Origin of the sequence: Streptomyces sp. NPDC006430, from assembly GCF_040612395.1 — a bacterium.
Lineage (GTDB): Bacteria > Actinomycetota > Actinomycetes > Streptomycetales > Streptomycetaceae > Streptomyces.
On the sequence record NZ_JBEXQA010000035.1, the window covers coordinates 1 to 54,772 of the forward strand.

Consider the following 54,772-nt stretch of genomic DNA (forward strand, 5'->3'; position numbering starts at 1 on the left):
ACACCCTCATGGCCGACCAACTGGAAGCCGCCGTAGACACCAAGGGCAAGGGCGACCTCGCCACCCTCCTCACCGGCAACGACACCTGGACGGTCGTCGCCTGACGGAGGGCACGCACCGCTGACCGTGCTGCCACCCGGCAGCACGGTCAGCGGTGTGCCCGGGGCCGTCGGCACCTGCATGGGCACCGGCCTCGGCATTGCTACGCCGCCGCGCCGCGGGGGTGGTAGAGGCCGCGGAGCGCAGCGCGGGGCGTCGCCGCTCCCGTCCCGCGGCGCCGGCCCCGTGGCTCAGTCCCGCTCGATCATGGCCGCGACGCCGTCCAGGATCCGTTCCAGCCCGAAGTCGAGCCGATCGTCCCCGTGCGGGGCGAAAGCCCCGCCCGCGATGGCCGCGCTCAGCGAGGGGAACCGGTCGCCGTGGCGTTCCCACACGTCCGCCGTGAGCCGGTTCCACTCCTGACGGCCCTCCTCGTCCTCGTCGACGAGCTGCTGCGCCAGGTTGCGGACGTGACCGATGACCAGCAGGAAGATCTCGTGCTGCTGGGCGAAGGGGAGCCCCGTTCCCGACAGTGCGGCCAAGGCGGAGTCGAGCCAGGCCAGCTGACGGGGCCCCATCAGCTGACGGCGCATTCCCGTGGCGGACACGATCCAGGGCCGGCGCTGGTACTGCTCCCAGCACTGGCGGGCCCATGCGGTCAGCTGCGGTCGCCAGCCCCCCGGCACGTCGGTGACGGCGGGAGCCGGTCCGAAGGAGGCGTCGACCATCAGGTCGAGCATTTCGGCCTTGCCGGGGACGTAGCGGTACAGCGCCATGGTCGTCACGCCCAGGCGTGCGGCGACGCCCTGCATGGACAGTGCGTCCAGCCCTTCCGTATCGGCGATGTCGAGTGCGCTCTCCACGATGCGTTCGACGCTCAACGAGGGCTTCGGGCCGCGTCGCGGCTGTCCTTGCTCGCCCCACAGGAGGGCCAGGCTGACCGCCGGATCACGCTTCTCGTCCCTGCTCCTGGCCATGCGGCCCCGCTCCTCGGATCGGTGCGAGCCGCCGACCTGTTGACGGGGCTCCGTGAAACTGTATATTACGTAAACGTAATCGTTTATCGCATACACAGTTACGGGGATTCGCCATGCTTGCCACCGTCCTCACCGTCCTCACCGTCGTCGCAGTCCTCCTGGCAGTCCTCCTCGCCGTGCTCGTCACCGGCCTGCTGGGCTACCGCGGACTCCAGCGCACCCGCAACGCCCGCCTCATGCGCATCGACAACCCCGCTGGCATCGACGAGCAGGGCTTCGTCCGGATCGGTGGCATCGAGCAGTGGATCTCCATCCGCGGTGAGGACCTGGCCAACCCCGTGATGTTCGAAATCCACGGTGGCCCCGGCTCCTCCCACTCGATCTTCGGCCCGCGCACCCGGTCCTGGGAGGAACACTTCACGATCGTGCGCTGGGACATGCGCGGGGCGGGCAAGACCTTCGGCCGCTCCGGCCCCGAAGGCCAGGGCGAGATGAGCTTCACCCGGTTGTACGAGGACGCCCTGGAGGTCACCCGGTACGCCCGCGAGCGGCTCGGCACCGACCGGGTGCTCCTCGTCGCGAGCTCGCTCGGCAGCGTCTTCGGACTGCGGCTGGCCCGCAGCCACCCCGAGCTGTACTCGGCCTACGTCGGCACCGACCAGAACATCCTGGACGCCGGTCGTGACACCTCCGTCCACGCGGCGCTCCTGGCCCGACTGCGTGCCGCCGGCAAGCACGAGGACGCCGCGGTCGCGGAGGAGATGGGCCACGACCCCGGCCGCTGGACCGCCGAGCAGCGGGCCGCGTACGACAAACTGACCGTGGCCTCCGACCCCCTGACGCTCGACACCCTCAAGAAGGTCGTGCTGCGGTCGCTGTGGTTCTCGCCGCTGCACTCGCTGCGCGAACTTGGGCACTACTTCACGGGCATGAAGTTCTCCGGCCGGTTCACCCCCGCCCTCGCCGCCTTCGACGACCGGGCCGACGGCACCCGCTTCGCGCTCCCGTTCTTCATCTTCCAGGGCGACGCGGACGTCATCACACCGGCCGAACGCGCCCGCCGCTTCTTCGACGACGTCGAGGCCCCGGTCAAGGAGTTCGCCCTGATCGAGAACGCGAGCCACTTCGCGTCGTTCCGCCACCCCGACCGGTTCCTGCACCTGATGCTGACCCGGGTCCGCCCCGTGGTCACGGCCGACGGAGCAGCCGCCGCGTAACGCGACCTCCCCCCTGCGGTGGCCCGAACCTCCCCAGGGTTCGGGCCACCGCCGTCCCACCACACGGCACGCCCGGTGGGATCATGGCGTGACGGACGGACGGACGAACGGGTGCGCGGGTTCGGGGGAGGGCGTGGATGCTGGGCGTGCGGGTGGTCCTGGGCATCGCCATGCTGCTGGGCGGCCTGGCCCTGCTGACGGACTTTCGAGGAGCGACCGACCGGATCGCGCGGAGCGCCCTCGGTCTCCTACGGTCCTGCGACGTGCTCGGCCCCACCGCGCGGCGGGACGCCGCCCCCTCAACGGCGACCCGGACGGCCCGCATCCTGGTGCGCCTGCACGGCGGACTGGCGGTGGCCGCCGGGCTCGCCCTCCTCTCGCTGAGCGCACTGATCCTGGCCGGCGCCTGAGGCGCCCCGCCCGGTCCGGGCCCGCGCGGCAACAGCAGGTGGCAGGCGGTGCCGGGCCCTTCGGCCCCCGCCCTCCCGGCTGGGTAGGGTGGGCGCGACAGCACCACCGTGAACCAGAACAAGGAGCAGACGTGCGCGAGCCGGCGTCCATCGCCCTGCAGCAGGAGATCGCCCGGGAACTCCAGGTCGCCGAGACCTTCGAGGCCGAGCGGGAGATCGAACGCCGGGTGGCCTTCCTCGCCGAGCGGCTGACCTCCGCCGGTCTGCGCTCCCTCGTACTCGGCATCAGCGGCGGCGTCGACTCCACCACCACCGGACGGCTCTGCCAGCTCGCCGTCGAGCGGGCCCGGGCCGCCGGGCACGAGGCCCGGTTCTACGCGATGCGGCTGCCCTACGGCGTCCAGGCTGACGAGCACGACGCCCAGCTCGCGCTCTCCTTCATCCGGGCCGACCACGTGCTGACCGTGGACGTCAAGCCCGCGAGCGACGCCGCGCTCCAGGCCTCGCTGGCCGCCGGTGTGGCCTTCCGCGACGCCCACCACCAGGACTTCGTGCACGGCAACATCAAGGCCCGACAGCGCATGATCGCCCAGTACGCGGTGGCCGGCGCGCACGACGGCCTGGTCGTCGGCACCGACCACGCCGCCGAGGCGGTCTCCGGCTTCTTCACCAAGTTCGGCGACGGCGCCGCCGACCTGGTCCCGCTGACCGGCCTGACCAAGCGCCGGGTGCGCGCCGTCGCGGACGCGCTGGGCGCGCCCGCCGAGCTGGTGTGGAAGACCCCGACGGCCGACCTGGAGACCCTCGACCCGGGCAAGGCCGACGAGGACGCGCTCGGGGTCACGTACGACGACATCGACGACTTCCTGGAGGGCAAGCCGGTGGACGAACGGGCCTTCGAAACGATCGTCCGCCGCTACCGCCTCACCGACCACAAGCGCCAGCTGCCCGTCGCCCCGTAGCGGGGAGCGCCCACGCGAGCACCGGACCGTGGGCCCGGTGCCGCGCGGGTACCCGTGGGGGTGGGGCCGGGCGGGCACGCCTCGGGGTGGGGTCGGGCGGGCACGCACGCCTCGGGGTGGGGTCGGGCCCGAGTCGGTTCACGCGGCCCACCTCATCGCGATCGCGTCGAGCTGTGCCACGCGTTCACCGGCCAGGGACGCCTTCCTGACGCGACAGTTGGCGATGAAGGCACCGAGCTTGATCGCGCGGACCTCGCGTACCTGCCGCCCTTCCGCGGCGGGCAGCCCCTTCTCGTCGACGCCGACGGGTTCGACGTGCTTCCGGGGCACCGTGAGGTGGCCCTCACGCTGGTAGAACCGGGTGGCGGCGGCCAGGTTGACCGTCCATTTGTCGGCCTGGCTGGTCCGCCCGACCGCTGTCGCCCGCTCGCGCGCGCTGGCCGGTGCGAGGCCGAGGACGTTCTCCAGCATCCACTGCTGCCCCACCGCCAGGCCGTCCCAGCTCCAGCGTTGGGCACGTACCCATCGTCCGAGGTCCTCTCCCTGGACGACCACCTCGCCCGGTGCCGCGGGGAGCCGTCCACCGTTTTCCACGTGACGTCGTACCAGGGTGAAGCAGCGTTGCCAGGTGACGGGCCAGACCGGGCACCAGGCGGGGTCGATCTCATCGAGCTGCTCGCGCCGCTCCCGGGCCATGGACCACACCGACGGCAACGGCGCCTCCCCCTCGGCCTCGCGCCGCTCGCTCTCCGCGGTCCGGCGCGCCGCGGCCCGTGCGTTCTTGAGCCAGGTCCCGACGGGCTGTCCGTGCCAGGTGGCGTCGACGGGGGCGAGCAGGTGTCCGTGCTCGGCGGCCCATCCCGTGGCGGCGGCGAGGGCTTCCTCCCAGGCGGTGTCACGTTCGGACCAGACCATGCCGAGGTCGTCGAGCTGCCTCACCCGCTCGTCGGGGAGCTGACCGGCAGCGTGGTTGCGGCGGGCGTCGGCGATCCACTGCCCGAGGGGGAACCCGGCCAGCACGGCCGGCCAGCGCACGGGATGCCGACCGACGTCTTCCGCAGCCGCCAGCAAGACCTCGTCGACCGCCTCCTGGTCCTCCTCGGCCACCGCCCCTTCCAATGCGTCGAGACCCGCCCGGATCCCTTCCCGCCCTTCCCGCCCTTCCCGACCTTCACGGCGGATACGGGCGCGCCGCGGCGACTCCTGCTCCGCCTTCTCGGACTCGGGCGCCCTGTAGGTGAAGGGGACGCGGAGGTCGCCGTGTTCCTGGCGGTAGAGCATGGCGGCCTCAAGACCACGGAGCCAATGCGTCCGTTCCGGTTCGAGGACCCGCAGCGTGATGAAGGCGGCGAGTTTGGCGGGGTCGCGGTGCGTGGAGAACTTCAGCAGGGCGTGCGCGGGTCCGCTGATGCCTTCGGAATCCGGATGCCACTGCGCGGGCTTCCCGGCCCGGGACAGCGGCGTGTAACGGCTGGGTGCCTGTGGTTCGGCGAGCCTTTCCACGATGCGGGTGTCGTGCGCCCGGAGGGCTTCCAGGAGTTTGGCCAGGCCCGCGTAGGACCGGGAGGTGAGCATGTCATCCGGTGTCTCCCCGGGCCCGAGCAGCACCGGGACCACCAGGGAGGCCAGCTTCCCGTCACCCGGCTGCATGCGCAGCGCCCGCCCCACCGCCTGGACCAGGTCGGGCATGGAACCGCGCAGGTCGGCGAAGAACACGCTGTCGCACCGGGCCGTGTCGACGCCTTCGCCGAGGACGCGTACGGAACCGAGGAACACCTTCTCCACCGCAGTGCCGTCGGCTGCGGTCCCGGCAGCGAAGTCGTCCAGTACGCGTCTCCGGTACAGGGCCGGGTGCTCGCCGCACAGCCAATCGGCCCACACGGCCCGCGGATACCGCTGCGGATCCGTCGCGTGGAGCTGCTCGGCGACGTCCGGGAGGCTGGTCGCGAACGCCTCGGCCTCCTTGACCTGGTGGTGGAAGACCAGCGTGCGCGTGAAGCCCTCCGTAGCGGCGGCCTTCACCAAGGCGGTCTGCAGGGCCGCCATGCGGGTGCCGCGCACCCGGTCGGAGCGCTGCTGCGCGCCGAGGAGCTTCGCTGCCTGGAAACGAGCGTCGCTGATGTCCAGGCATACGACCTGGTACGGGGCGATGATCTTCCGGTCGATGGCCTCGGAGAGGGTGAGGGTGTAGCAGCGGGCTCCGAAGACACCGTGCTCGTCGTCCTCCATCGAGGCCACGAGCTCGCCGGGGCCGCCCTGCTGCTGCTCGTCCTCCCCGGCCTGCCACAGGCGGGGCGTGGCGGTCATGTACAGCCGTCGGGCCGCGGGGATCCGGGCATTGTCGTGCACGACGGCCCAGGGCTTGCCGATCCGCCCGGACGTACGGTGCGCCTCGTCGACGACGACGAGGTCCCAGGCGGGCATCCCCGCCGTATGGGCGCGCTCCAGTGTGCCCAGCCCGAGCGAGGCATAGGTGGAGAACACGGTGACCTGGTCGTGGTGTGCGGTCCACCGCGCGAGCTCGTTCGCGTCGGTGGTGTTCGGGAACCCGAACTCGTCACCGCGCAGCGAGGAAACCCCGAGCATCGGCCCCGTACGGCCCGCCGCCCGCCACGCCGTGACGGTCTGGGCCAGCAGATCCAGCGACGGCACGAGCACCAGCACCCGGCGCGCGTGCAACTCCATCGCGCTCCTGGCCGCCACGAGGGACTTGCCCGAACCCGTGGCCATGACCACCTGGGTGCGCATCCCGGACTTCGGGAGGGGCCCAGAGGCCGGGAACTCCAGGGCCTTCAGCACCGCGTCCACCGCCTCGCGCTGGTGCGGTCGCGGTTCCATCCGGGCCATGCTGCATTCCGCCTTCCCCGCTATCTCGACCATCCTAGAATGAAGCACACCCCGCACCCGTGCGGCCCACCGCCGCGCCCCGGCGGACGCCCCCGTGCGCTGTGGTGACCGTCTCCGTGTACGCCTCGGACTTCTCGTTCGGCGAGCGCCCGCGCTCGACGGGGGCCTGCTCGGCTGCGCGGTCACACCACGTCGTCGTGTGCGCTCCGCTCGCGCAGGAGATGCTCCCTGCCCCAGGCGCCCAGCGGGCCCAGTGCCTCGTTCAGGGAGACGCCGAGCGGGGTGAGGGCATAAGTGACGCGGCGTACCGCCCCCTCGAACGCCTCTTCCCGGGAGACGATGCGATCGGCCTCCAGCTCCCGCAGATGCGAGGCGAGAACCTTCTCCGTGACACCGGGGATGCCACGCCGCAGCTCACCGAACCGGCGGGGACCTGCCGCGAGCGCCCACAGGACGAGCACCTTCCACTTGCCGCCGACCACGTCGATCGCTGCGTCGATGCCGCACACGTAAGCGTCCCGCCTGGTCATCCCCTCACCTTAAGGTAACCACCCACAAAAGAGTGCGTACTTGATCATGGTCCGGGCGTGAACGAGCCTGATCGGCATGGACACCCCCAACACTTCCAAGACCCCCGTCACGCTCCTCGGCCTCGGCGACATGGGCACCGCACTCGCCCGCGCCTGGCTGACCGCGGGACACCCGCTGACCGTCTGGAACCGCACCCCGGGCAAGGCCGACCCCCTGACCGCAGGAGGCGCCCGGGCGGTGGCCACCCCGGCCGAGGCGGTGGCTTCGGCAACCGGTCCCGTCGTCCTGTGCCTGCTGGACGACGCCTCCGTGGGCGAGGCGTTGGACGGCACCGACCTGAACGGCAAGGACGTGGTCAACCTGACCACGAACACCCCCGCCCAGGCCCGGCAGCGCGCCCGCTGGGCCGAGGAGCGCGGGGCTCGGTTCCTGGACGGCGGGATCATGGCCGTCCCTCCGATGATCGGCCGACCGGAAACCGGCGGCTACGTCTTCTACAGCGGTGACCACGCGCTGTTCGAGCGCCACCGCGAGGCACTGGAGGCCCCCGCCGGCGCGAAGTTCGTCGGCGAGGACCCCGGCCACGCGGCGCTCCACGACATCGCCCTGCTCAGCGCGATGACCGGCATGTTCGCAGGCATCACCCACGCCTTCGCCCTGGTGGAACCCGAGAAGGACCTCGACCGGGCCCGATTCGCCACGCTGCTCGCGCAATGGCTCGGCGCCATGTCCCCAGCCGCCCACGGCATCGCGGCCCAACTGGAAAGCGGTGACTACACCGAGGGCGTCACCTCCAACCTCGCCATGATGACGGCGGCCAACGACACGCTCCTGGCCACGGCCCAGGACCAGTCCGTCGATGCTCGGCTCCTCACCCCCTACATGGAGCTGATGCGCCGCAGGGTGGCCCAGGGCCACGGAGACGAGGGCCTGGCGGGCACCGTCGGCCTGCTCAGAAGCGAGTGATGCCGAGGGGGGAGTGACGGCCGGTGCGTTGCGGGGTATGAGCCTGAGGGGGGCGGGGCCGCGCGCCGAGCGGAGCGAACGGGCGTCCATCGGTAGGTTCAGGCGGCATGGCGGAACCCATTTACTACGTTGACCGCTCGGACATCCGCGAGGGCAAGCTCGCGGAAGTCAAGAACGGGATGCGCGACCTGGCCGCGTTCGTCCAGGCGCGCGAGCCGCAGCTGGTCGCCTACCACTTCTACATCGACGAGTCCGAGTCCACGATGACCACGGTGGCGATCCATCCTGATTCGGCGTCGCTGGAGCTCCACATGGAGCTCGGCGGACCGAAGTTCCGCTCGTTCGGTGCGCTCATCCGCATGAGATCCATCGACGTGTACGGCCGGCCGAGCGCGCTGGTCATGGACCAGCTCGGGCAGAAGGCCGAGATGCTCGGTGGAGGTGTCGTCACCCTCCACACCCTGCAGGCAGGTTTCAGCCGACTGCATCCGCCCCGGAACAGCGACTAAGGGCCTGTGACAAGAGTGGATCTTGGTCGTGAATGATCACGCCTCTGCGGGGCATGGAGAACTGACGAACGGCCAATGGGCCCGGCTGGAGCCGTTGCTGCCGCAGGGCATCAAGCCGGGGCGCGCCGGTGTGGACGCGGCGGCAGTTGATAGACGGTATACGGTGGCGGACCCGGACGGGTGCCCCGTGGCGTGATGTGCCGGAACGGTATGTGCCGTGGGACCGGGTCTACGACCTCTTTCGCCGCTGGCAGCGCAACGGGACCTGGGCTCGGATCGTCTCTCAGCTCCAGGCCGAAGCAGACGCGAAGGGCCTGATCACCTGGGAGGTGCCTCAGAGCCGGCGCCTGCATCACGCGGCGCCGCCGCCGGGTCCCGGGCGACTCCGCAGTGCCTGATCACGGGGTGCCGGTAGGCGGTGTCGGGAGCGGGCCGCCGTCGAGGGTGGCGAGCGTCTCGTGTAGCCAGGCGAGTTCGGCCCGGGTCGTCGCACGGGCGATCAGCAGGATTCCGCTCCGGAACGGGTCGGTGACCTCCTCGGTGCGCAGCGGCCGGGCGCCGTCGTAGAAGAAGCTGGCGGGCTCGCTGAGGAAGCCGAGCCGGCGGCGGAGCACGGTGGCCTGCTCGGCGGGGTCGTCGAGGTGGCGCAGGAACGCCAAGACGGTGAACCAGCGGTTCTCATCGCTGATGTCCAACTGCTCCGGCGTGCGCAGCCGTTCGAGCAGTGCGCTACGCCCGGCCGGGGTGAGGTGCAGGGTGTGCCGGGGGGCGGCGGCCGATCCGGGCTCGGTCTCGCGGACGAGCAGGCCGTCGGCCTCGAGGCGCTTGATCGCCGGGTAGAGGGTGCCGTCGCTGATCGGGCGGACGTGACCGGTGAGTGCGGCCAGGTGCCGGCGCAGCTCGTAGCCGTGCAGCGGCTGGTCGTGAAGGAACCCGAGGATCGCGAGCTTGAGCATGGGCCCATGCTGTCAGACCACGGACTCGATGCATCGATACTGATATACCTCGATGCCGAGGTATGGTGAGCGCGTACCACCACCTCACCATCACCGAGCCAAGGAGTCGGCCGTGCACCATGCCCCCGTCACCCCGAACGGCGACCGGATCCGCTGGGTGGAGATCCCCGGCGCCGAGCCGGCTCGGCTCTACCTGCACGGACTCGGCGCCAGCTCGCCGGTCTACTCGGCATCCGCCGCTGCGCACCCGCTGCTGACCGGTCGGCGGTCGCTGCTGCTCGACCTGCTCGGCTTCGGCATCAGCGACCGCCCGGCGGACTTCAGCTACACGATGGAGGCTCACGCGGACGCCGTGGCGGCCGCATTGGACGCCGCGGCGGTGACGGGCGCCGAGGTCATCGCGCACAGCATGGGCGGTGCGGTGGCGATCCTGCTCGCCGCCCGGCACCCGCGGCTCGTCTCGAAGCTGGTCCTGGTGGATGCCTCCCTCGACCCGGCGCCACCGGTTCCCCGTCCTGGCAGCAGCGCCATCGAGGCCTTCACGGAGGAGGAGTTCCTGGCGGACGGCTGGCAGCGGACCGAGCAGCGGGTCGGACCGGCCTGGTGGGCGACGATGCGACTGGCCGGGCGTGAGGCTCTGTACCGCAGCGCGGTGCACCGGGCCCGGGGAACCGTCCCCGCCCTGCGCGAGCAGCTGTTGGAGCTGTCCGTCCCGCGGACCTACCTCCACCCGGCGGCGGATGGCGCGCCGGCCGGCGCCGAGCAACTGGCGGCCTCGGGCGTGACCGTCCGAGCGATCCCGGACTGCGGCCACACCATCATGTTCGACAACCCCGAGGCCTTCGCCCGCGCGGTCGCCGACGCGCTGAACGGCAGCTGACACCGTCCCGCCGCCCCGGGGGAGCGGCCGACGCGGCGGCTGGCCTCGCACGACGCGCCGCGTTGGTGCCACCTCAGTACGACATCGGTGCGGCATCGGTGCCGCACCGCCGGACATCCGCGGCCCGGGCCGAGCGGCACCGCGGATTCCGCCCTCGACGCTCCGCCCCATCACGGCGCCCCGGCCGGCAACTTCCCTCCCCGGACCTGGGCGACCGCCTCGCCACACCCACCGCGGACCCACCGCGGACCCACCGCGAAGCTCACTGGCCTTCTGGACCGGAGGGCGTCCGGCGCAATCCACATCGTTCGCGAACCGACGCCCGGCCGACGTGCCCGACCGTGCACCAGCCCTGAGTTGGCAGCGCCTCGAACACCTGCCCTACGCCTGCAACTCGCCTACCGCACAACCCGGATGGGCTTCCGATCCGGTCGTCGGAGCGCCCGTCCGAGGGTCTATCGTGGGCGGCATGTCCGCCCCTGAACTGATCCGCATCGTCTCCCGCGACTCTCCGATGGCCCTCGCCCAGGTGGAGCGCGTCCGCCGAGAACTGGCCGCGCTCCACCCCCACACCACCACCGAGGTGGTGGCGGTCAAGACGACCGGGGACAAGTGGATGGGGGACCTCGCCGCCGTCGAGGGCAAGGGAGCGTTCACCAAGGAGGTGGACGCGGCCCTGCTGGCCGGGGACGCCGACCTGGCCGTGCACTGCGTCAAGGACATCCCCGCGGACCGGCCCCTGCCGGCCGGCACCGTCTTCGCCGCGTTCCTCAAGCGCGACGACATCCGCGACGCCCTCGTTCACCCGGCAGGACTCACCCTGGACGACCTCCCGTCCGGCACCCGGATCGGAACGTCCTCCGTCCGTCGGGCCGCCCAGCTGGCCGCGAGCCACCCGCACCTGACGTGCGTACCGATGCGCGGCAATGCGAACCGCAGGCTCGACAAGCTCGCCGCTGGCGAGGCGGACGCCCTGCTGCTGGCCGTCTCGGGACTCGAACGGATCGGCCGTCGGGACGTCATCAGCGAGGTCCTGTCACCCGAGACGATGTGCCCGCCGATCGGCGCCGGGATCCTCGCCCTCCAGTGCCGCGAGGACGACACCCCGGTCATCGAGGCGGTCAGCGCGCTCGGCGACCCGGCCACGCACCGCGAGGCCACGGCCGAGCGCATGCTCCTGCACGTCCTGCAGGGCCACTGCAACTCGCCGATCGCCGGATACGCCAGCACCGAGGGCGACGGCGAGCTCGCCCTGTACGCGAAGGTCTTCACCCCTGACGGCAAGCGCGTCCTGCGTGCGCACGAATGGGCCGGACCGCTCGACCCCGCCACCCTCGGCACGTCCGTCGCCGTGGCGCTGCTCCGCCAGGGCGCTCGCGAACTGATCGACGGAATCCCCCACTAGCGCCGGCGCTCCGTCGCTGCGGGGACAGTACGTAGGGACGCGCACCGGAAGCGGTACGGGAGCCATCGGCTCAACAGCCACCGGAACACGGTGCGTTCCTACGGCCCGGAGGCCGCACCCAGGGCGCGAATCGCTGACCGCCAGCACCTCAGGACGGTCTCCTGGAGGATGTCGAGGCGCTCTGCCGCGTTCTCGACTTCCCGACGGCGACTTCGCCGCCGGCCGCCGCGGGACCGCCCGAGTCCCGGGCTGCGGAGGCCCCCCGCGGTATCAGCTCTCGTCCTCGTCGTACTCCGGGTCCTCGGGGCGTTCGTGCAGACGTTCGTCCAGATCGCAGACCCAGCCCAGGGCCCAGGCGCGCAGCTCGGCCGTCTCGGCTTCGGTCAGGCCGTACGCGGCGAACTCGGCGTCGTCGGCCCAGTCGGCCCCGGCGAGACGGTCGCGGAGGTCGTCGAGGCGGAACTCGTCACGGCCGTGTCGCTCGCCGAGGCGTTCGAGCTCCTTGGTGGTGCGGTGGCGGGAAGCCGCGTGGACGTCGATCAGGTCGCGCACGGCACCCCGGTCCGCCAGGGCGCGGACCTTGGTGCCGATCACGGAGTCGAAGGCGAGGACCGGCCCGTACTCGGTCTGGGCCGGCGGCGTCCAGAAGTGTTCCTTGAGGACGTCTACCTCGCACTCCTCGCCGGAGTCCGGGTCGACGACCAGCAGCCGGGCCGAGAGCGCGTCCACGTCGATCACGCGAACCTGCCAGCCCCGCTCGGCCAGTGAGCACGAGGGGGTACGGGGCGCCGATGTCGATCACCGCGGCCAGGAGCCGGCGGTGCAGGTCGCTCAGCTTCACGCGGCGGCGGACCTCGCGGTCGCGAGCTCGGGGAAGGCTTCCTCCCAGACCTGCCGGACGTGCCGGCTGACCAGGGTGCGCAGGACGGGCCACTGTTCCTGGAGAAGATCTCGGTCGAGGAGGGCCACGAGGTCCTCGTGCTGCCCCTCGGCCAGGACGGTGCGGTACAGGCCCATCCGCAGACGCGGGCGGTCCAGGTCATAGGTGCGCAGTCCGGACCAGGCCACGTGCAGCGGCAGCTCGACCACACCGTGCCGCGGACCTGCGAGCTTCTCCAGGGAGGCGGGCAGCCGGCTCGCGTACCGGGCACGGAGCACCTCGGCCGCCGAGGGCGCCGCGCTGCTGGAGGAGGACACGACCATGGACCTGATTATCCCGCGTCCCGCCCGTCTCCGGTACCGCAGACGCGGCACACCGCCCCGGCGGCTACCCCAGGCATCCCGTGCCCACCTACGTGCCCGTACCGTCCTCGATGCGTTGGAGCAGGTCGAGCAGCGTGGCGCGGTCGCCCGGGGACAGGTGCGAGTAGCACGAGGCGAGAACCTCGTCGGCGATCCGGTGTCCCGCGCTCAGGACCTCTTCGCCCGAGGTCGTGAGGTAGTGCTCAAGACGCCGGCCGACGCCCGGCCTGCGGTCGATCAGGCCCAGGGCCGTCAGCCGGCCGGCGAGTGTGCCGAACGCCTGCTCGCTCTGGAACGTCGCCGCAGCCAGGGCGCGGGCCGATGCCCCGGGCGCTCGACTGATCGCGCGGAGGGCGTCCCACTGCGCCAGTGTTGTGCCGGCGGTGGCGAGGCGGCTGTCCAGTGCGCGGTGCTGCTTGTACTGGGCCTGCTTCACGGCCCTTCCAAGGATCTGCAGTTCTTCGAGCATGGCCTCAGTCTAGCCCTAACTAAGCTTGTTTATATAAATAAGTTTAGTTAGGGTCGCTGCATGACCCAAGACAAGAGCGTCGCCCTGTACCCGGACCTGTCCCTCACCTTGACCGAAGCCGGAACCGGTACGCCCTGCCTGGTCCTGCACGGCGGCGGGGGGCCGGCCACGGTTGCCGGTCTCTCGTCCCACCTCGCACGGACCGCGCACACCATCACGCCGGTACACCCGGGATGGGACGGCACCCACCGCCCGGGGTGGCTGACCGGCATCGACGATCTCGCCCTCGCCTACCTGCATCACCTCCAAGGCCGCGGGCTGCGTGACGTCGTGGTCGTCGGCTCCTCGATCGGCGGCTGGATCGCAGCGGAGATGGCGGTGCGGGACACCGGTGGAACCATCGCCGGGCTCGTACTGATCGACCCGGTCGGAGTCCACGTCGAGGCCGAGCCGATCAGGGACTTCTTCGCGCTCGACGCTCTCGGCGTGGCCGAGTACGCCTGGCACGACTCGGCGCGCTTCTACCGCGACCCCGAGGTGCTCCCCGCCGGCCAAGTCGCCCTGCAGCGCGACAACGTGGCCACCTTGCGCGCTCTTGCCGGTGACCCCTACATGCACGACCCGAAGCTGCTCCGCCGACTGCGGAGCGTGGACGTTCCCGCGCTCCTGCTCTGGGGCGAGAGCGACCGCATCGTCACTCCCGCCTACGGCGCCGTGTACGCCGAAGCCTTCGGCACCGGTCGGCTTCAGATCATTCCCGAGGCGGGGCACCTGCCGCAGCTGGAACAGCCGGAAGCGACCTTCGCCGCGATCGACGGCTACCTGCGCGAGATGACCGCCGACCGCGCGCTGACCGCGCCGGTTCGCGGCTGACTGGTGACGGCGGGCCGAGGGCGGTGACTTCGGAGACGAGGAGGCGGTGGGAGGGTCCGATGGAGCGGGTCCACGAACCCGGCGAGGGAGGATCCGCTGGGCCTGGCGGTGAACGAGGCGGGGCGGTATCGGCTGCCGGAATCGAGACCGGCAGCGGCGGCACGGAGTGGAGTTCACCGGTTGCCCTGCAGACGGGCCGGTTCGTGCGCGCCGCGCCGTTGAGGTGGGCGGGAACCCAAGGTACCCGCGTGGCCGTGGGGTCCTCACCGGCCCCGCATGTTGACGGGAGGCGCTGGTGGCTGCCCGTCGGGCGTTTCGGTGCTCTGGAGGGAAACCGGGTGGAACAGCGCTCGGCGTTCGGAGTCACTGGCCGAGCGCCGCGGTCAGCGCGGTTGCCGTAGTCCTGCGACGAGGAGCGCGACCAGTGGGCGCGCATCGTAGCGGGGGTCGCTCTCGGCACCGATGCAGAGGTTTCCGACGCCACGCATGAGCTGATACGCGTCGAGGCCGGAGCGGATCTCACCGGCGGCCGCAGCAGCGTCGAGGAGTTGGGTGCACACCGGCAGGAGGCGGTCGAGGAAGTAGGCGTGCAACGTCTCGAAGCCGGAGCTGTCGTTCTGCAGTGCGGCTGCGAGGCCGTGTTTGGTGACCAGGAAGTCGACGAAGAGGTCGACCCACCGCCCGAGGGCGGCGTGTGGGGTCGGGCTGGTTGCCAGTAGGGCTGGCCCGGCTTCGGCGCAGGCTTCGACCTGGTGGCGGTAGACGGCGATGACGAGGTCCGCCCGGCTGGGGAAGTGACGGTAGATCGTGCCCATCCCGACGCCGGCCTTAGCGGCGATGTCGCGTACCCGTGCTTCCACGCCCGAGGTGGCGAAGACCGCGGCGGCAGCGTCCAGCAGGGTCTGCTGGTTGCGCCGGGCGTCCTTGCGCTTGGATCCGGCTGCGCTCGCCGGGCTCTGGTCGCTGTCGTTCAACGCGACCCTCCTTCCGTGATGTTGCCAAAGCGGAACGGCGTTCCGTATTGTTAGCGGAGCAAGGTTCCGTTTCGCCCATGATGGCAGACCGGCAGACCGGACCGTCCATCACCATCACACTCCACCGGGAGCGCGCGATCGTCGGCACTCGGCACTCGGCACTCGGCGCGATGACTCCGCGCACGAGAGGCGCTCCTCGCCGCCCTCCACCGCCCGCCCGGCCCGGCCTGCGCCGCCAACGGCCACCTCCCGCCGGGCCACCGGACCAAGACCGCGAAGAAACCGAACGGAAGGCACTTCCATGTCCGACGCAGAGCGCGCAGACCACCAGAAAGCCGCGGGTGCGCCCACCATGGTGGTCTCCGCGAAACCGGCTGTCCTGTCCGCCCCGGGCCGCGGCGAAGACCTTCAGGTACGCGTGTCCGCCCCGGCAACCGGCAGAAATCTGCCCGTCGTCGTCTTCTCGCACGGGTTCGGCTGGTCGATGAACGGCTACACCCCGTTGGCAGACTTCTGGGCCGCCCGCGGATTCGTGGTCCTGCAGCCGACCCACCTCGACTCCAGGACGCTCGGCCTGACGGCCGAGGATCCCCGTACGCCACGGATCTGGCGCTTCCGTATCGAGGACCTCACACGCGTACTGGACGGACTCGACGCCCTGGAAGCGTCAGTGCCGGGCCTCAGCGGGCGCCTCGACCGCAGCCGCATCGCCGTGGCCGGCCACTCCTGGGGAGCCCAGACGGCGAGCGCGCTACTGGGCGCCCGCATCCTCGACGCCGACGGTGTTCCCGGCGAGGACATGTCCGACCGCCGCGTCAAGGCGGGTGTGCTGCTCGCCCTGACCGGCCTGGGCGACGACCTGACCCCGTTCGCCGCCGAGCACTTCCCCTTCATGAGGCCGTCCTTCGACACCATGACTGCACCGGCCCTCATCATCGCCGGGGACCACGACCAGTCCCACCTGTCCACGCGCGGACCGGACTGGTTCACCGACCCTTACACCTACAGCCCGGGAAACAAGAGCCTGCTCACGCTGTTCGGGGCAGCGCACTCGCTCGGAGGCATCGCCGGATACGAGGTCGCCGAGACGACGGACGAGAGTCCCGCACGCGTCACCCTGATCCAGCAGCTCACCACCGCTTTCCTGCGCAGCGCGCTCTACCCCGAGGACACCAGCTGGAAGGGGGCGGCCACCGCACTGGGGGAGGACCTCACCCCACTCGGGAGGCTGCAGAGCAAGTAGACGGCCCTCGCCAGGACCCGCAGCGCGGCGCGGATGATGTCGGCGTGCGGCACGGCGGGCAGACCCCCGCCGTCAGCGGTGCCCCCGTGGCGAAACTCGGATTCACAGCTGAACCCGTCCCACCAGCACACCCATTCCGGAGCTCAGGGTGCGCGGGAGGAGGGTCGACCGGTGCGCGTCTGGAGCGGAATCCGGTCGGGAGTCCAAGATCGATTGTCAGTGCTGGATGAGAAGATCGGAGCATCGAGTCGGAAAACGGGGGAGCCGCCATGTCGGGAAATCAGAACTACATCAATCACGTTGCTCTCGTGTTGGACGCGAGTTCGTCCATGTCGCACCTGAGTCGTAAGGTCGTCGAAGTCGCCGACCAACAGATTGCATATCTGGCCCGCCGATCGCAGGAACTGGACCAGGAAACCCGCGTCACGGTGTACGTCTTCGCGGACAAGGTGGGGTGCGTCATCTACGACAAGGACGTGCTGCGAATGCCGTCCCTGAAGCAGCTGTACCGGGCCGGTGGAATGACGGCTCTGCTGGCGGCCACGCTGAAGTCACAGCGGGAGCTGGCGCAGACGGCTCAACTCTACGGCGACCACAGCTTTCTCACGTTCGTACTGACCGACGGGCAGGAGAACGCAAGCCACCGCTGCCCCGATGCCCCTAGCAGGGACCCTCGTGAACTGGTGCAGGCCGTGGCCACGATGATCGAGACACAGGAGGACAACTGGACCCTGGCCGTCCTGGTGCCGGACCAGATGGGAAAGCGCGAGGCCATGCAGTGCGGCTTCCCGAAGGACAACATCGCCATCTGGGATGCCACGAGCACACAGGGCCTGGAGGAAGCCGGACAGGTCATCCTGAAGGCCACCGAAAACTTCATGGTAGGCCGCACCCAGGGCATCCGGGGATCGCGGGCGGTGTTCTCCACTGGTGCAGATGCGGTCAACAAAGACACCATCGAGGCAGCCGGTCTCACCCCGGTCGATCCGTCGCAGTACCAGCTGATTCCCGTTGATCGCGAAACGGCGATCCGGGAATGGGTCACCGAGTGCGGGCACACTTACCGTACCGGTTGTGCGTTCTACCAGCTGAGCAAGTCAGAAAAGATTCAGGCGCAGAAGCAGATTGCGGTACTGGAGAAGAAGACGGACCAGGTCTATACGGGACCGGAGGCCCGAGCCCTGCTCGGCCTGCCAAACACGGAAGTCCGTATCAAGCCGGACCACAACGACGACTTCACGATCTTCGTGCAGAGCACCAGTGTGAACCGCAAACTGGTACCGCACACGCGACTGCTGCTCATGATCTGACGCCTTGGACGTCCCGTCCCGCCAGTCCCCTGGCGGGGCACCCGTCATGTTCACCAGAGCGGGACGAAGTCCGGTTCCACGGAGTCGATGGCTTGGCGTCAGCATGACGCCGGCAGTCAGCTTCCTGCGCACTGAGCATCTCGCGACAGCACGCCGGCTAGCTTCTCTTCGCCGAGCGGGGCGGTTCGGCGCTCCCGATGAAGCGGGCGAGCCACGTGGCACCAGCCTGCTCGTGCCCATCCAGACCAGCCAACGTCCAGGCGGATAGCGCGCGGGTGCAATCAGACTCCGTGCTGTCTTCCACGATGCTGGTCAGCAGCGATGCGTAGGCATGGTGCGGCACCTGGCGGCCGAGGATGCGGTCGAGGACGTTGAGTTCGTTCTCGGTCAGAGGGCGGGTGGCTACGACGCACCGGTACAGCGGCGGGTCCGCCGCGACGGCGTTGGCCAGCTTCTCCAACACGGCACGGCGCTCGTCCGCGGTGGGGTGCTCGTCGAGGTCGTCGACGAGCACCTGCCAGTGCGCTCCGGTCCACGGACGCCGAAGGAAGCGAGCTCGGGTCAGTTCCGGGTGCCGCCCGTACCGGCTGAGCCTTCTGGTGGCGGCGGCGAGCACGTCGGGTATCTGTGTCTCCTCCCCGACGAGGGCGCGCGCTCACCCACACCGGGACGGCCGGACCGGACGTCCCGGCGTTCGGCGTGCCAGTGGGCCATTTGCCGGCCGCGTCGCGCAGCCACCTGCGCAGCAGCGTGGACTTGCGGCCCGGTTCCGGCCCGGCCCGACCCAGGGCACGGCGTCCTACGAAACGGTGCAGCGGGCGGGGACGGCCGCCCGGGGCGCGATCCGCATCCGTAGGCCGTCCCACACCACGGTCTCCGCGGGCAGGATCAACAGTCCGGCGTCCCCGTCGGTCCAGGACGCCCCGATACGTCGTACCTGGACGGCCGCCCCGCCAGCGCCGGCCATGTAGACCGTCGGGTCGACCTCCCAGCCGTGCTGGGCGAGCCACGCCTCCAGCCGGGTCATGTCCGACTGCGCCGCCCTGCGCGGCCATGCGTACGTGCTCTGAGTGTCCATGTTCGTCCCCCCGTTGTGGTCGGATGTCCGACGCGCGCCGATCCTCGCATCCGACACCGACAGGGGGCCGTCCATTTTCTGAGAGGTGTTCCCGCGTACCTGCTGGGCGCTGTGCGGTGGGCCTCGGATCGGAAGAAGTGACATTCTCCCGGTGACCGGCGCGATCATCAGACCGCCTGGGGGCGCATCTGGACTCCCTGCTGAACTGCTTTTCGCCCTCAACTGCCGACCTCGCGGACTGCTGCTCTCCACCCGTGCCAGGGGCCCGGCATCCAGCACCGGGTGCTGAATGCCGGGCCCCTGGGTCGGATCCCTACGGCCGCCGTCTACCCCCGGTAGAAGGTGAAGCTCTGCCAGCTCAGATCATTGGGAGCGAAGGTGCGGAGTCCGAATTCGTAGCTGTCGTCGAGGTTCCGGCCCGTCGCCCGGTTCCGTAGGTGGGTGGTGACGCCGTCCGAGTACAGGTTCCACTCCTGGTAGGGGCCGGTGTTGCAGCCGAAGCCGCGCAGCCCGTAGGCGTCGCTGTCGTCGATGCACCGGCCGGTCGCGTAGTTCGCGATCCGGTAGTAGCCGTTGCCCTTCTGCCAGAACTGGAACTTTTGGTAGTTGCTCCAGTTACAGGTGAAGGCGCGCAGGCCGTAGGCCTGGCTGTCGTCGACACAGCGGCTGGTCTCGACGTTCTTGAAGAAGTAGTCGCCGGTCGGAAAGACCCCCGTCGGGCTGAGCGCCCCGGTCGTCGCAGCAGGGGATGCGGCGGTCGGCGCGGGCTTGTGGACGTCCCCCTGGGCGGTAGCCGGGACCACCCCGGCGAACACCGCGCCGATGAGCGTGCCTGCGGCGACGAGCACCCGGAGCGTGGTCTTCTTCCTCATGGTTCCCCTTTTCGTGAGCATGTCCTGGGTGGAACTCACGCACCTGACGCAGCGTCGAAACCGTCATCGGCCCACTGCGGGCTGCGGCTGCGGCTGCGTTGGCGACACCCGAAGTCTGCCGCCGCACGCCCCACCCGGTCGTTGGCCCACAGCGCACGGATCGTTGTCCCTCAGCGCACGGAAAGCGTGCGGACGAACGCCCTCGGAGCTCCCCGGCAGAGCCCGTGGGCGTCGGGAACGAGCCGGTTCGCGAGAGCGCCCGGCGGACCGTCCGGCGGCCCCGTGACCTTCCACTCCGGTGGCGGTGCTGCCTGTGCCGACCGGCGTTCGCCTCGTACGTTCCTTCCGCTCGCCATCGCCGGAGGCAGCCGAATCAGGCCGCGCTGCCGCGCGCGCCATGGAGACCCGGCGGCAACCTCCCGACGATGGGGGCCCTGCGCCGGAGCGGAGAGGGCGGAGAGGGCGGAACGGATGGAGGCGGCTCTTGGGACTGACCGTCTACGACACGGCGGATCTGCCGCCCGAGCACCGCTTCGAATGGTGGCGCGAGACCGTCAGCCAGGGAGCCGGCCCCACTCGGGTAACGAGCGACCACCCGGCCGGCTTCTCGGGAAGCATGGGGGTCCTGTCTCTGGGAATCGCGCAGATCGCCACGATGTCCTTCCCCGCCCTGCGGTCGGAGCGCACCGCTCGCCTGATCCACCGGTCCGACCCCGAGACGTACGAACTGACACTCCTCCTCGGCGGGGCGATGTGGGTTTCCCAGTTACGTCAGGAGACCTTGCTGTCGCCCGGGGACTTCAACATGTGGAGTTCGTCGCGCCCGTACGACAGCCAGGTCACGGACGGCACCGCGCCGTCCCGAGCCGTCACCCTCCACCTGCCGCGAGCCCTCGTTCCGCTGCCCGAGAACAAGGTGGACCGGCTGCTCGCGCATGCCCTCCCCTCCGCGACTGGGGTGGGAGCGGTCTTCGCCCGCCACCTCGTGTCGGTCGTCCAGGAGGCGGAGACCTTCACCGAAGCGGACGGGCAGCGCCTCGGCGTCATGACATGGGATCTTGCCACCGCGTTCCTCGCCCACCACCTCGACGCCTCGGACCGCCTGCCGCCACGGACACGCCGGCAGCTGCTGCTGAGACGGCTCGACCTGTTCATCGAGGACAACCTCGCCGATCCGCAGCTCTCGCCGCCCGTCATCGCCGCACACCACCACATCTCCGTGCGGCTCCTGCACCGGCTCTTCGCGGGACGCAAGGAATCGGTGTCCGAGACGATCCGCAGGCGCCGACTGGAACGCTGTTCCGCCGACCTCCTCGATCCGTTGCTGTCGGCTCTGCCCGTGCACGCGGTGGCAACGCGCTGGGGATTCACCGATGCAGCAGGCTTCAGCCGCACGTTCCGCGCCGCCTACGGCGTTTCCCCGCAGGAACACCGGCGCCTCGCGGCGAGGCAGTACGGATGACGGGCCGGACACGGTAGCCATGGAGCCGGCGTGCTGAAGGACGGGGGACGGGGGACGGGGGACGGGGGCCAGTTCACCGCAACCGCCCGACCCCTGCCCACTCCCGTCCATTTTGTCGACTTTGCCGACTCCTCGCTTTGCTGCCACGCAGTTTGCTGAGGTGTTCCCCCCGTCGCCGCGCGTCCCGGCCTGCCCCAGGGTGAGAGGTGTCCCGGACGGGCCTGACGGCCCGCCTCCGGACCCCGTCGACGAGAAGGAGCCAGCCATGCCGGGCACCCTGCAGGACCCCCTGAAGGCCGCCGTCTGCGAGCCCACCCTGACTCCCCGCGAGCGCCAGGTCCTGGCCCTGCTCGCGGGCGGTGAGACGTACTGGGGCATCGGCCGGAGGCTGGGCATCAGCCCGCACACCGTTGACACGCACCTGCGCCGGCTGCGCGACAAGACCGGTACGGCCAACCGCACCCAGCTCGTGGTCCTCGCCCTTCAACGCGGTTACGTCTCCTAAGCCCCACCAGCCCCTTCGCTATGCCACATTCTGCTGGCATTTGGGACAGTCTGAGCCCCCTTCATTTTGTAGTCACGCACGTTGGTGAAGGGCCCGCTCCCGTACGTACGCCACCGGGCTGCGCCAGTGTTGTCCACGCACCGCACCGCACCCGCATCGCATCCGCACCACACACCGCACCGGGCCCGCTCAGCGGGCGGGCCCCGCCATGTCCCTGGGGAAACCATGCCGAAGCGCCTCGCCCTGCTCCTCACCGCCGTCGCCACCGCCGCCCTGCTGGCCATCCAGCCCGCCTCCCCGGCGTACGCCGACGCCATCGACTGCGGCGGCACCGCGCTCCAGTCGACCGGCACGTCCCTCACCGGGACGGACTTCGAGGTGGGCGGCGATGGCCTCGTGGAGCCGTGCGACACCTCCTGGGGCGGCTGATCCCCGCTTCGAAAGCTAGTGCTGTGACCGGAAGGGTTCACCGGCCCGCGGCGCCCGGCACGGCGCCTCGTCGCGTTGTCGGACCACGCAAGTACGCCCAGTACGAGCCGTGGCCCTCCGCCTTGCGATGCACCGCACCGGATGCCGCGGGCCTACCGGCAAACCCTTCCGGCCACAGCACTAGACCGGCGCCAGATCGGTGAGCACGTACCGTCCCCCGGGCGTCAGCTCCACCGACCAGGACCAACGGGCCGGGATGTACAGCACCTCCCCCGAGCGCAACCGGCACTGGAAGCCGTCCGCGCCCGCGCCGCCCCGGTCACGGGACAGGCGCCACGTCCCCGCCCCCTCGACCTGATGGACGACCCGGTGCGCGGCGGGATTCCCTGTCCCGCCGCTCCGGGCCATCAGGCCCGCACCCGGGCCGGGTTCGAGGGCCAGCGCGTCGAGCACCTGCGACCACTCCGGCGTGCCCAGCGCCGGGTGCTCGTACTCGGGCCACAGCACACCCGGCGCCCGGTCCAGATGGACCGACAGGAACAGCACCAGCTCCCTGAGAGGGACCGCGCTCTGCGCCGCCGCCCAGGGCGCCGTGGTCCCGCCGCCGTCCATGCCCCGCCCCCCGCTCCTCGTTCGAACCGCCGCCCGTCAGACGTCCTGCCCGGGCCGTACGACCAGCATCGGGCACCTGGAACCCGCCGACCAGCCGCGAAAGTCCGCTCCCGAGAACACGTGACGCGACCGGCCCTACGAGCAGCCGACGGCGACGGCGACGGCGATCCTCAGCCCGCGTTCGCTCCGGACGGCGGCTGCCCCTCGGAGCCGACGCCTGCCGCCAGCAGCCCCTGAGCAGCCGCGCGGGCACCCGCCTGGAAGCGGCTGGCGGCGCCCAGCTCCTCCATGATGTCGGCGATGTGACGGCGTGCCGTACGCAGCGACATCCCGAGCCGCCGGGCGATGGCTTCGTCCTTGAGACCGGCCGCGAGCAGCCGGACGATCGTCTCGTGGATCTCCCGGGAGACCTCTTCGAGCCCCTGTCCGGCGGCGTCGGCGAACGGTGTGGCCCGGTCCCAGGTCTGCTCGAAGATCTCACAGAGGTAGGCGACCGTGGACGGCTCCCGTATGACGACGGCACCCCAGCTGTCGTCCCTGACCGGGATGAAAGCCACCTCGCGGTCGAACACGATGATCCGGCCGAACAGCTCGTGCGCGGTGCGGTACTGGCCGCCCAGCGCAGAAGCGGCGGCCACGTACGCCTGGCTGGGCCCGTTGAAGCGGGCCGTGTGGTGGTAGAGCGTACGCAGCCGGATCCCGCGTTCCAGCATCGCCCGGTCCCGCCCCAGCGCCTCCTGCATCGCCTCAGGGACCCGTGCCCCGCCCCCGGGCTGGCTGGTCAGGACCTCCTTGCAGCAGCGGTCCGAGGCCTGGTTGAGGGTGTTGCGGACGTCCTGCACGTTTTCCAGGAGCTCCAACCCCTCGCCGCGGGCGTGCCGCTGGTGGTAGCGGGCGACGAACGGGCCGAGGTCCTCGCGCATCCCGGCGAGACCGGCCTGCTGCTCCCGTATCCGCGCCTCCACGGGAGCGGCGAGCTGCGCGAGCGCCGTCTCGGGCGCCACCGCGAACACCGCCTGCGACCCGCCGGGACCGGTCTGCGCGTGCAGCAGCCGGGCCCGCCGCAGCCGCTCCAGGCTCGCCCCGGCCTCCCCGGCGCTGATCCCGACACCCTCGGCAACGGCCTCCGCCTCGCCCCTACGCTGCTCCAACACCCAGCTGTACACGGCCAGGTCGGTCTCCCCCAGCCCCCGAGCGGCGTCGAACAGTCCCGATTGCCCCTGCACTGCCACCCCTTGCCCGTTCGCCGCCGGCCCGACAGGTCGTGCCGGCCGCCGGCGCATCGGATGCCCGGGCCAAGGATAGGCAGAAGAGACCACCGGACGGCAGACGGACAGCCCCCGAGCACAAGGCATCGGGGGCTGTCCGCATCCATCCATGGGGGTGTACGGGGGACGTCACACACCACGCATGGCGTTACGGGCGAGAGCGACCAGCGTTCGGGGGGTCAGGGCGTCCACCGCACTGCGCTGGTGCTCGATCAGCGTCGCGGCGGCCTCGGTCAGCTCCCGGTCGTCGAGCGGTCGCCCCGGGATGCGCGCCCCGTCGGCGAGGATCGCCTGCAACAGGGCGTACAGGTTCGCGGTGCCCGCCTCGCGCACGGTCAGCGACAGGTGCGCGGACGGCGCGTCCCCCACGGCGTCGGCGCGGTGCGCGAACCCCCGTGGTACGTACAGCACCTCGCCCGGCCGCAGCACGGTCTCCAGGAGCACGTCACCCGGGTCGCCGTTCTCCCGGGCCGGCTCCCAGTTGCCGTCGCGCGGACCGGCGTGGACGTGCCAGCGTTTCTCGCCGCTGATCTGGATCGCGAGGACGTCGGCGTCGTCGCGGTGCAGGGGGCGGCCCTGGGTGCCGGCCGGGGTGCGGAAGAAGAACGCCTCCACCTGCCGGCCTAGTTGCTCGCCCAGCCCCGCGGTCAGCGCCCGTACGCCCTGGTGCCACTGGTCGACGTACCGCAGGAGCACGGTGGCCCGCTCCTCCTCGACCAGGCGTCGTACGAGATCCCCGTCCGCGTAGTCCTCGACGAGCTCACCGAGCACCACCCGCGGGGTGCAGAACCGCTCGATGGGCACGTGGCTGTCCGCATGGACCAGCCCGATGTACGGAACCTTGAGCAGACCCGCATCCAGCAGAGCATCCAGCTCGGCGGTGCCGATCACGTCCACCGGGGGGCACTCGGGATGCAGCACGGCCGGTGCGCGGCGCCAGTGCGAGGCGAAGAACTCCTGCTCGTCGCCCACGCATCGGGTCAGCCAGTCCATCGTGGTCTCACTCTCGCTCAGGCCGTGGGACGGCTGCTGTAGGCGTGCAGGCGGGCGCTGTGCACGAGGGAAGGGGCATCGGCGGCGTCGAGCCGGTCGCGTACGTGGGCCAGCAGGGCGGCGGCCGTCGCCGTCAGGTCCTCGTCGCCGAGGGGACGGGCGGGCAGGGCGAGGCCCTCGGCGAGGAAGGACCGCAGCTCCGCCCGCAGGTGGTCGGCGCCGGCCTCGCGCAGCACGATCGTCAGGTGCAGCGAGGGACCGTCCGCCGTGGCCTGGGCGGTATGGGCGTACCCGTTGGGCACGTACAACACCTCGCCGGGCCGTACGACGGTGTCCAGCAACACCTCACCCGGGTCGTCCTCCCGCACGGGCTGCCAGTGCCCGTCCGTCGGCCCCCCGTAGACCTTCCAGTGCTTGGCACCGCTCAGCTGGAGCACCAGGATGTCGCCGTCGTCGCGGTGCACCGCACCGAAGCGCCCGGGTTGCGAATAGAAGAGGAAGGCCTCGACGAGCCGGTCGAGCTCCCGTGCCAGGCCCGCGGTGAGCTCCCGCACCGGCGGATACCAGTGGTTGACGTAGCGCAGCTGCAAGGTGGCCTGCTCGTCCCGGATCAGGGCACGCACCCGCTCCGCGTCGAGCCACCCCTCCAGGTACCGGCCGGCCACCACCCGAGGCGGACAGTAGGCCGCCTCGGGCACCGCGCCCGCCATGGTGAACAGCCCGGCGTACGGCACCCTCAAGGTGCCCGAATCCAGCAGATCGTCCAGATCCGCGAGCCCGAGAACCTCGGTCGGCGGATCGGCCGGCCGCAGTAGAGCGGGGCCTCGGCGCCACTGCGTGCGCAGGAAGCGGTCCGCGTCGGTCACACAGCGTTCGAGCCAGTCCACGGCTCACTCTCCTTGCTCTGGCCCGGCTGCGGGGCCCGCCGCCCTTGCGGTGGGCGGGCCCCAGCAGCAGCAGACAGTCGGTCGGCTCGATCAGATGACGTCGGGGTAGCACTCCGCGCACCCGGCCACCACGGCGCTGCCGGACGGCGCGGCCTCGGCGGCGAAGGCGCTCGGGGCGAAGAGCGCCCCACTGACGACCGCGGCCGCCGCCACACCCAGCGCGGCCTTGCGGGAGAGGCCCAGACCGGTCTTGGCGGGAGCGTCGGTGTTCTGCGAGAAGTCCATGTCATCTCCTGTGATTTCGTGTCCCGGGGCGTTTCCCCTTGACTGATCTCAATCCTGTCCGCCCCACCCCCTCACCGACAGTGACGCCTTCCCGCTCCCGCACCCCCGTGTCCCGCACCCCCGTGACCCCCGCTCCCCACCGCGAAGGGCAACGCGAGCCGCAGCAGCCGGGTGCTGACGCGGACCGCGCCGCCGCCACGCGACGTACAGCGGCCCTGAACCAGAGCGCTGGTTTCGGGGCCGCCGTACCCATGGGCAGGGCTCGGGCATCAGGCCCTGCGGGGTCAGCCCGCGTCAGGGCGCTGGCGGTGTACCTCGGCCAGGGGTGCGAAATCGTCAACATCGAGCCACGTCGGTGACGAGGAGGTTGTCGTACGGGCTGCGCGAGGACCTGGCGGTCAGTCCATGTGGGCGTTCAACCGCTGCCGTGACACCGGCAAGGCCTGGTTGCAGGTCCAGACAGGCGGGAACACAGCCGTGCACGGCCGGTGCACGGTTCCTACTGATACCCCGAGCTGGGGCCTGTCCAAGACGCAGCACGAGGCGCCCCCACGGCCATGAGGACGCCTCGGTGACTGTATGACCAGCAGGCTGCTGCCTGCTGTTGTGACTGGTCCCGCGGCAACGGGCGCCAGTCCATCCCTGTCTTTGTCGAGTGGCAACGGCCAGGGCGACCGTGAGTGGAGTTACTGCAAGAAGGCATGACGAGGACAGCTACGACCCCAGAAAATGGGCGTGCTTGCCCTGCAGCCGCACGGTGAACGGAAGAGACTGCCCCCAGACCGGAAATGGGCATGGGTGCCCCCACCCGGAAGAAGGCGTGAGTGTCCCAGGCCAGAAGAAGGCATGGGTACCCCCAGGGTCACCGTGCATGGCCGTTCGGCCAGCAGGAGATGAGGTCCTCGCAAGCTCCTCACATAGCAACTCCTCATAGTTGGGCCCGGCACTTCCGCCGCGCTCTTGGGGTTGAGCTTCGGCTTCATTGGCCTCCGACTCAAGCGTGATCTTGCGCGGAAGGCGGGACACGTGCCAGGGGCGCCCCCCACCCACTCCACCTTCTGTCGCGCAGGCTGCCTGCCTGACCAGCAGCTACGTCATGACGGCGTTTCAACTTCGTTTGGGACAAGATGAAATGGGCGCCCTCAAGTTGCTGGACTCGACGAGATGCGGCACGAAACGATCGTGAGCGGTGTCGCATTTTTCGGCTCGGCAAAGCCGGGAAATCGCACGCGGCACCAGTCGAGTGGCAACGACCCGGAAGGACAACCGTGAACACCAACCACACCTCGCAGGCGCTCGCCTGTGTCCAGGGGCCGAAGAGCCCCGCCACCCCCCTGCCCACGGCGCCGACGATCATCGTGATCGTCGTCCTCGCCCTCTTCACCGGACTGACCCTGTCCGGCATGCCGGTGGAGACGGCCGGAATCACCGTGGGCGCCGGGGGCCTGCTCGGCATCGAGCTGGTTCGCCGCCTGATCCAGCTCTTCCCCCACCGCCGGTCCCGCTAAGGACACCGGCGATGGGGCGCACGACGAGCGCCCCGGCTGACAAGGCCCTGGACGAGCTGGCGAAGTGGCTTCGGCTGCTTCGCCGGCAGTCCGGCCTCACCTACAGCCGCATGGCGCACACCGCCACCGAGATGAACCTCCCCGTCTCCACCCCCACGCTCTTTCGCGCCGACAAGGGCAAGTCGCTCCCGGCCTGGAAGACGGTCGAGGCGTACGTGAAGTCCTGCGGCGGCTCTGTCCACCAGGCGCGGAAGCTCTGGACCACGGCCACCCTGGCCAAGGTCGCCGTGCACGACATCACGGTCCCCGCCCCGCGCAAGGGACCGGCCGTCCTGTACATCAACGAGCCGGCCGAGCTGCTCATGGCGATGCGAGAACTCCGCGCCTCGGCCGGTCAGCCCACCCTCCGAACGCTGGAGAGCCGGGCGGCCGTCCTAGGGGGAGGCGGCAGCTATCTTCCTCGCAGCACGCTCGCCAGCGTGCTGGCCGGACGCCGGGGATGTACCGAGGAGTTCCTCGTCCACTTCGTCCGCGCTTGCGGCGAGACCCGGCAGGCGAAGGTGCAGCAGTGGATCGATGCCTGGCGCAGAGCGCGCCGTTTCGCCACCGCCTACACGATCGCCTCGTGACGATGTCGGCTCGGCCCCGGTCGCCACTTCGCACCCGCACACAGGGGTAGCAGGCCGGGGCCACGGCACAGAGGAGCCCGGACCGTGACGGCCCGGGCTCCTGGTGCATCTCTGACGCGTCCGGGCTTCTTCAACGACCCGAGCGCAGGACGGTCACGCGGCTCCGACCCGCCGATCGCACGGATTCCAGCGGCTGAGAGCAGACAGCTGACCGCATTGGCCACCACGGTCATTACCGGGCCGAACAGCCCGATCGCGGCCGTGCCGACCGGCGGCACGAGCACGGTGGCGGTCCAGGTCGTGTACTCCAACCGCCCGTTCGCGACGAGCAGGTCCTCCTGCTGCACGAGCGCCTTCAGCTACGCGCCACTGGCCGCATTGAAGCCGTCCTCGACCACGCACCGGGCCAGGCGCAGGCGTCCGGTCTCGGTCAGGGGTGCATGGTGGACCACGAGGGCCTTTCTGGTCGGTGTAGACGTCGCGATCCACACCGAACCCGCAAGGCCCTCACCCGTTCAGACTCCCTCAGCCCAGACCTCCATCACCCGTCCACAACCTCCCGAGGCAATAGAGCAAGGAGGACCCAGTCGCCGAGGACGATCGCCACCCTGTCGTCGAGTACGCGGCGTACAGCTGGATGAGTTCCATCGGGATGGTCAGGACGTTGAGCCAGCGGACGAGGGTGACATGGCCATCAGTGCCGATCTCGCCATGGTGCTCAGCCGCAGTCGCCCAGGACCGGCCCCGACCCGTCGGAGCTGTAGGAGGCCCACAGCATGAACAGCTCCAGCGGAATCGTCAGTACACCGGGCCCTACGCCGATGTAGGCCACCAGCCCTCGCTTCGTTCCCCCGAGCGGGACACCGTGCCGTCGGCGGATGTGCTGGGCGAGCAGTACGCAGACGACCACGGCTGATATGCCGAGGATCGGCCCCGCCCACGCGGCGAGGTGCTCCGCCTTCGGGAAGGGCATGTGCCGGCATGCTGCCTGTTGCCGGTCGACCCAATCCCCGTGGATGACCTGCACGTAGTACGAACTGACCACGCCGATGGCGGTGGCGAGTGGCACCCACAGCGCCGCGACCACCGTGCCGGGCGAGACCGGGCGCTTGCGCGTGGTGGTGTCGTGCGATGCGGCGGACGAAAGGGGGGTTTCCATCAGTACCAATTCGGGTGCGGTCGGACGATGTGGATGCGCTGCTCGCCGTGGTTCTTGGTGGCGACGTGTTCGCGGCTGTCCAGGCTCACGTTCTGGAACGAGCTGGTGTGCTGGATCAGTTTGATGTCGCCGTCAGGGGTGACTGAGGTGACCACGGCGGCGTGGTAGATCTCGCCCTGGGGTTCGTCCGGGTCGGGAGCCACCTGCTCGTAGAAGATGACGTCGCCGGGACGGGCATCCGATCTGGTGACTTCCTCGCCGCCGTTGCGCAGCAGGAAGCCGTGCAGACCCTTGGCCTGCGCCCATGACCGGGAGTGGTACGCCCGTTGGTCGACCCAGTCCCACCCCAGCCCGCTCTCCCGGCCCCAGGTGTTGTCGCCGCGGGGCCCCGTCCAGAAGTCGAACTTCTTCTGCATGCCGCCGGCCTCAAGGGCGGACGACGTGAAGTTGGCGCAGTTGTTTTCGAACTTGAGATCGTCCTTCTTGTCCCAGTGGTCCAGTGCGTACTGCACCATCTCGACCCGGTCGATCTTCCCGTCGGGTCCGCGGAGCTCCCGCCCGACTTCGGGCGGCAGGCCCTTGAGGTCGGCGAGGGTCACGGGATCGGCCTGCATGAGGTCCTTCTGCTGCTGCGGCGTCAGGCCGTCCCACCAGGTGCGAACGAGCTGCGGGTCCTTCCCGACCGGGATGTCGGCCCTGAGTATCTCGAATTCGACGTGGGAGGCCTCGACGCGCGGATGTCCTCGCAGGCGGAGGAGGAGCGTCGGGCGAGGTCGACCCAGTCGTCCGCGGCCTTCTGCCACTGGTCCGTCCGGCAGTCGTACAGGTCGTGATAGACGACCAAGGGTCAGTTCCTCCCGAAGTCGGCGAGGCCGTGCTGGAGCCTGTTGAAGGCGTCCTTCGCCTGGACGTCCGTGGTGTCGTAGGCGTTGGCCGTGGTGTGGAGGTTGTCGGCCATGGTGTTCATCTGCTTCCCCAGGTCGACCATGTGGTCCTCCCACGCGGTCGCACACCGCTTCAACGCCGCGGCGGAAGCCCAGCCGTGGTGCCCATCGGCTGCCGTGTCGCTCGAATCGAGGGACCGGCGAAGGTTCTCCAGTGCTGCGTCGGCGGCCGAGCGGGCTCCTCCCGCGCCTTGCCGTACGTAGTACGTCTTTATGTCTATGTCCATGCAATCCCCCGCAAATAGCTGAGAACAGCCTAACGTGATCTTGATTGAAAATCTGACGGCAAGCACTGCCGCCGCGGCGAGGCAGCGAGGCCGGTTGTCGTCGCTGTAGCCCACAACGGGGACTTTGGGGAACCGAACACGGCTGCCAACGCGCCCGAGGCCGAAGCGCTGGACATCCGGCGTGCCCCCGGCCGTGCCGTACCTGCCGTCCTGTACACCGGGTATCCGCCCGAGACGACTCCGGATCTGCTGGCCGTCGGCGAAATGCCCACCCGACGATGGCCGATGTGAAGGCGGGGGCGAAGTGTTTGATCAATCAAGCGGGAGACGCCCGCGTTCCTGTTCATCGAGCGCTACGAGCGCCTTCACGCATTTGCGCGGCCGGTCGGATGCTGCAGCCCACTCATGCGTAGTAGCTGAGGATCACCAGCAGCGCCGTGCATTCCGCGAGGAGCTGGGCGGCGAGAGCGGCCTGTCGTACCTGCAGGGCGGGCGCAGCCAGGGCGACCACAAACGCTACCGCGCCGAAGCCGGTACTCCAGACGAACAGCCACCCGGGCAGCCCGTGGACGCACTCCACCCCGTACGTCACGCAGCCCGAGACCCGCACGGACGACAGGAGCAGCATGACGGCCGCCAGGACGGCCGGGACGAAGAGCACGGCACCCACGGCGGCCCAGAAGCGGGAGGAGCGGCTCTTTCCCGTGGCCGTCACCGGCGCCGGGGACGGGGACGGGGACGGGGACGTCACCGGGGAGGAGGTCGTGTCCATGCCCTGATCCAATACGGTCTGCAGATCCGGCACAGCCGTACGGCTACTCACCGGCAGGTGCGCTCTGTACTCAGATCCGGGCCGGGCGCCAGCGACGGCGAAGCGGGCTTCGCCGAGCTCGACGCACCACGCGTCGTCTGGCAGCGCGTAGGTGAACCGGACCGCGTACCGGCGGCCACCGTGTTGCCGCTTTTCGAAGGGGCATAGATGCAGGCTGCCACTCCGAAGCGGCCCGGTCAGCCTGGCCCTTTGGAGGGTGTGAAGCTGTCACCACCGACTTGGGAAGCGATCAGTCGATGACGGTCTGGTCCTCGGTCCGGGTGAGCCGCGACGGCAGGCCGGAGGCCTGGGCCTTGGCCACGTGGTCGGCGAGCTCAGGAGTCGCGGTGCGGGTGTAGACGAGGTTGGAGGCGGCCAACGGTCGGGGCGACTCACCGGACCGACCCGATGCGCGGGTATCCGGTGGCTATACGTATGCTCTTCGCTTTCTCCCCAGTGAAGGTCGAAGAATCAGCGATGCCACCTCGTAAATCCCCCGGCAGGTATGCCGGTTGGGTCGCCACTGCAGTCGCGGCGGTCCTTTTGGTTCCGGCGATCGGTTCCCCCGCTCAGGCAGCTCCCGGAGACCCGGCGACCGCGTCCTCCTTCAACCTCAGGTCCGGACCCGACCTGAGCGGCCAAGTGGCCGATCTGAAAGCGGCTCTGCCCACGCAGGGCGTCCAGGTCCTGCTCGACCAGGGCAACCGGGTCGCGAAGACTGGCGCGTCCTGCACCACGGACCCGTTCGGCTCGGGCGACGACGGCATGGTGCTCGCTCCCGCCAGGAAGCTCTGCTGGGATCCCGGCGACTCCGCCACCGAGGACTGGATTCCCCAGGGCGTGACCGGTGTCTCGGACGCCCAGGCCGACGAGCTGTGGGGCTCCCGCAAGCCACTGGTAACCGCCTGGTACGACAAGGCCGGCAGCAGGGGAGTGCGGCTGTCGTTCCTCGACCCGGAGACCGCGATACCGGGCGACCCCGACGGCCGGCGGTACCGTCACGTCCTGCTGGTGGAGCCGTACTACAACAGCTACGACCACGTCTCCTACAAGGCGGTCGACATCCACGCGGGCGGCATCGCCTGGTACAAGTACTACCTCTACGTCGCGGACACCCTGAACGGCCTGCGGGTCTTCGACATGCGTTCCATCCTGGACCTCAACCCGGACCAGAACGCATCGGTGGACGACACTACGCTGGACGGCCTGAAGAGCAACGTCCGCGACGAAACTCAGATCGGCCGGCAGAACAACGTCTACTACAGCTACACGTACCGGTACGTGATGCCGCAGGTGGCCTCGTACAAGTTCGTCAGCGCCCAGGGCAATTCCTCTGCGGCGACCTGCGTGGCCACCGGAGCGCCGAAGGCGTCCTACATCTCCGTCGACCGCAGCAACTCCGCCGCTCCGGCTCTGATCATGGGCGAGTACTGCGACTCCGACGACACGCACCCCGAGAAGGGCCGGGTCGGTGCACTGCCGATCGACGACGCCACCGGCCTCCTGAAGTCGACCAACGGCGTGGTCGACGCAACGGGCGCGTTCTACCTGCCCCGCGATCTCACCCAGGGCGCGGCACGCTACGACGGCATGTACTACTTCAACCGCAGCTGGACCACCCACAGCGGCAGCCTGCGCCGGGCGACCGTCTCCGGCGGCCGTCTGGTGGACTACGGCGCCAACATCACCAACGCGGTCGGTCCCGAGGACCTATCCTTCGAGCACGGGCAGGGCGTGCCGGGCGGCGGTACGCAATACCTCTGGTCGCTGACCGAACACCGCATGGACACCACCGACCCGACGTGCACGGACCCCGGCTCCCCATGCGGTCGGGTGATCTATGCGCACCGAGTGACCGACATTCTGGCCCGGCCCTAGCTTACCGTTCAACCTCCAGCATCGAACGGGGCTCGAACTTGGTGGATGTTTCCCCAGTTCATCGATTGTGTGAGGGTCCCGGGCCCGGGCCCGGGCTCGGTCCCGGGCCCGGGCCTGATGCTGTGCTCAGCGACGACGCGGCACGGATGCCGAGATCGTGGGACTGGTCGAGTACGGGTCTCAACGAGACGCGCTGGCCGCGGCAGACGCTCCGTGAACAGGTCCCAGGCCTGATCGAACGCTATCAGCGGCGCACATGCCGGCTCGCCGACCAGCTCGGTCAGGCGGTTAAGGAGTTAGCGGGCCGGGCGGGCGCCCGCCTCTCCCGTGTCCTGGCTTCGGCGATATCCCGCTCGACCGCACTCAGGCTCCTGGCCCGCCTGCCCTTGCCCGTGGTGCGGGTGCCGCGCGTCCTCGGTGTCGATGACTTCGCGCTCAAGCGTCGCCACCGTTACGCGACTGTCCTGATCGATGCCGAGACCGGCGAACGCATCGACGTACTCCCGGGCCGCGGCGCCGACGCCCTGGAGAGGTGGCTGCGCGAGCACCCTGGCGTCGAGGTCGTCTGCCGCGATGGCTAGGGCGCATACGGGGAGGCCGTTCGCCGGGCCCTGCCGGCTGCGGTGCAGGTCAGCGACCGCTGGCACCTGTGGAAGAACCTGTGTGAGAAGACCCGGGCCGAGGTTCGCTCCCACAGCGCCTGCTGGGCCACCGCGAACACGCCCCGCCCGGCCGGTGTCCACGAGCAGACCACCCGCGAACGCTGGCACCAGATCCACGACCTCCTCGGCAAGGGCGTCGGCCTGCTCGAATGCGCCCGCCGCCTGAACCTGTCCCTCAACACCGTCAAGCGCTACGCGCGCACCCGCGAACCCGAGGCCCTACATCTGGCGCCGCGTTACCGGCCCACCCTGGTCGACCCCTACCGCGACCACCTGCGCGAACGCTGTGCGGCCGACCCCGCTGTCCCCGTGAAGCAGCTGTTCCGTGAGGTCCAGGAGCAGGGCTACACCGGCAGCTTCAACCTCATCTACCGCTACATCACCCAGCGCCGGGCAGAAGGCGACCGGCCCGTCACCACCCCGCGATGGCTGGCCCGCCTCCTGCTCACCCATCCCGACCGCCTCCGGGGCAAGGACACAAGTCTCCTCGCCGAGCTCACCGCATCCTGTCCCGAGATGATCCAACTGGCCTTATTTAACCGCGAGTTCGCGTAGCTCCTCACGCCGGCCGCAGGTAATGACGAGAAACTCACCGCCTGGATCGTTGGCGTCCGCACGACCCAGCTGCCCTACCTCCATGCCTTTGCGAATGGTCTCGAACTCGACCGTGCAGCCGTCAACGCCGCCCTCACCCTCCTGCACTGACCGTCACCCTTCGTTACCACCGACTACGGGACAGAGCCGTTTCTTTTACAGTCCCTGAACAGACCAACGAACCACTGCCCAACCGTCACAAAAAAGACCGTTGCAGTACTAGCCGTCGGCGGGCCCGACGCCGCGGTCGGGGGCGCTCATGTCGCCCGTCGCGGGGATGCCGGGGGCGAGCCCGTAGCGCAGGTACACGGTGCCCTTTCCGCTGGTTGCCGGCGGTTCGAGGAGGGTCAGGTTCGTGGGCACCCCGCCGCCGTCGAACATCTTCTTCCCGACGCCGAGCACGATCGGGTGCACCCAGAGGTCGATGCGGTCGAAGAGCTTCTCGCGGAGCAGGGTCTGCACCAGGTCCAGGCTCCCGACCACCTTCACGTGCTCGTGCCGGTCACGGATCTCGCGCACCGCGGTTGCGAGGTCCGGGCCGAGCTGCGTGGAACCGGCCCACGGGAGGTCGGGCCTGCCTCGGGAGGCCACGTACTTCGGGACGCCGTTGAAGAGCGCGGCGATGTCGCCGTCCTCGCCGCCCTTCTGGTGCGGCCAGTAGGCGGCAAAGATGTCGTACGTGCGCCTGCCGAGCAGGAGGGCGTCCGTGCCCTCGTACGCGGCTGCGATCTGCGCGCCGGTCGCCTCGTCCAGCAGGGGCGCCTGCCAGCCGCCGAACGGGAACCCGGCCGGGTCCTCGTCGGGGCCGCCGGGCGCCTGCCCGACGAGGTCGAGGGTCGTGAACAGCTCGATGTGGATGAGGCCCACGGCTTGCTCCCGATGAGTCGGTCTTCTCCGTCAGGACTTGGACCCGCGGGTGCCCGCAAACTCATCGGCGCGGCGGAGCCCGCTTTTCCCAGTCTGCCGGACCGCCGCCGTTCGGGCAGGTCAGCCGGGGTGTGACGGCCGCAGCATCGGAGGGCCGGGAGCCGGCCCCTCCCGTGTGCGACGCCCCGTCAGACCGGGGTAAACACGCGGCGTACGCTGAGGTCCCGCCCCACGGCGCGTAAAAGCGACTTAAAGAAAGGCCGATCGTGCGCACTCCCCTCTCATGGCTTGCCGACAGGTACTCACTCGGAGCGAGAAGCGTCAGAGCGGCTGCACTGGGCTCGGTCGTGGCGAGCATCGCCATCATCGTCACCGGTGGAATCGTCCGCGTCACCGGTTCCGGTCTCGGCTGTACCGATTGGCCCATGTGTACGGGAGAAACGCTGGCCCCCACCGCGGAAATGGGGGTGCACGGCGCCATCGAATTCGGAAACCGGCTCCTGACCGGGGCACTGTGCGCGGTGGTGGGCTGGGTCATCATTACCGCACGTCTCCAGAAAAGGCCGATGCCCGCGGTGCTGCGCGGAGGCTGGGCGCAGTTCTGGATCGTCGTGCTCAACGCGGTCGTCGGCGGAGTGACCGTATGGATGCGCCTGAGTCCGTACATCGTCGCCGCGCACTTCCTCGCCGCCACGCTGCTGCTCACCGCCGCGGTGTACACCTGGCACGCGGCGTCCGCCGATCCTGACGCGGAGGGCAGCGCCGACACGCAGGACGGGAGCGGCGGGGACGACCGGTCCGTCGCGCGGGTCGGGTCCCTGTCGGCGGCCCTGGTCGCGGTGACGGCCCTGCTCCTGGTCGTGGGCACGCTCGCCACCGGCTCGGGTCCGCACGCGGGCGATTCCTCCGACGTGGCGCGGATGCCCTTCAACTGGACGGCCGTGACCGTCATTCACGGCGTACTGGCCGGGGCGGTGCTGGTCCTGGCCGGGGTCCTGTTCTCCGCGCTGCCGAAGGAGGGCTTCGGCGCCGCGCGCCGCAAGACGGCCGCCTTCCTGGCCGTACTCCTGGGCCAGGGCCTCGTGGGTCTGGTGCAGTCGCTGACGGCCCTGCCCGCGCTACTCGTGATGCTCCACCTGCTGGGTTCGGCGCTCGTCTGGACCGGGGTACTCCAGGTGCACTTCACGGTCAAGAGGGCCCGTTCCGGCCATTCGGGTCCGCTCAGCGGTGCACCGCTGCCGCGTGCGCGGGGCACGGCGACACACGCCTGATCCGCCGGGAGACCAGTGCATGTGCCACGCACACCCGACAATCGGAATGTTGCATTCCGATTCGCCCGGGCCGTGGCTTTCGGTCATCACGGCCGAACGTATCGAAAATACCGTCTCGCTTATCCCCGCCCCCGCTTGTTAGGTTGTTGATCAATCGAACGGAAGGGGGTGACGCAAATGAACGACATCGAGGTTGTCGAATACGAGGCGCCCGAAATGCTGCCCATCGGCGAGTTCTCCGAACTCACGATGTGGTACGGCTGGGCCAGCAACGACGGTGAGGGCACCGCGATCATCTGATCGCGGTGCGCAAATTCAGTTGGCTAGGGGGATTCCTTGAGTGCGTCATGGTTCATCGCTTTCCCGGAGAACGTCGATGACGCATTTCCGGTTGACGCCGGGCCGACTGAGAACACCGATGTGCTGACGTACGCCTCGGGCCGGACATGGGTGGTCGCGGACCGTTCCCATTCCCGGCTGATCGCGGCGGAAGCCGGCGCCAGACGCCTCGCGCTGTTCGGAGAGACGAGCATCGACGCGGGGCGTCTGGCCCGCCTGCTGGCACGGCACGACGAAGCGCCCGGCCTGATGGCCGCCGCGCACGAGATCCCCGGCAGCTTCCACATCCTCTACACCGACGGCCGCTCCACCTACGTCCAGGGGAGTGCGTCGGGACTGCGCCAGGTGTTCTACGCCCGGCGCCAGGACGGCTCCTACGCCGCGTCCGACGCGGTCGAACCACTGGCCCGGCTCAGCGGCGCCACCCCGCGCATCGAGATGGTCGCCTGGGGGATGCTGCACCCCGGATTCGACTACGGGCTGACCCGCGGCACCTACTGGCACGGAGTCCACCGGCTCCCCGCCGACCAGAGGCTGTGCATGACCGCCGACCGGGTCGAGTCCACCACCTGGTGGACTCCCCCGGCACCGACGCTGTCGCTCGCCGAAGGCGCCCCGAAGGTGCGGGCCGCCCTGGAGGAGGCGGTAGGCGTCCGGATCGCCACGGCCGGCGGCCTCTCCGCGGACCTGTCGGGCGGCATGGACTCGACCTCCCTCTGCTTCCTCCTGGCCGGCCAGGGAGCCCGCTTCCAGTCGTTCGTCGAGCAGACCGTCGACCCCAACCACGACGACGCCCACTGGGCGGCGATCGCGGCCCGGGAGATCGACCGGCCCCTGACCGTCCTCGGTCCCGAGGACGTCCCGGGCCCGTACGACGGCATCTGGGAACCCGGTCGCGGACTCGTCCAGGACGTCCCGTACGGGCTGGGCGAGCCGTACACCCTCATCCGCAACCGGGCGCGGAAGACCGCGATGTCCGGGATCTTCGCCGCCACCGGATCCGACGTCCACATTGGCGGATTCGGCGGGGACGAGCTGTTCACCATCGCCCCGTCCTACTTCGGCGACCTCTACGCGCGCTCACCCCTGCGCGCGGTGCGCGGCATCCGCGATCTGGCCCGGCTGCGGCGCTGGAGCATGCCCTCCGTGCTACGCGGGCTCTCCCGGCAGCAGACGTACCAGGGCTGGTTCGAGGAGCAGTTGCACGCTCTGCACCTACCCCGGCCGGACGTCCTCGGCCCGGGCCTGAGCTGGGGCCCGCAGGTCCGCGTGACCCCGTGGACGACACCCGCCAACGTCGAGGCCGTGCGCGCGGTCGCCGCCGGCGGCGACGCCGGCCGGACCCCGCAGGCCGGCACCCGCTCTGTGCACACCAGCATCGCGGGACACCGCATCGGCGGCCAACGACTCGGCCCACTGCGCGCCCTGATGGAGCACCAGGGGATCACCCTGTCGCTGCCGTACATGGACGACGCCGTACTGGAGGCCGCCCTGTCGGTGTCGCGCGCCGAGGCCCTGCCGGGCACCGGGTTCAAGCCGGTGCTCAAGGCCGCCATGGGCGTGGACAGCGCCCCGGGTGCGCGGACGAGTGCGCTCTCCCGCTCCACCAAGGGTGAGTTCAGCATGTCGGTGCACCGCGGCCTGGCCCGCAACCGCCGTTCGCTCCTCGGCCTGTTCGAGGACTCGCTGCTAGCCGAGCACGGCCTGGTGGACATCGACCGGCTGCGCGCCACCCTGCGGGACACCATGCGCCCCGAGTACGAGACCAACGCGCTGGAGCTGACCGTCGCCGCGGAGGCCTGGATGCAGGCCGTCGCGGGGGCACCGGCGCCCGCGCCCGAACTCCCCCTCACGAACCGACGACTGGCCTCACCATGCTGAAGATCTCTCCGCACGTCGTACTCACCAAGACCGAGGACGCCGCCGTCCTCCTGGACAAGAAGTCCGGTACGTACTTCAGGATCAACCCGATGGGGACCTCGGTGTTCGAGATGCTCGCCGCCGGACGCACCCAGGACGAGGTCGTGGGTGAGCTGTGCGCACGCCACCCGGAGGCGGCCGACCGGATCCCCGGCGACGTCGCGAAGCTGATCGACACCATGCGGCGCGCGAAGGTGCTGGTCTGACGTGACGCTCCCCATGACCCTGGAGCCCCGCGCCCGGTTGCCGCTGCGCCGTCGGCCGCTGCCGGTGCTGGCCGTGCTGGCGAGCCGCCTGCTGACCCGGCTGAGTCCGGACGCGCTGGAGCGGACGCTGCGCCGGCTCAGCGGCGGCGCCCGCCCCGCCACCCTCGCCGAGGCGCTGGCCGCGCGCAGCGACGTCGTCTCCGTCAGCCGCCGCGCCGCCGGGCCGTACTGCCTGGAGCGCTCGATCGCGGCGGCGCTGCTGGCCCGCCTGCGCGGCAGCTGGCCCGACTGGATCTCCGGCGTCAGCCTGATGCCCTTCGCCGCGCACTCCTGGATCGAGGTCGAGGGCGCGGCGGTCGGCGAGTCCATGCGGCTGGACGCCTTCCACAAGAACATCGTCGTGTCCCGCGCGCCGCGCCCGGAGCGGAGCGGCGGGCCGCACGACCACCTCTCCGAGAGCTGAGACGGACGGACACCATGGACACTAAGCAGATAGTGGAACAGCTGGCCGGCCGGGGATACGCCCTGGTGCCCGGCTTCGTGACGGGCGAGGCCCTCGCGCGGGCCCGGGCCGCGATCGACACGTACTTCCCCGACCCGGAGGCGAGCGGGAGCACGCCCGATGAGGTCAACGCCCTCAAGCACGCGGTTCCGTTCCCCTTCACCAGCAACGACCTGAACCGGCACGCGCTGGACCTCCGGGTGATCGACGTCGTCGAGGAACTGCTCGGCACCACCGACCTGCGGCTGACGAGCTCCTTCATCCAGGCCAAGTACGGCACGGCGTACGGGGAGAGCCGGGACCAGACCCTGCACAACGACGCCTGGGCCGCCAGCAGCCTGGTGCATCCGCGGGCCGACGGCGTCTACCAGCGCGTGTACGGCATCCTCTACCTGACCGACGTGACCGCGGACACCGCGCCCACCTATGTCGTCGACCGGGCCGCGCACCTCGGGCTGCCGCTGCTGACCGACGCCGGCAAGGGCTCGTACGACAAGGCGGAGTATCCCGGGCTGTACGAGCAGGAGCGGCCGGTGGAGGCCGAGGCCGGCTCGCTGCTGCTCTTCGTCGGCGACATCGTCCACCGGGGCTCGGCCTACAACGAACTGCTCGGTCGGCGCCTCGCGCTCTTCTTCAACATGCACGGGGCGCAGGCCCGTTGGACGGACAAGCACCTGTGGTCGATGCGGCCGGCCCACCCGAACTGGGACACCCTGCACGAGCTCATGGTCGAACTGGACCCGCGCCAGCGGCACTTGCTGGGATTTCCGCCCCCCGGGGACGACTACTGGACCGAGGAGACCATCGGGCACCTGGAGCGGATGTACCCCGGAATCGACTCCAAGCCCTACCTGCCTCCCGTCCCCGAGCCGGTCGCCCCATGACGACGCAGCACCCCGTGACCACGCAGCGGCCCGGGTACGCGGGCGTGGCCGTCGACGGACTGCGGTACCTGGGCGAGGTGCTCGGCCTGGGGGAACGCTTCGACGCGGCGGCCGAGGCGGCCGTCGGGACCCTCTTCGACGGGTGGGGCCACCGGGTCTCGCGGGACGCCGACGGCGGCGGGACGCGGCAGGACGCCGTGTCGACCGCCCCCTTCGAGTACTCGCTCGTGCTCGACGGGGACCGGGTCGACGTCCGGCTCTTCTTCCGGCCGCTTCCCGAGCGCGGCCCCGCCTCCGCGGCCGGGAGCTGGGAGCGCGGCCTGCGGACCCTGGCCGCCCTGGACCGCCTCGGCCTCGCGGACCTGGAGCGGGCCCACGAGGTCGCCGAACTGTTCCGGCCGCGCAGTGAGCGCGCGGCCTTCGGGATGTGCCTGGCGGCCTCGGTCCGCTCGTCGGGCATCGCGCGGCCCAAGGTGTACTTCGACACGCTGGCGGCGGGCACCGAGCGCAGCCGGGAGACCGTGGGGACGGCGCTCGACCGGCTCGGGCAGGGCGCTGCGTGGGACTGGCTGCGGCGCCACGACCCCCAGGGCATGGCCCACCTGATGCCGGCCTTCTTCGCGCTCGACGTAGACGAGTCCCCGCATGCCCGGATCAAGTTCTACACGACGGTCGCGGAGCGATCCGTCGCCGAACTCGAAGCGCGCCTGGCCCCGTTGGGGCGGGCCGCGGCGGCCGCCGCGGCGGATCTGGTGGACGGCACCGCCCCGCGGGGATCCCGGCCGCTCGACCTGCCCGGGGTGCGCCCGACCCTGTGCTGGAGCATGACCTCGCGCGACGGGGACCGGCCGGACGACGCCACGCTGTACCTGCCGTTCAACCTGTACGCCCCGCAGCAGCGCGAGGCGCACGGCAGGCTGCGCCAGGGCCTCGATCCGGCGCTCCTGGCGCGGGTCGGGCGACTGGTCGGCGATCACGCCGCGGTCGCGGAGGGGCGGGCGAACCCGTTCCACTGGGCGGCGGCCAAGCTGGTGCGCGGCGGGCGGGCACTCACCCTCTACACCTCGGCCGCGGCGGTGGAGGCGGCCCGGACGGCCCGGATTCCGGCGCGACCCCGCCCGGACGCCCTTCCGGTCACGACCTAGTACTGCACTCCTTGCCCGGCGCGGCGCGTGGCTTGCACTTCTGGCCACCGCAACGCCTGTTGCTGCCTGGGCGGTCAGCGTCGCCGCCTCTGATGCTCCCGCTTCATTCACGCGGCTTGCCATCTCCCAGGGCGCCCTGGGTTACGTGGCTTTCACAACGGTTCCAGGCATCCTGACCCTGCTGCTGGTCCGCACCCGTACCCGCCCCTAGGGACGTGTGGCGACTCGACGCACTCACCCTCGCTGGCGCGCCCGCGGTTGGCGAGCGGGTAAGCGCGAGCGCCTAATTCCTTGGAGTACCTGTTTGTGAGGCGACCATGACAAGCAGCTGCGTCGGTGAATGGTTCACTTGCCAGGGATAGCTTGGGGTGGCCGGGGGCGGGGAGGGTGTGTGGAAGAGCCAGGTTTCCGTGTACTGCTGACAGAGGCAGGTGACCGGAAGGTCGATGCGGTCCGTGCGATGCGTACGGTCACCGGTCTCAGTCTCTGGAACAGTAAACTTCTCCTCGACAGCGCGCCAGTCGCGGTCACGGAACCCAACTGGCTCGAGGTCGCAGAAGAGGCGGCCAGGGTCCTTGAGGACGCGGGCGCCCGCGCGACAGTGCTGTGCGACTGGTGCGACCGCACCATCAGGCGAGGGGCGGCGCCCATCGACGCGGCTCCGTGCAAGGGGCCGTGGCCTGCCGAAGCCTGCAGGGCGAGTTGCCCACCCGCCGCGCCACCCGCTTGTGAGTAGGGTCGATGTCGTGACTGCTCATGACCCTGGCCAGCCGTGCCTGCCGACCATTGACCAGCTGTGTGCTCTGCGGGACTTCATCCACGGCCGGACTTACCACGCCAGTTCCATCGCTATCCGGTTCCGCGGGGAGCCTGCTCATCCGGCGGGCTCTGCGATTGAACCGCCCCGGGTGAGGTGGAGGCTCGATTCCATGTAAGGATCAGAGTCATGGCACGTCCCTCCTCCTATCCGCCCGAGCTCCGCAAACGTGCGGTGCGCATGGTCGCCGAGATCCGCGACGATTACCCGACTGAGACCGCCGCGATGAACGTGGTGATGCAGAAGCTGGGCATCGGCTCACGCGAGACGCTGCGCAAGTGGGTGAAGCAGGACGAGATCGACTCGGGCACGCGTCCGGGGACGACCACCGAGGAAGCCGCGCAGATCAAGGCCTTGAAGAAGGAGATCGCCGAGCTGAAGCGGGCGAACGAGATCCTCAAGGCCGCGTCGGCTTTCTTCGCGGCCGAGCTCGACCGGCCACACACACGCTCGTAGCGTTCATCGACGAGCATCAGGACCGCTTCGGCGGCGTCGAGTCGATCTGCACCGTGCTGTCCGTGCACGGTGTCAGCATCGCCCCCTCCACCTATTACGCGGCGAAGAAGCGCCAGGAGAAGCCCTCCGCCCGCACGGTGCGCGACGAGGCGACAAAGGAGCTGATCACCAAGGTCTACGAGGCCAACTACCGTGTCTACGGCGCCCGGAAGGTCTGGCGGCAGCTGCACCGCCAGGGCCACGCAGTGGCCCGTTGCACCGTCGAGCGCCTGATGCGCGAGCTGGGCATCGCCGGCGCCGTCCGCGGCAAGAAGGTCATCACCACCATCCCCGAGCCGACGGCCGCGAGGGCGCCGGACCTGGTCGACCGCGACTTCGTCGCGCAGGCGCCGAACCGGACCTGGGTCGCGGACTACACGCACGTGGCCGCCTGGACCGGCACCGTATACGTTGCCTTCGTCGTGGACACCTCGGCTCCTCCCTAACTGTCGAGGAACTCTCCTGCGATGCAGCGGGCCTCGGGCGAGGCACGGAAGGCGACGTCCCGTACGGGTTGGACTCCACGTGGTGGCTGGCAGGGCGTACGGGCCGCCGGTGACCTGCTTGCCCAGCTCCGCGGCCCAGGGCTGACAGAACGCTGTGGCCACCGGGGCCAAGCACTCGATCCGGTCCCGCATCGCATCAGTGAGCTTCTTCGCTGCCGCTCCAGCGTGAGGATGGCCTTGACGATTGACGTCATGCGGTTGGGGCTGCACCGGGACCTGCGGAAGATCCGCCAGGACTTCAGGCTCGCGACACCGCGTTCAACGGGCGCTCGTGCTGCGGCCAGTGCCCGGTTGAGGGTCTTTTCGGTGGGAGTGAGGTCCTGGAGCGGCTTGCGTTTGATGCCGGTCGTCAGCCACGGTCCGGCGCCTTGGTAGGCGAGATCGGCCAGGATGGGAACGCCCTGGCGCTCGCAGATCCGGATGATCCGGTGGGTACGGGCGGCGGTCAGGTCGTGTGTGCGGCCCGGCAGGGCGGGCGAGAGCCACAGCAGCCGGCCGCCGGGGTCGGTGACGACCTGCACGTTCACGCCGTGGCGCCGGTGTTTGTGGGAGTAGTCGGCCCGGCCGTCGCCGACCCGGTCGCACTCGGCGAGGGTGCCGTCGAGCAGGACGAAGTCGGGATCGTGCTCGCGCAGCGTCTTGAGCAGGCCCGGTGCTCGTTCGGAGAGCAGGTCGACGACCGCGCGGGTGTAGGCGTGGGCGGTGGACTCGCTGATCCCGAACCCGGCGGCGATCTTCGCCAGAGTGGTGTGCTCTCGTAGGTACACCAGTGCCACCATCGCTCGCTGAGACGGACGGAGCTTGCAGCGACGGTCGCCGTCACGAGTGACAACCAGCATGGTGACCCACTCCACGAGCGCATGCGGCAGGTCAAGTGCGGCAGGATGAATGACCAACGAGGCCCCCGAGCAACGTGATTGAGACGTCAGACATCTCGATCAACAGCTCGGGGGCCTCGTTCGTTGCGCTTCACAGCCCATCACCCGATCGGTGGCCAACTCGAAGAAGCTCAACTGAACTGAATCTGTGCAGGAAGCGGCGCTGCCAGTCGTCTGGCCTGCGGAGTTCCTAGCTTCGGGTCGGGCTGCGCAGTCTGGTTGAGTGTTGTGCAGTTGCGACGCCGAGGGTTGTTGTCGTTGTGGCTGGTCAGGGGTGGGTCTGCTTCTGGTGGTGACATTCTGATGCGGTGTGTTCGGTGTCATCGGTATGCGTTGTCGCTGGACAGCGGGGTGCGGTGTCTGTCGGGTGTGTCTGGCGTCTGGTTGCCAGATCCCCGCCATCGCGCCTGCTCACTCTGGGGTCACATGTCCGGGCGTTCTTCGATGGGCCCGCAGGGGTTGTGAGTCGATGACTGCGGCCGTCGGCTCGCCGCCCTCCGTCCCTCGATGGGTACTCCTTCGCCTGATTGTGGCGTGATCTTCCGGGCCGGAAACCTGCTGTCGTGGGCCTCGGTCAAGCCGTAGGAATGGCTGGAGTTGCTGACTGGCATATTTTCCGATCCAAGGAGACCACTGTGGACCGTCTGCGCACCACCACCATGGCCCTCGCCGGTGCCGCGGCGATGTTCGCGCTCACCGCTGCTCCCGCCCAGGCCGCCCCGGGAGACGTGACCACGACCTGCGCGAGCACCGCCACCCCCGTCGGCTACGTCGACGTCAACTGGGGCAACAGCCCGAGCTGCGGCACCCAGAACTTCGCCCCGAACATCAAGCAGATCAAGCAGCTCACCGGCCTGCCAGTGGGCACCGTCGTCCAGGCCTGCGGCTCCACCTACTACCCCGCCGGCTGGGTCCAGACCGCCTCGTACTACAGCAGCGCCTGTGTCGCCTTCCCGAACTCCGGTTTCAACAACAACGCCTGGACGCTCAAGCGTGTCTCCTGACCGTCGATGACGCACCGTGCCCGGCCGCGCGCTTGTCCGGCCGAGCGCGGCCGGGCCCGTTGAGCGGTCCTGGTTGGGGACCGGTGGCTGGCCGGGCGCGGTTGTGGGGCAGAGGGGTGAGGGGTCCGGCGCGGTACTCGCCCACCGGTAGGCGAGTACCGCCTCGGCTGGCCCGGTGCGGGCGAGGGGATGCTGAACGGAAAATCGATCTCCGGGAGGGCAGGCGGCAGTTGAGGCCGCGCACGAGCGCGCGATCGAGCGGTGCTGGAGTGGATTGAGGACCACGTTGCGGTGATCCGGTTCGGCACGGACGGCGTCTGCCGGGTGAGGCCGCCCGGCGGTCTGGTAGCCGCCCGCTTCCGCCACCACGAGTCACGTGCTGGCATGCTCTTGCATGATCATCTTTTGTTGTCAGTGAAGGAGCAGCGCCTGGACGGGAAGTGGGGCTCGGCCCACTCCGAGGTCCTCTTCGAGGACACCGTCGCCGCCTCCGCGCTCTAAGCTCCACCATGCGATCTCACCGAGTGGCCGTCGATACACACCAGCGGACATGACCTCGGGCTGGAAAGGGGGCAGTCTCAGTGTTCGAAGACATTGGCCAGTCGTCCGTCGACCGGTTCTTTGCCTCGGGAAGCGGCACGGTCGGCGAGAGCGCATAGCTGTGCGGGGGTGAGGCCGGCCAGCTCACGGAAGTCACGGTTCATGTGTGCCTGGTCGTAATAGCCACACAGGGCCGCCAAGTCAGCCAGCGACCGGCAGGCGTCTGACGGCAAGCTGAGTGCCCGTTGAAACCGCAGGATCCGGCTGACGGATTGCGGCGGCAGTCCGATCTGCTCGCGGAAGAGCACCTGCAACCGGCGGCTGCCTCGGCCCGTGGCGGCAGCAAGTTCTTTGGCGGATATCCCCCCGTGGCAGGCGCGCAGTCGGCTCCATGCCTCGGCAACGACCGGCGAGAGGGGCGGTGCGTCCACCATCGCTGCGCCAGGGCGTTCTCGATCACCGCCCAGCGTCCTTCCCAGTCCGGCACCGCAATGAGCTGCTCGGTGAGCCTGGCCGACCAGCCGGTGCCCAGCACCTCATCCGGGTGTACGTGGTCGTTGGCTAGGTGGTGCAGCGGCAACCCCAGGCACATGTACGCGCCCAGCGGAGTGAACTCCACCTCAACAGACTCCGCGACACCCCCGTACCCGCCCCTCATCGACGACGTCCACAGACCGGCGAGCATCGCATGCCACGCCTTCCGCTCCGCCAGACCGCTCCGGGCCTCGTAGAACAAGCGCAAGGGATCTCCCCAGCCCAGGATCAACGTCACGGTGGCCGAGGGAAGAGTGAGCCTGACCGGACCCGGCCCCGCAGTGCGATGACCTCGGTAGATCACCACCTGACCCCGTAACCGCTCTGAGGTGCGACGCTCCACATACTCGCCCCTGTTCCTCGACTCCATGGACGTTTCAACCTCCGTCTGCGGCCGTGCCGGTGCGCGCGTCAGTCGACTCTCGTGAAGAGTGCGCCTTTGTACAAGGCGAACGCCCTGGCTCCACAGCAATCTGGACACACCGCGCGCGGTGACCGTCATCTCGGCGTGGGCACCTGTGCCGGGCAACTGCGCAACGGCAACCGCAATGCAAGCCAAGTCAACAATCGGAATAGACCTACGTGCTCTGTTTGCACGGCATGGGCTGTGACATGCGCCTTGAAGGCAGGCGCATACAAGGGAGTCATTGGTGAAGAAGAAGCTTCTAGTGTCCCTGACGTCCGCACTCGCGTCGTTGGGGGTGGCGGCCCTGCCGGCCTCGGCGTCTGCCGCCGAGCTGGGTTCCACCGGTGGCACAAGCTACAACAACTGCGCCCGGGTCAGCGGCGACTACGAGTGGACGTTCCGGGGTGACTTCGATGGCTTGGCCGGCTACACCACTTCGGGTACCGCCCACGTCCGCCGAGGCAATCCGCAATGCACCCTCACGCCTGTTCTCCGGTGGAAGGGCTGGGTATACACCCGGTCCAGCAGCTGGGTCGGCTTTGACTGGGCGACACTCGCAACCGGCACCGGTGACGTCGACCTTTCCTTCAACGGTCAGATCACCCGAGGCGTCCAGCTCAAGATCTGCAACCTACAGCCCAACGGAACGATCAACGGCTGCGCCACGGTGAGGTGACATCAGCACAGGGTCCGTCTCCTCGTTCGAGGCGACGGACCGTGCAGACTGCGTGGTGAGCAGAGAGCTACTTGATGTTGGCGACCCCGACCAGCACCAGGTTGCCACCGAGGCCCCGAAGGACCTCCTCTACAACGGCCCGATCCTCGGAGAGGCCGGGGACCGCGCCGGCCCCCTCGCACCGCCCCCACCGCGCCGGGTGCGCGTTGGTGGTGTTCGTTCCGTGGTGCTGGATGGTGCTCAGTAGTGCTGGATGGTGTTGTTCGGGCGGTGGTGTGAGTGCTGCCGGAGAGCGATGACATTCGCGTCCGTCCCGGGGCCGCTTCCCGCCTGACGGGACACAGGGAAGAAAGTTCGGCCGCTGCTCCCGCCTGGCGGGACGTCCCGCTGATCGGCCTTTTCTTGCAGGTCAGAGCCGTGTGGCGTGGTCTGCATGACAGTGGATATCAGGGTCATCCGGGCCGGTCAGATGTACCGCTACTACCTGCGCGAGACCGTTGTCGGTGACGGCCGGCGCCCGGCGCGCACGCTGCTGCGCGCCGCCCAGGACCAAGCCGGGGTCCCGGCCGGGCGATGGATGGGCCGCGGCCTGGCCGTGCTCGGACTGACACCGGGGCAGGAAGTCACCGAGGCGCAGCTGCGGAACCTGTTCGGCGAGCGGGGCCGCCACCCGGACGCGGACCGGATCGAGGCCGACCGGCTCGCCAAGGGCGACTCCCCAAAGAAGGCGTTCAAGGCCGGCGCCCTCGGACGCCGCGTGATGGTCATCGGTGTCGACTTCGTCTTCCGGCCGCAGCCGACGATCTACCTCCTGTGGGCGCTGGGGGATGAGGAGACCCGGCAGGTGATCGAGGCCGCGCACGAGCGCGCGATCGAGCGGGTGCTGGAGTGGATCGAGGACGAGGTCGCGGTGATCCGCTACGGCAAGGACGGCACATCTACCGGGTCCGGCCGCCCGGCGGTCTGGTCGCCGCGCGCTTCCGCCACTACGAGGCGCGCTCCGGGCGACCCTTGCTCCACGACCATCTGCTTCTGTCCGTGAAGGGGCAGCGCCTGGACGGGAAGTGGGGCTCGATCCACACCCTGGCCCTGCACGAGAACACCGTGGCCGCCTCCGCGCTCTACAACGAGATCGTGGCGGCGGAGGTCTGCGCGGTACTGGGGCTGGCGACCGAGCCGCGCACCGTCACCCCGGGGCGTCGGCCGGTGATGGAGATTGCCGGGGTGCCGCACGAGCTGATCCGCTGGACGTCCCGGCGCAGTGACCAGATCGCCGCCTGCCTGGCCGGGCTGGAGCACGAGTACGTGACCGCCGTCGACGACGACGGCGAGTTGAAGTTCCTGCCGGTGGTCTCCGAGCGTGCCCGCGTCAAGCTGAACCAGATTGCCGCGAAGATGACGCGCCCGCCCAAGCCGAAGGCCCGGCCCCTCGTGCAGCTGCGCAAGGAGTGGAAGGAGAGTGCGATCCGCACCTCCAAGGTGGCCGCCGACGTCATCACCTCCCTCCTCGAGTATGCCCGCGCCGTGGCTGCGGCGATCCGGGCCCGGGTCGCCGCCGTGGTCGATGTCGCCATGGCGGCCGTCGACGTCGCCGCGACGGTGTTCGTGCTGAACGACGGCGGCCGCTTCCACCGCCGGCACCTGCTCGCCGAAGCCCGCCGCCACCTCGCCCTCGTTCTGCGCGGCCGCCGCCGCGACCCCGGCCTGGACGACCAGATCGTGGCCGCCGCCATCTCCGCCCACTGCCTGGACATCAGCGAGCCGACAAGCGTGCGCGGCCTGGAGGCCGGCTACCGCCTTTACACCGCCCGGTGGGCCCTGTCCGACCTCCGCGCCCGGCGCCGCCCGCCCACTTCCGCGCCCGGCCCGGACCGGCATCCCCCGGCCGATCCGGGCGAGCCGGCTGCGCCCCGGCCCTCGGGCCAGGACGCGGGGGAGTGGGAGATACCCCGCATCCCGCTTCAGTACGAGCGGGCCGTCCTCGCCGGTGCGGTGGTGCGGGAGAAGCTGCGCGCCGCCACCGGCGCCGTGCGGGGCCGGGCGTACGACGTCGTCACCCACCAGCAGGCGGCGATGCCCGAGCAGCTGCTCGCGTCCCCGGCCGCCGACCCCGACGATGACCAGGCGCCGGAGGCCGGGCCCCGGGAGGCGATCGACATGAAGGCGCTGCGAGCCCTCCGGGAGTCCCGCACGGACGTGGAAGCCCTCGATCTCACGGCCGATCGGCTGCGCCACCTCACGGACGCGTTCACCAAGGCGGCCGACGACTCCCGCACCCGCGCGACCCGCTACACCGAGCAGGACGACGCCGACCCGGTGCGCCCGGTGCGCCGGGACGACCAGCAGGCGTACCGCCCGCAGGAACCCGGACCGCACCGCGGCCGGGAGGCCGGCCACTGAGCGCACCTCGATGTCGCGCACCCGATGCGGTGGCGCGCACCGACAATGTCGGGCGTCCATTCCACCGAGTGGAGCCCACCGGCCGGGAGTGGACGCCACCGCGCTCTCCATCCACTCCACCGAGCGGAGCCCACCCGGTGGGGTGGCCGACATTGGGAGTGGACGACATCGACGGGGACGATGCCGCGCATCCACCGATGCGCACCCGCCGCATTTCTCCTTGACATCGGCCCGGGTCAAGGAGAAATGCGCCGCCTCCACCCGGCCCACTCCACCGCACCGAGTCCACCCGATGCGCACCACTCCCGCGCCGTCGGCCGTACCGGTGCGCACCACCCACCGAGTGGATGCGCACCGGGTGGATGCGCACCACCGCGCCAGTGCGCATCGTGCGCGCGGCTACGGACGCCTGGTCATGGACTGCACTGAGCCTCCGCCAACTTGAAGTCGCAGGTCAAAGGGCTGGTGTGACCGGTCTTCGGAGTGCTCACGCTGGTCGCGGGCGGCAGTCTACGGAGTAGATCGTTTGTCGCGAGGTATCCCTCAACCTCAACAGCGCGGGAGGGGAAGGCTGGTTGATCACGGGCGCTCCCGTCTTGCCGGGGGCGTCACCAGCTATCGGTACAACCTCATTTGGTGCCCGGCAAGACCCGTGATCGTTACGCGTGGGGCTGGAATGTGCGCAGTCGGCGAGGAGGCGCATGCAAAGATGGCCGCCCGCTGGAACTGGGTTCCAGAGGCGGGCGCAGGAGGGGTTCGCCGGAACTGGCGAGCGCCTCGATGCAGGTCAGGGGCGCCCGAAGAACAGGCTGCCCGGTGCGCCGGGGTCGTTCGAGAGGAAGTGTTCACGGATCGCGCGGATGAACTCGTGGCGCGAGATTGCGCCGTCCCCGTCGGTGTCCAACTGGGTGAACGAGTCCATCGCGTCGGGCGCGTCGCTCTTCCATACGTCCCTAAGGAAGCGGGCGAACTCGTCCTTGCTGATCTCGTTGTCGCCGTTGACGTCGATGACATCGAAGATTGCATGGCCGCCTCCCTCGGTGACGTTGAGCCGGCTGGTGTCGATGACCGCGAGGCGGTTGGCCGTGACGTACTGGTCCTTGGTGAGCCGGTCCCCGTCCACGCCCGCGTGACGCAGGAGCTCCAGCCAGTAGATCTGGCAGAAGGTCTGGAGCGCCCTGGCCCGACGGTCGGTCTTGTCGAGCTTGTAGGCCTGGATGTAGCGGTCGGCGAGCTTCTGGTAGTCCGTCCAGTCCAGGTAACCGTCGTGGTTGGCGTCCCAGGCGTCGAATGAACGCTCGAGCTTGGTGGTGATGACGTCCTGCGCTGCAATGGTCATGGACCGCGCCCTTCCGTGATCTTGTCTCGTGGCCTGCTCAGCATGGCGCAGGGCATGCCGGAAAGACGCCCGACCCACGCAGGTGACCACCCGATGTAGTGATCAGCTTCGTACGGTGCGCCGTACGTTGCTCCGCGACCCGCTAGAGCCGCACTGATCGCCCATGCCTGCCTCTGGTCCTCACCTTCGAGATCGAGAAATACCTGGTCAGCGGTTGACTTCGAGGTTCGTCAGGACGAGCAGAGCGCGCAGGAGGCGGGTCGCGCGGGCAGGGTCGGTGCGGAGTTTGTTGAGGGTCCGCCAGTTCTTGAGGTGGGCGAATCCGTGCTCGACCGGCGCGCGTCCGACAGCGAGGATGCGGTTGGCTTCCTTCTGGCCTGGGGTGAGTTTGTGGGTGCGGCTGGCTGCGAAGCCGGTGACAACCACGGGGTCGCATACCTCGTGTTCCAGGCCGCGGAAGCCGAGGTCCGCCAGCGCCCCGAGGCCAGCGGCGCGCAGGTGGGCCAGGATGTGATCACGGCGGGCGGCGGTGATGTCGTGGGTGCGGCCGGGCCGGGCTGCGGAGATCCAGATCAGGCGGCCGTTTTCGTCTGTCAGGGCGAGGAAGTGCAGGCCGTGATGACGGTGTTTCCCGGAATAGTTCCGCCGGTCGGCTTTCCCGGTTCGGCGCTGGGTGGGGATGAGGGTGCCGTCGATCAGGACCACCTCCCCGCCCCGCTTGGCGACCTTCTTCAGTGCTCGGTCCAGGCGCGGTGCCTGGGCGGCGAGCAGGGCGATCAGCTCGTCGCGCCAGCGGCGGACAGAAGACTCGGACACGTTGTTGCCGCCGGCGGATCTTCCCGGGCGGCAGGATCCGCCACCTCGACCGTATCGCCTTCAGATGACGCCGCAGCAGATCCGCCAGGTGGTTGACGGTGCGCGTGGACAGCGGCAGACGGCACTGATAGACAAGCGGGCAGGTGTCCTCGGCGCGCTCCTTGGTTTTCGTCACACAATTCCAACGGCCGCCGGGGGCACCGTGGTTACGCTCACACTCCCACCCTCGGCGGCGGAGTACCTGGCTACAGGCGGGTGGTGAACCGGCCGTCGGGCTGTTTGCGCAGCCAGCCGCGGACGGTCAGTCTGAGCAGCTTCCCGCGCAGCGGCTCCAACTTGCTCTTCGCGCTGATGTCCACTCCCAGCATCTCGCCGACCTGCCGGGCCATGACCGGTCCGGCGGCCTGCCGCACGGCGGTGAGGATGCGCTGGTAGCCCGGCGGGAGCATGGTTTCCTCCACGCCCGGCTCGCGGTGTGGGATCAACATCACCGCCCGGCCGCCCACCTGCCCCGGCACCGGCGCGGCCGAGGCGCGTTCGTCAGCGAGCTGTTCGCTCACCCGTTCAAGGACGCGTTCGGCGACAGCGAGTTCGTCTCGCTCGGCCCGTACCTCGGCCAGCTGCTCGGCCAGCTGTTCTTCCAAGTCGTCCAGTTCCGCGCGCCGCGCGGTGATCCGTTCCAGAAGCTCGGGATCCAGCATGCACCAGATCGTAGAAGACTCCCGGCCACAGCAGGCACGAACAAGCGAACCGACCGCCCCGACAGACGATCTTCCCCGCAGACTTCCGCCCGCGACCAGCCTGAGCACCTCGACAGCCGGGCACACCAGCCCTTTGACCTGCGACTTCAAGTTGGCGGAGGTTCACTCTCCGCGCGAGTGCACGACATCCACTCGGAGTGGACGACATCGTCGGTGCTGATGCAGTGCTTCGGCGCCGTCGAAGCGCAGGTACCCCGGCAGCGGCAGGCGCCGCCCCAGCCTCAGCCGGCGGACCTCATCGGCGTCACGGCCCGGGCCGAGCACACGTCCTCCAGGGGTGACGAACTGCCTGCTGACGTACGCGTCGTCGGCGTGGGTCAACGGGTGGTCGCCGTTTACTTCGTGGAATCGTTTCGAGAGCCGCCGCTTCAGGTCCGTCTCCGGCATCGGGCTGCTTCCACGTTCACCGGTACGGGTCTCTTTCCCGTGCTGGAGTCGGAGCGCTATTGGCCGGATGTTTCGGCACTCATCGAACCGTCCGAGGGGGAGGGTCTGGTCTGCTGAAGGCTGATTTGGCAGAAAGCGCCTTCTCCGCTTGCTGGCGGAGGAGGCGCTTTCGGGTTTTCGTACGTTTTTGCGGGAAGCCACGTGTGAAACCAGGTGTGAGGTTCTCCCGGGCGACCCTGCTATCAGGCCTTGTCGAGATAGAACTTCTCGTGCTCGCCGCCGTTGGCGTTGACCTGACAGTTCACCGTTCCGCCGGGGCCGGTGGCGGTGGTCACCCCGCTGCCGGTCACCATGCGCAGGTAAATACCGGGGAAGGCCGCCGACTCGAAGGAGAACGAACCATCCGCCTGGGCGCGAAGGTGGTATTTCTCCCAGGGGCCGATGCCGTATTGGCAGTTGACCGTCCCCCCGCCGGCCATGGTGGTGGGGACTCCGTTGCCGTCCATGCGCAGGAACACGTTCGGGAGGGCCGCCGACTCGAAGGCGTACGAATCATCTGCCTGCGGCCGGACCTTGTACGTTGTCCAGGGGCCGGGGCCGTACTGGCAGTTGACCGTCCCGCCGCCGGGGTCGGTGGAGGCGGTCACCCCGGTCCCGTCCATGCGCAGGTGGATATTCGGGAAGAACGTCGACTGGATCGTGATGGGCGTGTCCCCGAGCTTTGCGAGGTCAGCTGCCGATAAAGGCATGATCGCCTCTCCTTTGGTATGGGAGTGTCGTGGACGAGTCGAATTCAGTGCCGATGGCGGCAGCCTTTCCGGCGCTGAATACCGGGAGAGAGGAGTGCATCTGGCCGAACCGCACGGCCTCATCGGCTCTATTTATGAGCAACTTTCCGTAGAAAGGGAAGCTCGCCGAATCGCAGATAAGGCGGCATCGCAGCCGCCATCCATGTCACCCCGCCCCCTATTTCCTGCTCTCACAGGCCCCGAACTCAATGTATTCGCGTGAACACAGTCTGTCCACCCTCGTGGTTCAGATCAGTGTCTGCGGGAGGCGTTTCAAGCCGACTGCGGGAAACCGGCTCTTTCGGCAAGCGACCGGTACGACAGGTGTCCATGGTGGGAGGGCCGATGGGGGACATGGGCAGCTCCTGACTACGGTCGCCGAGCCGATCACGGCGACGTCCCGACAGCTTCAGGCTGACGGCCTGTGGACAGCGGCCATGAGCTTCTCCTCTCCTCGGAAACGGACAAACCCTGCGGACATGGGGCCTTACTGACTTCGGCTTTTCAAGGTGACGTTGGGGTGTCGAGGGTGAGGCCGGTGCCGGCTATGAAGCCGTCGAGGGTGTCGGGCCGGTATTGAAGGCGTTTGAGGCGGTTGCGGACGAGGGTTTCGAGTCGGTCGAGGGCCATGACGGCGAGGTTGGCGAGGCTGCGTTTGACGTGTGCCCACACGCCTTC

General features: G+C 69.7%; 58 protein-coding genes and 6 pseudogenes (1 of these 64 cut by a window edge). 34 read left to right on the top strand and 30 right to left on the bottom strand.

What is annotated here, in order from left to right; translation table 11 throughout:
* Positions 1 to 290 precede the first annotated feature (290 nt).
* Positions 291 to 1,016, bottom strand: coding sequence for a TetR/AcrR family transcriptional regulator (locus ABZZ20_RS31465; RefSeq protein WP_356875487.1), 726 nt, complete (start codon positions 1,014 to 1,016; stop codon positions 291 to 293).
* Positions 1,017 to 1,129: 113 nt separating this feature from the next.
* Between ABZZ20_RS31465 and ABZZ20_RS31470 the strand changes: the two genes are divergently transcribed.
* The 3 genes from ABZZ20_RS31470 (at position 1,130) to nadE (ending at position 3,605) form a co-directional block, all read left to right on the top strand.
* On the top strand, positions 1,130 to 2,233 hold the full coding sequence (locus ABZZ20_RS31470; RefSeq protein WP_356875489.1) for an alpha/beta hydrolase: 1,104 nt from the start codon (positions 1,130 to 1,132) through the stop codon (positions 2,231 to 2,233).
* A 137-nt stretch (positions 2,234 to 2,370) separates the two neighbouring features.
* A complete protein-coding gene (locus ABZZ20_RS31475; RefSeq protein WP_356875491.1) occupies positions 2,371 to 2,643 on the top strand; it encodes a hypothetical protein in 273 nt (90 codons plus the stop codon).
* 131 nt (positions 2,644 to 2,774) lie between these two features.
* On the top strand, positions 2,775 to 3,605 hold the full coding sequence (nadE, locus tag ABZZ20_RS31480; RefSeq protein WP_356875493.1) for an ammonia-dependent NAD(+) synthetase: 831 nt from the start codon (positions 2,775 to 2,777) through the stop codon (positions 3,603 to 3,605).
* A gap of 138 nt (positions 3,606 to 3,743) precedes the next feature.
* On the opposite strand, the gene ABZZ20_RS31485 is transcribed toward nadE, so the two are convergent.
* On the bottom strand, positions 3,744 to 6,452 hold the full coding sequence (locus ABZZ20_RS31485; protein WP_356875606.1) for a Helicase associated domain protein: 2,709 nt from the start codon (positions 6,450 to 6,452) through the stop codon (positions 3,744 to 3,746).
* A 182-nt stretch (positions 6,453 to 6,634) separates the two neighbouring features.
* Entirely contained in the window at positions 6,635 to 6,982 is a 348-nt protein-coding gene (locus ABZZ20_RS31490) for a helix-turn-helix domain-containing protein (protein ID WP_356875495.1), read from the bottom strand.
* Between the two features lie 76 nt (positions 6,983 to 7,058).
* On the opposite strand from ABZZ20_RS31490, the gene ABZZ20_RS31495 reads away from it, so the two are divergent.
* The 3 genes and pseudogenes from ABZZ20_RS31495 to ABZZ20_RS31505 all read left to right on the top strand — a co-directional run.
* Entirely contained in the window at positions 7,059 to 7,949 is an 891-nt protein-coding gene (locus ABZZ20_RS31495) for an NAD(P)-binding domain-containing protein (protein WP_356875497.1), read from the top strand.
* A gap of 107 nt (positions 7,950 to 8,056) precedes the next feature.
* Positions 8,057 to 8,458 carry a hypothetical protein gene (locus tag ABZZ20_RS31500; RefSeq protein ID WP_356875499.1) on the top strand — a complete coding sequence of 134 codons (402 nt, stop codon included), beginning with the start codon at positions 8,057 to 8,059 and terminating at the stop codon, positions 8,456 to 8,458.
* Between the two features lie 28 nt (positions 8,459 to 8,486).
* A pseudogene (locus ABZZ20_RS31505) lies at positions 8,487 to 8,751 on the top strand (transposase); the annotation flags it as partial.
* 105 nt (positions 8,752 to 8,856) lie between these two features.
* Here the strand turns inward: ABZZ20_RS31505 and ABZZ20_RS31510 are convergent.
* On the bottom strand, positions 8,857 to 9,414 hold the full coding sequence (locus ABZZ20_RS31510; protein WP_356875501.1) for a PadR family transcriptional regulator: 558 nt from the start codon (positions 9,412 to 9,414) through the stop codon (positions 8,857 to 8,859).
* Positions 9,415 to 9,526: 112 nt separating this feature from the next.
* Between ABZZ20_RS31510 and ABZZ20_RS31515 the strand changes: the two genes are divergently transcribed.
* Together ABZZ20_RS31515 and hemC are read left to right on the top strand one after the other, a co-directional pair.
* Positions 9,527 to 10,294, top strand: coding sequence for an alpha/beta hydrolase (locus tag ABZZ20_RS31515; protein WP_356875503.1), 768 nt, complete (start codon positions 9,527 to 9,529; stop codon positions 10,292 to 10,294).
* Positions 10,295 to 10,763: 469 nt separating this feature from the next.
* Positions 10,764 to 11,699 carry a hydroxymethylbilane synthase gene (gene hemC, locus ABZZ20_RS31520; RefSeq protein WP_356875505.1) on the top strand — a complete coding sequence of 312 codons (936 nt, stop codon included), beginning with the start codon at positions 10,764 to 10,766 and terminating at the stop codon, positions 11,697 to 11,699.
* Positions 11,700 to 11,969: 270 nt separating this feature from the next.
* Here hemC and ABZZ20_RS31525 read toward each other — a convergent pair.
* From ABZZ20_RS31525 to ABZZ20_RS31535, 3 genes and pseudogenes are all read right to left on the bottom strand, one after another.
* Positions 11,970 to 12,540: pseudogene (locus tag ABZZ20_RS31525) on the bottom strand (nucleotidyl transferase AbiEii/AbiGii toxin family protein).
* Entirely contained in the window at positions 12,537 to 12,902 is a 366-nt protein-coding gene (locus tag ABZZ20_RS31530; protein ID WP_356875507.1) for a hypothetical protein, read from the bottom strand. Before ABZZ20_RS31530 ends, ABZZ20_RS31525 begins: the two are co-directional and overlap by 4 nt.
* Before the next feature lie 88 nt (positions 12,903 to 12,990).
* A complete protein-coding gene (locus ABZZ20_RS31535) occupies positions 12,991 to 13,410 on the bottom strand; it encodes a MarR family winged helix-turn-helix transcriptional regulator (protein WP_356875508.1) in 420 nt (139 codons plus the stop codon).
* A 60-nt stretch (positions 13,411 to 13,470) separates the two neighbouring features.
* Here ABZZ20_RS31535 and ABZZ20_RS31540 point away from each other — a divergent pair, with 60 nt between their 5' ends.
* Positions 13,471 to 14,283 (top strand): alpha/beta hydrolase, encoded by an 813-nt coding sequence (locus ABZZ20_RS31540; protein ID WP_356875510.1) that lies wholly within the window; start codon positions 13,471 to 13,473, stop codon positions 14,281 to 14,283.
* Between the two features lie 383 nt (positions 14,284 to 14,666).
* Here the strand turns inward: ABZZ20_RS31540 and ABZZ20_RS31545 are convergent, their stop codons facing one another.
* Complete coding sequence (locus ABZZ20_RS31545; protein WP_356875512.1) at positions 14,667 to 15,257, bottom strand: helix-turn-helix domain-containing protein; 591 nt, start codon at positions 15,255 to 15,257, stop codon at positions 14,667 to 14,669.
* Positions 15,258 to 15,558: 301 nt separating this feature from the next.
* Here ABZZ20_RS31545 and ABZZ20_RS31550 point away from each other — a divergent pair, with 301 nt between their 5' ends.
* Positions 15,559 to 16,500, top strand: a complete 942-nt coding sequence (locus tag ABZZ20_RS31550) for an alpha/beta fold hydrolase (RefSeq protein WP_356875514.1) — start codon at positions 15,559 to 15,561, stop codon at positions 16,498 to 16,500.
* Between the two features lie 269 nt (positions 16,501 to 16,769).
* Positions 16,770 to 17,810, top strand: coding sequence for a vWA domain-containing protein (locus ABZZ20_RS31555; protein WP_356875516.1), 1,041 nt, complete (start codon positions 16,770 to 16,772; stop codon positions 17,808 to 17,810).
* Positions 17,811 to 17,967: 157 nt separating this feature from the next.
* Here ABZZ20_RS31555 and ABZZ20_RS31560 read toward each other — a convergent pair whose 3' ends face one another.
* From ABZZ20_RS31560 to ABZZ20_RS31570, 3 genes are all read right to left on the bottom strand, one after another.
* A complete protein-coding gene (locus tag ABZZ20_RS31560; RefSeq protein WP_356875517.1) occupies positions 17,968 to 18,324 on the bottom strand; it encodes a hypothetical protein in 357 nt (118 codons plus the stop codon).
* Between the two features lie 285 nt (positions 18,325 to 18,609).
* Entirely contained in the window at positions 18,610 to 18,888 is a 279-nt protein-coding gene (locus ABZZ20_RS31565) for a hypothetical protein (RefSeq protein WP_356875519.1), read from the bottom strand.
* 326 nt (positions 18,889 to 19,214) lie between these two features.
* On the bottom strand, positions 19,215 to 19,760 hold the full coding sequence (locus tag ABZZ20_RS31570) for an RICIN domain-containing protein (protein ID WP_356875521.1): 546 nt from the start codon (positions 19,758 to 19,760) through the stop codon (positions 19,215 to 19,217).
* A gap of 484 nt (positions 19,761 to 20,244) precedes the next feature.
* On the opposite strand from ABZZ20_RS31570, the gene ABZZ20_RS31575 reads away from it, so the two are divergent.
* From ABZZ20_RS31575 to ABZZ20_RS31585, 3 genes are all read left to right on the top strand, one after another.
* Positions 20,245 to 21,222 carry a helix-turn-helix domain-containing protein gene (locus tag ABZZ20_RS31575; RefSeq protein WP_356875523.1) on the top strand — a complete coding sequence of 326 codons (978 nt, stop codon included), beginning with the start codon at positions 20,245 to 20,247 and terminating at the stop codon, positions 21,220 to 21,222.
* Between the two features lie 265 nt (positions 21,223 to 21,487).
* Positions 21,488 to 21,727 (top strand): helix-turn-helix transcriptional regulator, encoded by a 240-nt coding sequence (locus ABZZ20_RS31580; protein ID WP_356875525.1) that lies wholly within the window; start codon positions 21,488 to 21,490, stop codon positions 21,725 to 21,727.
* A 225-nt stretch (positions 21,728 to 21,952) separates the two neighbouring features.
* Positions 21,953 to 22,156, top strand: coding sequence for a hypothetical protein (locus ABZZ20_RS31585; protein ID WP_356875527.1), 204 nt, complete (start codon positions 21,953 to 21,955; stop codon positions 22,154 to 22,156).
* 180 nt (positions 22,157 to 22,336) lie between these two features.
* On the opposite strand, the gene ABZZ20_RS31590 is transcribed toward ABZZ20_RS31585, so the two are convergent.
* From ABZZ20_RS31590 to ABZZ20_RS31610, 5 genes are all read right to left on the bottom strand, one after another.
* Positions 22,337 to 22,768, bottom strand: a complete 432-nt coding sequence (locus tag ABZZ20_RS31590) for a hypothetical protein (RefSeq protein WP_356875529.1) — start codon at positions 22,766 to 22,768, stop codon at positions 22,337 to 22,339.
* Between the two features lie 170 nt (positions 22,769 to 22,938).
* Complete coding sequence (locus tag ABZZ20_RS31595; protein ID WP_356875531.1) at positions 22,939 to 23,994, bottom strand: helix-turn-helix transcriptional regulator; 1,056 nt, start codon at positions 23,992 to 23,994, stop codon at positions 22,939 to 22,941.
* Between the two features lie 171 nt (positions 23,995 to 24,165).
* Complete coding sequence (locus tag ABZZ20_RS31600; protein WP_356875532.1) at positions 24,166 to 25,029, bottom strand: cupin domain-containing protein; 864 nt, start codon at positions 25,027 to 25,029, stop codon at positions 24,166 to 24,168.
* A 17-nt stretch (positions 25,030 to 25,046) separates the two neighbouring features.
* On the bottom strand, positions 25,047 to 25,916 hold the full coding sequence (locus ABZZ20_RS31605; RefSeq protein ID WP_356875534.1) for a cupin domain-containing protein: 870 nt from the start codon (positions 25,914 to 25,916) through the stop codon (positions 25,047 to 25,049).
* Positions 25,917 to 26,006: 90 nt separating this feature from the next.
* A complete protein-coding gene (locus ABZZ20_RS31610; RefSeq protein ID WP_356875536.1) occupies positions 26,007 to 26,201 on the bottom strand; it encodes a hypothetical protein in 195 nt (64 codons plus the stop codon).
* Positions 26,202 to 27,469: 1,268 nt separating this feature from the next.
* On the opposite strand from ABZZ20_RS31610, the gene ABZZ20_RS31615 reads away from it, so the two are divergent.
* Positions 27,470 to 27,709: a hypothetical protein gene (locus tag ABZZ20_RS31615; RefSeq protein ID WP_356875538.1), complete on the top strand. Its 240-nt coding sequence runs from the start codon at positions 27,470 to 27,472 to the stop codon at positions 27,707 to 27,709.
* Between the two features lie 11 nt (positions 27,710 to 27,720).
* The gene (locus tag ABZZ20_RS31620) at positions 27,721 to 28,338 is read left to right on the top strand and encodes a hypothetical protein (RefSeq protein WP_356875540.1); all 618 of its coding nucleotides are present in this window, start codon (positions 27,721 to 27,723) and stop codon (positions 28,336 to 28,338) included.
* Between the two features lie 303 nt (positions 28,339 to 28,641).
* On the opposite strand, the pseudogene ABZZ20_RS31625 reads toward ABZZ20_RS31620, so the two are convergent.
* The 6 genes and pseudogenes from ABZZ20_RS31625 to ABZZ20_RS31650 form a co-directional block, all read right to left on the bottom strand.
* Positions 28,642 to 28,829, bottom strand: a pseudogene (locus ABZZ20_RS31625) (hypothetical protein); the annotation flags it as partial.
* A 227-nt stretch (positions 28,830 to 29,056) separates the two neighbouring features.
* Entirely contained in the window at positions 29,057 to 29,497 is a 441-nt protein-coding gene (locus ABZZ20_RS31630) for a hypothetical protein (protein ID WP_356875542.1), read from the bottom strand.
* On the bottom strand, positions 29,497 to 30,300 hold the full coding sequence (locus ABZZ20_RS31635; protein ID WP_356875544.1) for an amidase domain-containing protein: 804 nt from the start codon (positions 30,298 to 30,300) through the stop codon (positions 29,497 to 29,499). Before ABZZ20_RS31635 ends, ABZZ20_RS31630 begins: the two co-directional genes overlap by 1 nt.
* Before the next feature lie 44 nt (positions 30,301 to 30,344).
* A complete protein-coding gene (locus ABZZ20_RS31640; protein WP_356875546.1) occupies positions 30,345 to 30,668 on the bottom strand; it encodes a type VII secretion target in 324 nt (107 codons plus the stop codon).
* A gap of 403 nt (positions 30,669 to 31,071) precedes the next feature.
* The gene (locus tag ABZZ20_RS31645) at positions 31,072 to 31,440 is read right to left on the bottom strand and encodes a hypothetical protein (RefSeq protein ID WP_356875548.1); all 369 of its coding nucleotides are present in this window, start codon (positions 31,438 to 31,440) and stop codon (positions 31,072 to 31,074) included.
* Positions 31,441 to 31,729: 289 nt separating this feature from the next.
* A complete protein-coding gene (locus ABZZ20_RS31650) occupies positions 31,730 to 31,858 on the bottom strand; it encodes a hypothetical protein (protein ID WP_356875549.1) in 129 nt (42 codons plus the stop codon).
* Between the two features lie 263 nt (positions 31,859 to 32,121).
* Between ABZZ20_RS31650 and ABZZ20_RS31655 the strand changes: the two genes are divergently transcribed.
* Both ABZZ20_RS31655 and ABZZ20_RS31660 read left to right on the top strand, forming a co-directional pair.
* A complete protein-coding gene (locus ABZZ20_RS31655; protein ID WP_356875551.1) occupies positions 32,122 to 33,357 on the top strand; it encodes a hypothetical protein in 1,236 nt (411 codons plus the stop codon).
* A gap of 200 nt (positions 33,358 to 33,557) precedes the next feature.
* A pseudogene (locus ABZZ20_RS31660) lies at positions 33,558 to 34,721 on the top strand (ISL3 family transposase); the annotation flags it as partial.
* A gap of 111 nt (positions 34,722 to 34,832) precedes the next feature.
* On the opposite strand, the gene ABZZ20_RS31665 reads toward ABZZ20_RS31660, so the two are convergent.
* A complete protein-coding gene (locus ABZZ20_RS31665) occupies positions 34,833 to 35,480 on the bottom strand; it encodes a dihydrofolate reductase family protein (protein ID WP_356875553.1) in 648 nt (215 codons plus the stop codon).
* Between the two features lie 266 nt (positions 35,481 to 35,746).
* Here ABZZ20_RS31665 and ABZZ20_RS31670 point away from each other — a divergent pair, with 266 nt between their 5' ends.
* The 10 genes from ABZZ20_RS31670 (at position 35,747) to ABZZ20_RS31715 (ending at position 43,505) form a co-directional block, all read left to right on the top strand.
* On the top strand, positions 35,747 to 36,751 hold the full coding sequence (locus ABZZ20_RS31670; protein WP_356875555.1) for a COX15/CtaA family protein: 1,005 nt from the start codon (positions 35,747 to 35,749) through the stop codon (positions 36,749 to 36,751).
* Between the two features lie 177 nt (positions 36,752 to 36,928).
* Positions 36,929 to 37,051 carry a lasso RiPP family leader peptide-containing protein gene (locus tag ABZZ20_RS31675; RefSeq protein ID WP_356875557.1) on the top strand — a complete coding sequence of 41 codons (123 nt, stop codon included), beginning with the start codon at positions 36,929 to 36,931 and terminating at the stop codon, positions 37,049 to 37,051.
* 36 nt (positions 37,052 to 37,087) lie between these two features.
* A complete protein-coding gene (locus tag ABZZ20_RS31680) occupies positions 37,088 to 38,971 on the top strand; it encodes an asparagine synthase-related protein (protein WP_356875559.1) in 1,884 nt (627 codons plus the stop codon).
* Positions 38,965 to 39,216 (top strand): lasso peptide biosynthesis PqqD family chaperone, encoded by a 252-nt coding sequence (locus ABZZ20_RS31685; protein ID WP_356875561.1) that lies wholly within the window; start codon positions 38,965 to 38,967, stop codon positions 39,214 to 39,216. Before ABZZ20_RS31680 ends, ABZZ20_RS31685 begins: the two co-directional genes overlap by 7 nt.
* 1 nt (position 39,217) lies before the next feature.
* Entirely contained in the window at positions 39,218 to 39,679 is a 462-nt protein-coding gene (locus tag ABZZ20_RS31690; RefSeq protein ID WP_356875562.1) for a lasso peptide biosynthesis B2 protein, read from the top strand.
* A gap of 14 nt (positions 39,680 to 39,693) precedes the next feature.
* Entirely contained in the window at positions 39,694 to 40,602 is a 909-nt protein-coding gene (locus ABZZ20_RS31695) for a phytanoyl-CoA dioxygenase family protein (RefSeq protein WP_356875564.1), read from the top strand.
* Positions 40,599 to 41,747, top strand: a complete 1,149-nt coding sequence (locus ABZZ20_RS31700) for a tryptophan dimethylallyltransferase family protein (protein WP_356875566.1) — start codon at positions 40,599 to 40,601, stop codon at positions 41,745 to 41,747. Before ABZZ20_RS31695 ends, ABZZ20_RS31700 begins: the two co-directional genes overlap by 4 nt.
* 340 nt (positions 41,748 to 42,087) lie before the next feature.
* Positions 42,088 to 42,483 (top strand): ribosomal protein L7/L12, encoded by a 396-nt coding sequence (locus tag ABZZ20_RS31705; RefSeq protein ID WP_356875568.1) that lies wholly within the window; start codon positions 42,088 to 42,090, stop codon positions 42,481 to 42,483.
* Between the two features lie 210 nt (positions 42,484 to 42,693).
* Complete coding sequence (locus tag ABZZ20_RS31710; protein ID WP_356875570.1) at positions 42,694 to 43,020, top strand: transposase; 327 nt, start codon at positions 42,694 to 42,696, stop codon at positions 43,018 to 43,020.
* Positions 43,021 to 43,082: 62 nt separating this feature from the next.
* Positions 43,083 to 43,505 carry an IS3 family transposase gene (locus ABZZ20_RS31715; RefSeq protein WP_356875572.1) on the top strand — a complete coding sequence of 141 codons (423 nt, stop codon included), beginning with the start codon at positions 43,083 to 43,085 and terminating at the stop codon, positions 43,503 to 43,505.
* A gap of 209 nt (positions 43,506 to 43,714) precedes the next feature.
* On the opposite strand, the pseudogene ABZZ20_RS31720 reads toward ABZZ20_RS31715, so the two are convergent.
* Positions 43,715 to 44,461, bottom strand: a pseudogene (locus ABZZ20_RS31720) (transposase family protein); the annotation flags it as partial.
* A 617-nt stretch (positions 44,462 to 45,078) separates the two neighbouring features.
* Between ABZZ20_RS31720 and ABZZ20_RS31725 the strand changes: the two are divergent.
* Both ABZZ20_RS31725 and ABZZ20_RS31730 read left to right on the top strand, forming a co-directional pair.
* Positions 45,079 to 45,447 carry a hypothetical protein gene (locus tag ABZZ20_RS31725; protein WP_356875574.1) on the top strand — a complete coding sequence of 123 codons (369 nt, stop codon included), beginning with the start codon at positions 45,079 to 45,081 and terminating at the stop codon, positions 45,445 to 45,447.
* Positions 45,448 to 45,708: 261 nt separating this feature from the next.
* Positions 45,709 to 45,948, top strand: coding sequence for a relaxase domain-containing protein (locus ABZZ20_RS31730; protein ID WP_356875576.1), 240 nt, complete (start codon positions 45,709 to 45,711; stop codon positions 45,946 to 45,948).
* A gap of 77 nt (positions 45,949 to 46,025) precedes the next feature.
* Here ABZZ20_RS31730 and ABZZ20_RS31735 read toward each other — a convergent pair whose 3' ends face one another.
* Positions 46,026 to 46,421: a helix-turn-helix domain-containing protein gene (locus ABZZ20_RS31735; RefSeq protein ID WP_356875578.1), complete on the bottom strand. Its 396-nt coding sequence runs from the start codon at positions 46,419 to 46,421 to the stop codon at positions 46,026 to 46,028.
* Between the two features lie 750 nt (positions 46,422 to 47,171).
* Between ABZZ20_RS31735 and ABZZ20_RS31740 the strand changes: the two genes are divergently transcribed.
* From ABZZ20_RS31740 to mobF, 3 genes are all read left to right on the top strand, one after another.
* Positions 47,172 to 47,603 (top strand): hypothetical protein, encoded by a 432-nt coding sequence (locus ABZZ20_RS31740; protein WP_356875580.1) that lies wholly within the window; start codon positions 47,172 to 47,174, stop codon positions 47,601 to 47,603.
* A gap of 433 nt (positions 47,604 to 48,036) precedes the next feature.
* The gene (locus tag ABZZ20_RS31745; RefSeq protein ID WP_356875582.1) at positions 48,037 to 48,645 is read left to right on the top strand and encodes a relaxase domain-containing protein; all 609 of its coding nucleotides are present in this window, start codon (positions 48,037 to 48,039) and stop codon (positions 48,643 to 48,645) included.
* Positions 48,567 to 50,003 (top strand): MobF family relaxase, encoded by a 1,437-nt coding sequence (gene mobF, locus ABZZ20_RS31750; protein ID WP_356875608.1) that lies wholly within the window; start codon positions 48,567 to 48,569, stop codon positions 50,001 to 50,003. Before ABZZ20_RS31745 ends, mobF begins: the two co-directional genes overlap by 79 nt.
* Before the next feature lie 787 nt (positions 50,004 to 50,790).
* Here the strand turns inward: mobF and ABZZ20_RS31755 are convergent.
* The 3 genes from ABZZ20_RS31755 to ABZZ20_RS31765 form a co-directional block, all read right to left on the bottom strand.
* The gene (locus tag ABZZ20_RS31755; protein WP_356875584.1) at positions 50,791 to 51,342 is read right to left on the bottom strand and encodes an EF-hand domain-containing protein; all 552 of its coding nucleotides are present in this window, start codon (positions 51,340 to 51,342) and stop codon (positions 50,791 to 50,793) included.
* 207 nt (positions 51,343 to 51,549) lie between these two features.
* Positions 51,550 to 52,158: a transposase family protein gene (locus tag ABZZ20_RS31760; RefSeq protein ID WP_356875586.1), complete on the bottom strand. Its 609-nt coding sequence runs from the start codon at positions 52,156 to 52,158 to the stop codon at positions 51,550 to 51,552.
* Positions 52,159 to 52,403: 245 nt separating this feature from the next.
* Positions 52,404 to 52,859, bottom strand: a complete 456-nt coding sequence (locus tag ABZZ20_RS31765; RefSeq protein ID WP_356875588.1) for a hypothetical protein — start codon at positions 52,857 to 52,859, stop codon at positions 52,404 to 52,406.
* 177 nt (positions 52,860 to 53,036) lie between these two features.
* Between ABZZ20_RS31765 and ABZZ20_RS31770 the strand changes: the two genes are divergently transcribed.
* Positions 53,037 to 53,423: a hypothetical protein gene (locus ABZZ20_RS31770; protein ID WP_356875590.1), complete on the top strand. Its 387-nt coding sequence runs from the start codon at positions 53,037 to 53,039 to the stop codon at positions 53,421 to 53,423.
* Between the two features lie 125 nt (positions 53,424 to 53,548).
* Here ABZZ20_RS31770 and ABZZ20_RS31775 read toward each other — a convergent pair whose 3' ends face one another.
* Both ABZZ20_RS31775 and ABZZ20_RS31780 read right to left on the bottom strand, forming a co-directional pair.
* The gene (locus ABZZ20_RS31775) at positions 53,549 to 54,055 is read right to left on the bottom strand and encodes a hypothetical protein (RefSeq protein WP_356875592.1); all 507 of its coding nucleotides are present in this window, start codon (positions 54,053 to 54,055) and stop codon (positions 53,549 to 53,551) included.
* Between the two features lie 543 nt (positions 54,056 to 54,598).
* A pseudogene (locus ABZZ20_RS31780) lies at positions 54,599 to 54,772 on the bottom strand (transposase); its annotated part runs 333 nt beyond the window's last position; the annotation flags it as partial.

Bases quoted from the DNA above. Each gene is read 5' to 3' on its own strand.
- ABZZ20_RS31465 (WP_356875487.1), bottom strand. From the start codon at position 1,016: ATGGCCAGGAGCAGGGACGAGAAGCGTGATCCGGCGGTCAGCCTGGCC.
- ABZZ20_RS31470 (WP_356875489.1), top strand. From the start codon at position 1,130: ATGCTTGCCACCGTCCTCACCGTCCTCACCGTCGTCGCAGTCCTCCTG.
- ABZZ20_RS31475 (WP_356875491.1), top strand. From the start codon at position 2,371: ATGCTGGGCGTGCGGGTGGTCCTGGGCATCGCCATGCTGCTGGGCGGC.
- ABZZ20_RS31485 (WP_356875606.1), bottom strand. From the start codon at position 6,452: ATGGCCCGGATGGAACCGCGACCGCACCAGCGCGAGGCGGTGGACGCG.
- ABZZ20_RS31490 (WP_356875495.1), bottom strand. From the start codon at position 6,982: ATGACCAGGCGGGACGCTTACGTGTGCGGCATCGACGCAGCGATCGAC.
- ABZZ20_RS31495 (WP_356875497.1), top strand. From the start codon at position 7,059: ATGGACACCCCCAACACTTCCAAGACCCCCGTCACGCTCCTCGGCCTC.
- ABZZ20_RS31500 (WP_356875499.1), top strand. From the start codon at position 8,057: ATGGCGGAACCCATTTACTACGTTGACCGCTCGGACATCCGCGAGGGC.
- ABZZ20_RS31510 (WP_356875501.1), bottom strand. From the start codon at position 9,414: ATGCTCAAGCTCGCGATCCTCGGGTTCCTTCACGACCAGCCGCTGCAC.
- hemC (WP_356875505.1), top strand. From the start codon at position 10,764: ATGTCCGCCCCTGAACTGATCCGCATCGTCTCCCGCGACTCTCCGATG.
- ABZZ20_RS31530 (WP_356875507.1), bottom strand. From the start codon at position 12,902: ATGGTCGTGTCCTCCTCCAGCAGCGCGGCGCCCTCGGCGGCCGAGGTG.
- ABZZ20_RS31535 (WP_356875508.1), bottom strand. From the start codon at position 13,410: ATGCTCGAAGAACTGCAGATCCTTGGAAGGGCCGTGAAGCAGGCCCAG.
- ABZZ20_RS31540 (WP_356875510.1), top strand. From the start codon at position 13,471: ATGACCCAAGACAAGAGCGTCGCCCTGTACCCGGACCTGTCCCTCACC.
- ABZZ20_RS31550 (WP_356875514.1), top strand. From the start codon at position 15,559: ATGTCCGACGCAGAGCGCGCAGACCACCAGAAAGCCGCGGGTGCGCCC.
- ABZZ20_RS31555 (WP_356875516.1), top strand. From the start codon at position 16,770: ATGTCGGGAAATCAGAACTACATCAATCACGTTGCTCTCGTGTTGGAC.
- ABZZ20_RS31565 (WP_356875519.1), bottom strand. From the start codon at position 18,888: ATGGACACTCAGAGCACGTACGCATGGCCGCGCAGGGCGGCGCAGTCG.
- ABZZ20_RS31570 (WP_356875521.1), bottom strand. From the start codon at position 19,760: ATGAGGAAGAAGACCACGCTCCGGGTGCTCGTCGCCGCAGGCACGCTC.
- ABZZ20_RS31580 (WP_356875525.1), top strand. From the start codon at position 21,488: ATGCCGGGCACCCTGCAGGACCCCCTGAAGGCCGCCGTCTGCGAGCCC.
- ABZZ20_RS31585 (WP_356875527.1), top strand. From the start codon at position 21,953: ATGCCGAAGCGCCTCGCCCTGCTCCTCACCGCCGTCGCCACCGCCGCC.
- ABZZ20_RS31590 (WP_356875529.1), bottom strand. From the start codon at position 22,768: ATGGACGGCGGCGGGACCACGGCGCCCTGGGCGGCGGCGCAGAGCGCG.
- ABZZ20_RS31600 (WP_356875532.1), bottom strand. From the start codon at position 25,029: ATGGACTGGCTGACCCGATGCGTGGGCGACGAGCAGGAGTTCTTCGCC.
- ABZZ20_RS31610 (WP_356875536.1), bottom strand. From the start codon at position 26,201: ATGGACTTCTCGCAGAACACCGACGCTCCCGCCAAGACCGGTCTGGGC.
- ABZZ20_RS31620 (WP_356875540.1), top strand. From the start codon at position 27,721: ATGGGGCGCACGACGAGCGCCCCGGCTGACAAGGCCCTGGACGAGCTG.
- ABZZ20_RS31630 (WP_356875542.1), bottom strand. From the start codon at position 29,497: ATGGAAACCCCCCTTTCGTCCGCCGCATCGCACGACACCACCACGCGC.
- ABZZ20_RS31640 (WP_356875546.1), bottom strand. From the start codon at position 30,668: ATGGACATAGACATAAAGACGTACTACGTACGGCAAGGCGCGGGAGGA.
- ABZZ20_RS31645 (WP_356875548.1), bottom strand. From the start codon at position 31,440: ATGGACACGACCTCCTCCCCGGTGACGTCCCCGTCCCCGTCCCCGTCC.
- ABZZ20_RS31675 (WP_356875557.1), top strand. From the start codon at position 36,929: ATGAACGACATCGAGGTTGTCGAATACGAGGCGCCCGAAATGCTGCCC.
- ABZZ20_RS31685 (WP_356875561.1), top strand. From the start codon at position 38,965: ATGCTGAAGATCTCTCCGCACGTCGTACTCACCAAGACCGAGGACGCC.
- ABZZ20_RS31695 (WP_356875564.1), top strand. From the start codon at position 39,694: ATGGACACTAAGCAGATAGTGGAACAGCTGGCCGGCCGGGGATACGCC.
- ABZZ20_RS31700 (WP_356875566.1), top strand. From the start codon at position 40,599: ATGACGACGCAGCACCCCGTGACCACGCAGCGGCCCGGGTACGCGGGC.
- ABZZ20_RS31705 (WP_356875568.1), top strand. From the start codon at position 42,088: ATGGTTCACTTGCCAGGGATAGCTTGGGGTGGCCGGGGGCGGGGAGGG.
- ABZZ20_RS31710 (WP_356875570.1), top strand. From the start codon at position 42,694: ATGGCACGTCCCTCCTCCTATCCGCCCGAGCTCCGCAAACGTGCGGTG.
- ABZZ20_RS31735 (WP_356875578.1), bottom strand. From the start codon at position 46,421: ATGGTGGACGCACCGCCCCTCTCGCCGGTCGTTGCCGAGGCATGGAGC.
- ABZZ20_RS31745 (WP_356875582.1), top strand. From the start codon at position 48,037: ATGACAGTGGATATCAGGGTCATCCGGGCCGGTCAGATGTACCGCTAC.
- ABZZ20_RS31755 (WP_356875584.1), bottom strand. From the start codon at position 51,342: ATGACCATTGCAGCGCAGGACGTCATCACCACCAAGCTCGAGCGTTCA.
- ABZZ20_RS31765 (WP_356875588.1), bottom strand. From the start codon at position 52,859: ATGCTGGATCCCGAGCTTCTGGAACGGATCACCGCGCGGCGCGCGGAA.
- ABZZ20_RS31775 (WP_356875592.1), bottom strand. From the start codon at position 54,055: ATGCCTTTATCGGCAGCTGACCTCGCAAAGCTCGGGGACACGCCCATC.